This window comes from Flavobacterium sp. GT3P67, assembly GCF_004349155.1.
Lineage (GTDB): Bacteria > Bacteroidota > Bacteroidia > Flavobacteriales > Flavobacteriaceae > Flavobacterium > Flavobacterium ranwuense.
In genome coordinates, this window is record NZ_SMLF01000008.1 from 1 (window position 1) to 57,671 (window position 57,671).

The following is a 57,671-nucleotide window of genomic DNA, read 5'->3' on the forward strand; positions in this document are numbered from 1 at the left end:
TATGTGCTATTTTAAAGACGATTACGTATAAAATTAACTATTGAATTAAAAGTCAGAATGCTGAAAATTTACTACAGAATTTGGGTTAGCTTATTTCTTAAAATACAACTTTCACAAAATGGCAATAAATATTATTCTTTAATTATGTCACTTCTTGCTTTGAGTGTAACTAACTTTATAAATATTTTATTAATTATCACAATACTCGTTTTATCAGGAACTAAAATAAATATTTTTGAAATATTTCCAGAAAATAGAATGATTCGAAATATTTCAATTTTGCTTGTCTTTTTATTACCAAATTACTTTTTATTAATTTATAATAATAAATATCAATTGTTATTAGATAAATATGAAAGTCAAAATATTAAAAATTTGGGTATTAAATACTTTTTTGTCAGTACTCTTTTATTCTTGCTACTAGTGATTATAACTATGATATTTCCAGAATTTTTTAATTTAACTGTGAAAAAATAAAACAGCATATAGCAGCTACTACAACGGATTTGGGTATTAGGCTTAATTTGAAGTTAGTTTTGTATTTGGAAGATTTGGCCAATCCGAATAATGGGCTTAATTTAGTCCCAAACTGCGTGTAGCGCGGGAACGAACATTAGATTAGTATTAAAACCAAAAAATCGCAACGTATTTCTACGCTACGCTTCCTTTTTTTTAATATTCTGAGATGCTATTTCAATATAGGATTATGGTTTTTACTACATGAGTTTACTAAAGAAAACTGCATTCCAAAATAATTTTTCGGTTCCCAACCAGAAAGCTCTGAAATTAGTGTTATCAGTAAAAATTAAGATATTCCCTTCTCCTTTTCGTATCGCTTGAAACGGAACGGTTTCTTTTAATAATTCTAGTTTTGGTTTCGAAATGTAACCGCTGAGTAATGGATTTTTAGTGTACTGTATCGGGTTGCTAAAGCTGTTTTTATTGGGTTCAATAAAAATCGATGAATTCCTGAAAATAGGCATTGTATTTCTAGGCATTCCATAATTAATCGGGTGGGACAAATCTAATTTAGTTTCAAATATGGCTCCGCCAATCTCTTGTGCTCCTTTGTAATCGCTAGTTTGTTCAAAGGTAATCGCTTTGGCTTCACTTTTACTGGTTTTTAAAGTCAACTCAATTAATTTGGCATCATTCAGCCATTTAATAGCATCCTGATAAGCAATTAAAGTCCCTCCGTTTTGTGTCCATTGTTCTATTTTAGTTACTGTGGCCGGTGAAAGTCCACCATAATTTCCATTCACCATGATTAAAGTAGTGTAGGCGCTTAGATTAACTTTTTGCAGTTGTTCCACATCTATTTTAGTTAACGGAATTTCTGCTTTTTGATCAAATAAATGCCATAATTCTCCCGCATCTGATGGATCAACATTACGGCCCACAACCATGGCTACTTTTGGCATAGTGAGATTAACTAAATTAGGGTTTCCTAAGTTGGCACCATCGGTAAAACCTGTTTCTACTGCGGTAATAGCAATAGCATAGTTTGGGATAATTTGGTTGAGGTAGGCATAAATTTCATCCGAACTCAGCGTTTGATTTTGAATAGGCAATAATAAACTTCCATAGGAAAAAGTTTTCCCGTTGTGTACAAATGGTTTTTTGGTCGTTTTTACGCGCAGTCCTTTGGCCAGTAATTGGTATAAAAGTTTAGGAGAATTGTAATCGGTCCATTCAATTAAATAACCCACATCACTTTTTTGATTCACCATTCCGGATTTGAACGGGTTTTCGTAACGCGCTCCAGCCTGTGAAAGGGAATTCATTCCTTCAAAATTTAAATTGAAAGCCAAATCAAAATTTCAAGCCGAAATGTCATAAAATAAGCTGTCTTTGAACTTGGTTTGTCTGTCGAAAATAGCGTGTATCAACTTTGAATTTTTTTGTTCCATAGGAATAATAACGCTCAAGTCTTTGCTGAATTTCTTTTTGTTGATGGTGATGTCTTCTTTCAACTGAAGCATCTCAATCTTATGTTGGCTAAGAATTTTAGTCAGTTCTTTAACTTTAGTGGCATCTTTTTCGTCTCCAAAAACGTAGCCTTTTATTTTATTATTTTTACTTTCGATACTGGAATTAGCAAAAAATTCGTGTTGGTATTTCAATAACTCTTTTCGCATTTCATACGTAGCCTGCAGCGTAGATAAGCTGGTAGTAAATTGATTTCTGATCGTAAATGGGAAAGTGATTACTCCGTTTACGCTTTGTTGGGCATGTCCTCTTGAACTCGCTTGTTCGAATAAAATGCCGATACCGCCATTGATGTCTGGATAAGTAGATCCTTTGCCGTAATAAAAGTCATCAAAACCGTCTTCGACAAAATAAAAACTTCCAATTTTATCCAATGCTTTGGCATGGTAGCCAGCAATTTTTGCAGTTAGTTTTTGGTTTAATTCAGGAGTAAGCGGATTAGTGCGACTTTGAACACCAGGTTGAAAAAAGTAGGTCGAATTAGTTCCCATTTCGTGGAAATCACATAATACGTTAGGCATCCATTTTCTATAAGTTCTAATGCGTGCCTGACTTTCCGGAAGTTGAACAGGAAGCCAGTCTCTGTTCATGTCAAACCAATAATGATTAAATCGACCACCTGGCCATGCTTCATTGAATTCTCTATCATTAGGGTCAGTTACTAAATTTTTGCTTTTATGGCTATTTACCCAAGTAGAAAAACGATGTAATCCATCTGGATTTAAACTGGGATCTAATAAAATGACCGTATTGTCCAGTATTTTTTCAAGTTCAGGACTTTCAGATGCTGCAAGATAATACGCCAAAGCAATCGCAGCACCCGTTCCGCTGGACTCATTACCATGAATTGAATATCCTAAATAGACGACAATAGGTAAGTCAGATACGTCCTGAACACTGGCATTTGAGTCCGTTAGTGCAAGATGTCTTTTATGGATTTCATCAATTTTTGCTAAATTTTCAGGGCTCGAAATAGTAAGTAATTGAAGCGGACGGTTTTCATAAGTATAACCGGTTGTTTCTATTTGTACTCGGTCAGAAGCTTCTGCAATTGCATTCATAAAATGAACCACTTGATTGTGATCCGTGTGCATTTCTCCTAATTCAAAATTAAATATACTTTTAGGAGTCGGAATTTTTTCATTGTATGTAGAATTTTGTGGCAAAAAATATTCTAATGTCACCAACTGCTGTTGCGCATTACAAATGAAGCTAATAAAGAATAAAATGCAATAGATAGATTTCATGAAAAAATAAGTTTTTATTGGTGATGGTATTAAAAGTATCAATTGAATTCAAGTTGACTTATAATTTATCAAAGGTTAAATTTTAAACTACTTTAAATAAGATATTTTTAAGGCTGTAAATTGGACTAAATATCAAGATAATTTATCAAATGTAACATTTTAGTGAATAGGTTCAAATAAATTATTTTCGTAAATTTGCCCTTCAATAATAAATTAAACAAAAATGGAAAACGGAATATATGCTAAATTCAACACCACTAAAGGTGCTGTTTTAGTAAAACTAGCACACGATTTGACTCCAGGTACAGTGGGGAATTTCGTAGGATTGGCAGAAGGAAACTTAGAAAATAAAATAAAACCACAAGGGGTTAAATTTTATGACGGATTAAAATTCCACAGAGTAATTCCTGATTTCATGATTCAAGGTGGTTGTCCACAAGGAACAGGAACTGGAGATCCAGGGTATAAATTTGATGATGAATTTCATCCAAGTTTGAAACACGATCGTCCGGGAGTTTTGGCAATGGCCAATTCAGGACCTGGAACAAACGGTTCTCAATTCTACATTACACACATTCCAACAGAATGGTTGGATAACAAACATACTGTTTTTGGTCATGTGGTAGAAGGTCAAGATATTGTTGATGCTGTTGCTCAAGGTGATGTTTTAGAGTCTTTAGAAATTGTTAGAGTAGGAGAAGAAGCTAAAAATTGGAATGCAATAGAAGCTTTTATCACTTTCAAAGGTTCTCGTAACAAGCGTGATGCAGCTTTAAAAGCAGATGCTGAAGCCGCTATGGAAAAACTGGCTGCTGGTTTTGAAAAAACAGAAAGCGGTTTGCGTTACCAATTCATCCAAAGAGGGGAAGGTAAAAAAGCAGAAAACGGAAAAACAGTTTCAGTACATTACACAGGACAACTTCCTGATGGAAAAGTTTTTGACAGTTCTTATCCTCGTAAAAAACCAATTGAATTTCCATTAGGAAAAGGAAACGTTATTGAAGGCTGGGATGAAGGTATTGCCTTGTTGCGCGTAGGAGACAAAGCACGTTTTGTGATTCCGGCTCATTTAGGTTACGGATCTCGTGGTGCTGGAGGAGCAATTCCACCAAATGCTACGTTGATTTTCGACGTAGAATTAATGGATGTTAAATAGTTTAAACTATTCAGATAGCATATAAAATTTAAAAATCCCAAAACGAAAAGTTTTGGGATTTTTTTGTAATAAATGAATTGTGACTTATCAACTCTATTAAATTTGAATTTATGAATTCAAAAATTCAATCAAATCCTTGTTTAATTTATCTTTTTCAATGTAAAATAACCCGTGTGGCGCTCCTTCATAAACGATAAATTTATTGTCCGGTATTAATTTTGCTGCTATCTCAGAAGTTATTTCAATAGGAACTGTTTTGTCTTCATCTCCATGAATAATTAATGTAGGAACATTTACGGATGCCATTTCACGACGAAAATCGGTTGTTGAAAAAGATATGGCACATTCTAAAGTGGCACGTGGTGAAGCAAAAGAGCACAGCATTCTATAATAATCCAATAAAGGTGTACTGATAGGTTTGCTGATAAAACTCACTCCAAAAAATGTTTTTCCAAAACTATCCAGAAAACCAATTCGGTCTTCCTTGATTTGTGCTGCCATGGCATCATACTTTTCTTGTGGAACACCATTTGGATTAGAATCTGTTTGCAATTGAAACGGTGTTACTGAAGCGATAAGTACCGCTTTTGAAACTCCTTTTCCACCATGACGACTGAAATAGCGTACCACTTCGCCACCACCCATTGAAAATCCAACAAGTGTGGCTTCTTTTAAATCCAATTGCTCAATAATAGCCTTTAAGTCGTCTGCTAAAGTATCATAATCATAACCATCCCAAGGTTGTGAGGATTTTCCAAAACCACGACGGTCATAAACAATAACTCTAAAATTATTTTGAACTAAAGTATCAATTTGGTATTCCCACATTTCATTCGATAGTGGCCAACCGTGAATAAGGATTACTGGTTTCCCTTCGCCATAATCTTTGACATATAATTTTACATTTGGTGCTGTTTCAATGTACATGTCTAATCCAGTATTATTTTTCTTTTTCGATTCGCTGCAGTTTCTTTGACTCATTTCCATAATAGTTTGCTATTTACAAGATGAATTTAATATTCATCTTTTGTAAAATTAGATGGATAAACTGAAAATAGTATTACAGAATTAGTGTAAATACTTGTAAAATTTATAGGTTTGTTATTCAATACTTTGTTTAATAAAATTAACTATGGAAAATCTTACTTGGCATGAATTTGAAAAAGTAGAAATGCGTGTGGGAACTATTCTGGAAGTCAATGATTTCCCTGAAGCTAGAAAACCAGCGTACCAACTTACCATAGATTTTGGTTCTGAAATCGGAATTAGAAAAACATCGGCACAAATAACCAAACGTTACAAAAAAGGAGATTTGCTCCACCGTCAGATTGTAGCGGTAGTGAATTTCCCTAAAAAGCAAATCGGAAAATTCATGAGTGAATGTCTGGTATTGGGTGCAGTAGGAAATGAAGGAGACGTGATTTTATTGGCTCCCGATTTCAAAATAGAAAACGGATTGCGAATTGGGTGATGTTGGATTCATAAATAAAAAACGAACTACTATTTAGATTGGCCCATAAAAAAAAGTCCAAAAATCTTCTGATTTTTGGACTTTTTTATTTGTAAGGAATAACTAAGAATTAAATATCATCAAATTCAATATCGGTAAAAGTCGATGTTTGTGGTATAATTTCATCATCTGATTTTTCAGAAGGATATTCTTTTTTGAAATCTTTTTGATGTCTTTCTGAAATTACTTCTTCGCCTTTGTGGTTCAAAACATAAGAAGTCATTTCGCCAAGAATTTCTGCAAAAGCTGCAAAATCTTCTTTGTATAAATAGATTTTATGTTTTTTGAAATGGAATGATCCATCTTCTTCAGTAAATTTTTTGCTTTCGGTAATGGTAATGTAATAATCATCTGCTTTTGTTGCTCTCACATCAAAGAAGTATGTTCTTCTTCCAGCTCTTAAAACTTTAGAAAATATCTCTTCTTTTTCTAACATGTCATGTTCTCTCATATTCCTTTCTATCAATTTATGGTTGTTAAGTAGTATCCAAAAATCTAAAAAATATATGTATTATCCAACAATTATATCATTTCTTTTTCTGAAAGTTGTTTCAAATACAAAGCGGCGTAATAGCCTTCTTGATTTATCAATTGATTATGAGAACCTTGTTGTATAATTTCACCCTTTTCAATGATGATAATTCTATCTGCATTTTTAGCAGAAGAGACACGATGGCTTACAATAATGGTAGTTTTGTCTTTGCAAATTTCATGTAAGTTGTTTAAAATTGCTTCTTCGGTTTCGGTATCAACTGCAGATAAACAATCGTCAAACAGTAAAATGGGAGGGTTTTTAATAATTGCTCTGGCAATAGAAACCCTTTGTTTTTGACCTCCGGAAAGTGTAATTCCTCTTTCTCCCAGAACCGTTTCGTATTGTTTATTAAAGCCCATGATGTTATCATGAACTACGGCGCTTTTTGCGGCTGCTTTTACCTCTTCTTCCGTTGCATTCTCTTTGCCAAACATAATATTATTCTTGATGCTGTCTGAAAATAAGAAAGCATCTTGTGGAACGATTCCAATACTGTTTCGCAAATCAAAAAGATTGACGTTGCTTATTTCGCTTGCGTCAATGGTTATTTTTCCATCGGTTACATCATACATTCTGGAAATTAAGGATAAAATAGTTGATTTTCCGGATCCTGTTTTTCCTAGAATGGCTAAAGTTTCCCCTTTTTTTACTGTGAAAGAAATGTTTTGTAACGCTTTGATATTAGTATCTTCGTAAGTATAGCTTACATTTTCGAAAGAAATAGAACCTTCAATCACTGATTTATTCAGATTTTTATTTTTTATCTCCGGTTCGATTTTAAGGAATTCATTGAGTCGTTTTTGAGAAGCTTCAGCCTCTTGAACCATCGAAGAAACCCAACCTAATGAAGCTACTGGCCAAGTAAGCATATTAACATACAAAATAAATTCGGCAATGGTTCCAATACTTTTTATGGATCCATTGATGTACATTAAACCACCAAAATAAATGACGACTAAGTTACTGATTCCTATCAGCGCCAACATTAATGGTCCAAATAAGGATTGCACTTTGGCCAAATTCAAACTTTTACTTTTGCTTTCATTGGCTAAATCAACCATGTTATTCTGATGTTGGTTTTCCAATGAATAGGCTTTTATCACTCGGATTCCTGAAAATATTTCTTGTGAAAAACTGGACACTTTAGATAAATATTGTTGAAAAATGGTGCTTCTTACATTGATTTCGGAGCTCAGCTTAAAGATAGCGTACGATAAAATTGGTAAAGGAAGTAAGGTGTATAAAGTCAGTATTGGCGATACATTATACATATAGACGATTACTATAGCAAAACGAATGACGGTATTTATGGTGTACATCACCGCTGGTCCCACATACATCCTTACTTTAGAAACATCTTCGCTGATTCGGTTCATTAAATCTCCAGTACGATTTTGCTTGTAGAAGTTCTGCGAAAGATTTTCATATTGGCGGAATACTTCGTTTTTTAAATCAAATTCTATGTGGCGTGACATCACAATTAAGGTTTGTCTCATTAAGAAAGTAAGAAACCCGGCAATAATTGTAGTGGCAATAATCAATAAGATATTCGAAATTAATTCTTCATAAATAATTGATTTGGCTATGGTTTTATCTTTGGCGAAAGCCTCAATGACTTTGAATGATTTGCTAATCAACTTGGGCGTGAAAAGCATAAATATTTGTGCGATAATGGTAAAAATAATTCCCAGTAAGAAGCTGTATTTATATTTGACGAAATATTTATTTAAATAACGTAATTCTTTCATTTTTTAAGATATTCTATGTTAAAATGATTATATTTTTAAAATAATTTTATTTTTTAATAATTTCAGCGACAAATTATTAATGGGGGTTAAATTATTGATTTGATAATTTTTAAACAAAAAATCAATACATATTTGTTTTTTGTTTAAATTTGGATTGTCTTTTTGACAAATTCGTAATTTATTATTATAAAAACTTACACTATGAATGCAGCTTTCACAACTGGAAAGGAACTTCAAAAAATGGATCCTGTTTTTGGTCAATTATCATTTGATGATCACGAACAAATTGTATTTTGCAACGACAAAGATACAGGTTTAAAAGCAATTATTGGTATTCATAATTCGGTTATGGGGCCTGCTTTGGGTGGTACACGAATGTATAATTATGCAAACGAATGGGAAGCATTAAACGATGTACTGCGTCTTTCTCGCGGTATGACTTATAAGGCAGCAATTACAGGATTGAATATTGGTGGAGGAAAAGCAGTGATTATTGGAGATGCTAAAACGCAAAAAACTCCTGAGTTGATGCGCAAGTTTGGTGAATTCGTGCATTCTTTAAGCGGGAGATATATTACTGCTGAAGATGTAGGAATGGAGACCGCAGATATGGATATCGTCAGAGATGTAACGCCTTATGTTACCGGAATTTCTGAATCAAGAGGTGGTTCAGGAAATCCTTCACCTGTTACAGCTTACGGTGTGTATTTAGGAATGAAAGCTGCTGCAAAACAACAATTTGGTTCTGATGTTTTGAGTGGCAAAAAAGTATTAGTTCAAGGAATTGGTCACGTTGGTGAAACTTTAGTTGATTATTTGACAAAAGAAGGAGCAATAGTTACTATCGCGGACATCAATGAAGAAAAATTGAATGAGGTAGGAGCCAAGTATAATGCAGAAATCTTCAGAGGGGAAGATTTGTACAGTGCTGATGTTGATATTTATGCGCCTTGTGCCATGGGAGCAACGTTGAATGATGCTACCGTTTATAAAATTAAAGCAAAAGTAATTGCTGGTGCTGCCAATAATCAATTGGCTGATGAGAATGTTCACGGTGCAATTCTACAAGAAAGAGGTATACTTTATGCTCCGGATTTCTTGATTAATGCAGGTGGAATTATCAATGTTTATGCTGAATTAGCGCATTATGACAAAGCTGAAATTATGCGTAAAACAGAAAATATTTATAACACGACATTAGAAATTTTTGATTTTGCCATTGCTAACAAGATGACAACACACCATGCTGCTTTGACAATTACTCAAAATCGAATCAATCAAAGAAAAATAGAAAACAGTAAAAAGTAAAAAAACGTTCAGTTATCAGTATTCAGTGAACAATTTAGTACCGTTCACTGAATACTGTTGATTGAATACTTTTAAAATAAGCGATTATATATTTTATTTTAAAAAATGAAATACTTATTTTTGCAGACTAATTAATAAAAGTTCTTACAAGGTGGTAAATAGAAGACACATTCGCGTTAAAGTAATGCAATCCATTTATGCGATGCATCAAAGCGGTTCAGATAATCTGGAAAAAGAAGAAAAATTCCTTTTTTACAGCATCGACAATATTCAAGATTTATACCTTATAATGCTTTCTTCCCTGATTGAAATTTGTAAAACAGAGACTGTCTTTTTACATAAATCAAGTTTGAAACATCTTGCAACTCCTGAGGAACGTAAACCCAACGAAAAGTTCATCAAAAACAGAATCTTTCAAATTCTTTCCGAAAATAATTCACTAAGCATTGCATTGGAAAACCGTAAAATCAATAATTGGTCTTTAAATGACGATTATATTTTACTGCTTCTGAATGATGTAAAAGCAAGTAAATTGTATGCGGATTACATGAGTAATTCAGTAAATACATTTGAAGAAGACAGACAATTTATCGTTGATTTATTCATGGATGTAATTGTTCCAAACGAGAAATTATATGAATATTTAGAGGATGATAAGTTGACTTGGGTTGATGACATTCCATTAGTGAATACGCATATTATCAAGCAATTGAAAGCGATTAAATCTGGTGAAGACGATAATTTTAGAGTGCCAAAATTGTATAAAGACAATGAGGATAAAGATTTTGTTAAAGATTTGTTCCGAAAAACAGTCTTAAACGAAACGGAATTAGCCAAAGAATATCTTGATAAAACCCCAAATTGGGACACTGAAAGAATTGCTGAGATTGACACGATTATCCTAAAAATGGCAATCTGTGAATTTTTGAAATTCCCTTCCATTCCTGTAAAAGTAACTCTTAACGAATATTTAGAAGTTGCCAAAGAATATTCTACGCCAAAAAGTAGTATTTTTATCAACGGAATTTTAGACAATTTAGTAAAAGAACTGGAAGCCAGTAAAAGAATCATTAAAGCTGGTCGTGGTTTAATGTAATAATTAACAAATAAAAAAAGAATTTAAATTATGGAACAATTAACTCAATTTGCACCGTTTTTATTAATGTTTGTGGTAATCTATTTCTTTATGATCAGACCACAACAAAAAAGAGCGAAAAACGAAAAAGAATTTGAAAGCAGCTTGAAAGTAGGTGATAAAATCATCACAAAAAGTGGTCTTCACGGAAAAGTTTCTGAGTTATCGGATACAACAGTTGTTGTTGAAACGATGTCAGGAAAATTGAAAATGGAGCGTTCTGCTATTTCTATGGAAATGAGTGCCGTATTGAACAAAAAATAATTTTCATTTTAATGAATTAAAAAGTCCCAACCGATTATTCGGATTGGGACTTTTTTTTGATAAAAAAATATTATTATTTTTTATTCTTTTTATTCTTCTTCGCTTTTTTTGATTTTGCTTTGGCCTTTTTAGCTTTTATCTTGGCTTTGACTTTCGCTTTTTTCGCTTTATCCTTTTTGGCTTTTTTTGCCTTTTTGGCTTTTGCTTTCGCTTTTTGCTTTGCTTTCTCTTTTGCGTCGGCTTTTTTAGCCTTTTTCTTGTCTTTATCTTTCATTTTTACTTTGTTTTTAGTCTCGTTTTTATTTTTTTTCTTATTTGAAACGGTACTATCTTCATCCAGACTAATAGTCGAGATTTCTATAATTTCCGTTATGATTTCTTCAATTACCGGTTCTATAATTTCAACGGGTTCCGCTACAGGTTTAACAACTTTTGTTCTGCGAGCTCTAATTGGCTTATCAATTTCAGGTTTTGCTGGAGATACTGGATCAGTTTCCGCTTCTTTCTTTTGTATCATAATTTATAGTATTAGCTTTTATTCAATTAAACGAGTAGTTGTCCAGGTGTTACTAAATTATTAAGTGATTGTAAGTAAATATAGTGATTTAATACACTGGTCAATGTTAAGTTTTTCAGAATGGTACGTGTAATGCAACAAATAATACTCAAGGAAGAAGTGTTTTCTTTTTTTAAAGAAAGAGATTGTATAAATGATTAAGTAAGTAGAGTATATTATTCTAATGTGACTTTAAATAAAAAGTCCCAACTCTGAGTTTCAGGATTGGGACTTAATGTTATCGGTATTTATCATTCAAACCAATGTTTTCTTTTATCATTGGTTTAATTTTTTCGATCCGGGAACGTTTGGTTTCTTCTCGTTTTGCAGTTTCAATATACTCTAAGAATTCATATTGTTTGTAAGGAGAAAATTTTAGAAAAGCATCTGCCAAATTTACATCTGCATCTAATTCTTTTTGAAGAAGTTCAGAAACGATAGGTTCTTTTTTCTGTGGCTTACTATTTTTTCCTTGTTTCTCATTAGCAAGCGCCTCATGAATATAATCTAGTACTGCCGCTTCATTGACTTCTTCTTTTGATGAAAAGCGCCATTGTCGCAATGATTTAGTAACGCCTTCTTGTGCGTTAACTAAAACTTTTTTTTCATCTTTCAGAAAAACGCCATTAAAAAACCAAATTGTAAAATAATTTTTGAATCCTCCTATTCCGAGTAAGTTTTTACCATTCAGAACATAAACAATACCACCCCATTTGGTAGTTTCCACGAGTTCAGTTTTGACAATAATTGATTTTAAAAGTTCTAATTCTTCTGACCAATTATTGTTTTTATCCCATGTATGAGTTGTTTTTGAGGATTCCAACAGCTTATTTTTTAGATGAATCTTTTGTTGCTGTCAATTCAGCAATTTTCACAATTACTTCGACTGCTTTTTGCATACTTTCTACAGGAACATATTCGTATTTTCCATGAAAATTATGTCCACCAGCAAAAATGTTTGGGCAAGGTAATCCTTTATACGATAATTGAGAACCATCAGTTCCACCACGAATCGGTTTTATAAGAGGTTTAATTCCTATTTCTTTCATCGCTTTTTCGGCAATATCAACAATATGTTTCACAGGTAGAACCTTTTCTTTCATGTTGTAATATTGATCTTTAATCTCAGTTATAACAATATCTTCACCAAATTGTTTCGCGAATTTTTTATTGATTTTTCGAGTGATTTTCTCGATTAGTTCTTTGCGCTTTTCAAACTTTTTCTTGTTATGATCGCGAATGATTAATTCCAAAACGGTTTCTTCGATACTTCCGGTTAAATGATGTACGTGAAAAAAACCTTTGTATCCTTTTGTTGTCTCGGGTGTCTCATCAATTGGTAATTCATTGATAAAATCATTGGCAATCAACATAGAATTAATCATTTTTCCTTTGGCATAACCCGGATGCACGCTTTTTCCTTTGAAAATAATTTTGGCGCCAGCCGCATTAAAATTTTCATATTCCAATTCGCCTATTTGACTGCCATCCATTGTGTACGCCCAATCCGCTCCAAATTTAGCTACATCAAAATGATGGGCACCACGACCAATTTCTTCATCTGGTGTAAAACCAACTCTGATTTTTCCGTGTTTGATTTCAGGATTGTTGACAAGGAATTCCATTGCAGTCACAATTTCAGTAATTCCGGCTTTATCATCGGCTCCTAATAATGTTGTTCCGTCAGTAGTAATCAAAGTTTGCCCTTTGTAAAGCAATAAATCTTTAAAATAGCTGGGTGATAATACTATGTTTTGTTCTGCATTTAATACAATGTCTTTGCCGTCATAATTAGGAATAATTTGAGGCTTTACATTGGCTCCAGTAAAATCAGGGGTAGTATCAAAATGTGAAATAAATCCAATAGTTGGGACTTCATGAGTTACATTACTGGGTAAAGTTGCCATGATATACGCTTTCTCATCAATTGTCACGTCTTGCATTCCAATAGCTTTAAGTTCTTCAACCAGTTTATTGGCTAAATCCCATTGTTTTTTTGTACTGGGTGTAGTTTCAGAGCTGGAGTCAGATTCCGTATCTATAGTTACGTAACTGATGAAACGGTCAATTATATGTTGCATTTTAATTTGTTTTTTATGCAAATATAAACATTTTTTCAGGAGCATTTTGAAGTTAATCAGGAACTAATTTTTACGAATTAAAAATAATAATTGCAGTATATGAATCTCGATAAACGATACTGTTTTCGGGGTGTAATATACTTTTTTATATAAAAAAACCACCCGAAGGTGGTTCAAATTATTCTCTCATTTTAGTTAACTTTTCTTTTGCTTCATCAAGATTTCCTTCCAGCTTATTTATTTTTATTTGTTGTTTACTGATTCGGATATTTTCTTTCTCAATTTCAATAGAACTGAGCTTTCCTTTAGATTTCTTTTGTTCAAATTTTTCTTTGAGTTTAATTAAATTTCTTTCTTCATTTGAAATCTTTGATTTTATTGTACTAATTGATTTTTCACTGGAAAGAATTTTGTCTTGTCGCTTGTCAAAAGCTTTTTGTTTTTTTTCAAAATCCTTTTGCTCTTTTTCGATTTTATTAGCTTCTCTTAGCGCTTTTTTCTCAGCTTTGAGTTTGTCTTTTAGTAGTTTAGCTTCCTCTTTTAATGCTTTTTCATTTGCATTATTTTGTATTGCTGCTGCGACAACCCCAGTTTCTACAGCCTTAGACACAATAACAGTGTCTTTAATTGTTGTTACAGTAGTTTTTGTCGCTAATTTGGTTGTGTCTTTTTTTGTTTCCTTTTTTACTGCTTGCGCAAAAAATAGTTGAAAACTGGAAAGTAAAATAGCTGTAAAGAGTAATTTTATTTTCATGTCGGTACTATTTTAAGTTGATGAAAAATTAAATAAATACTTATTTATTTAGTACAATATAAGAAAAAACATTGAAAAATAAATATTTTATTTTAAATGAAGCAGATTGAAAGTAAATTTTATTATTTGTAAATAATTAGGAGCAAGTATTTTGTTTAACTACTGTTTTTTTGCTATTTCTTCTTTGGCTACAGCCAAATCAAATGTTGATGTATAATTTTTTTTCGAAATATTTAATTATCGATGAGATAGTTCTATTTTTGCACCAACAAACTACAACTATGTATAAAGTATTCATTCGCCCATTTCTATTTTTGTTTGATCCGGAAAAAGTCCATTATTTTACTTTTTCATTGATTCGATTTGCATCTAAAATTCCTGGATTTACCTCTCTTTTTAAGTTGCTTTATGAAGTCAATGACCCAAGATTAGAGACCGAAGTTTTTGGTTTGAAATTTAAAAATCCAGTTGGACTTGCGGCTGGTTTTGATAAAGATGCCAAGTTGTATAAAGAATTGTCCAGTTTTGGTTTTGGTTTTATCGAAATAGGAACGCTTACTCCAAAAGGGCAGGAAGGAAATCCTAAAAAACGATTGTTCCGTCTGAAAGCAGATAGCGCCATTATCAATAGAATGGGATTCAATAACGGCGGAGTTCAAGAAGCGGTGGAACGTTTGAAGCAAAATAAAGGCGTTTTAATAGGCGGTAATATTGGTAAAAATAAGTTGACACCAAACGAAGAAGCAACTTCGGATTATGAAATCTGTTTTGATGCTTTGTATGATTATGTGGATTATTTTGTGGTGAATGTAAGTTCCCCAAACACGCCAAATCTCCGTGCCTTACAAGACAAAGAGCCATTGACACAATTGTTGCAAACACTTCAAAATAAGAATTTGTCTAAGCCAAAACAAAAGCCAATTCTGCTAAAAATTGCTCCAGATTTGACTGATGAGCAATTACTAGATATTATTGATATTATCAAGGAAACTAAAATTGCGGGTGTTATCGCTACCAATACCACCATTTCCCGTGAAGGATTACAATCCGAAAATAAAACAGAAATGGGTGGTTTGTCAGGAAAACCATTAACGCAACGTTCAACTGAAGTCATCCGTTTTTTATCTCAAAAAAGCAATAAAGCCTTTCCTATTATTGGAGTAGGAGGAATCCATTCTGCCGATGATGCGATTGAAAAATTGGAGGCAGGAGCGTGTTTGGTGCAATTGTACACCGGTTTTATTTATGAAGGTCCAGCTTTGGTTAAGGCCATAAACAAAAAGATTTTAGAAAAATTGCAACAACCCAAATTTTACTAAAAGCCCTGTCAATAATGCAATGCCAAAACTCAATAAGGTTCCGATAAGAACATATTCAGTAAGTTTTCGGTCTTTGGCTTCTTTTAAATCTCCAAATCGGAAAATAGATTTTGCTGCCAATAAAAAACCAATGGCTTCAAAATGGCCAGTAATCACAAAGCAAAAAACGAACAGGCGTTCTAATATTCCAATGTAATTTCCGGCATTGGATAAGGAATCGTCGCTTGTTTTGTTTTCAGGAGTCCAAATCGAAATGATATTCTTTATAATTATCGATGTAGGTTTTGTCAATAAAAGTATTCCAGTCACAAAGATCCAAAATCGGTTGTCGAATGCTGTAAAATCAATACGTTCGTTATTGTAAAATAGTGTAATTGCTATGAGTACAATAAGATGCAACAGTTGATCCATTACAAACCAGTTGCGTTTTGTTTTATTTTTTTGAAAATGTAATTTCAAAAAATCAATTCCTCCATGCGTTAGTGCCAGTAAAATGGCAAACCAAACAAAATCAGTCCCGCCAACTAAAGCCCAAGCCAAAATAAAATGAAGAAGTGTATGGATATAAAGATAAATACTTTTGTGTTTCTTGTTTTCTTTATCTAAAACCCAAGATGTAGGTTGAAATAAAAAATCACCAAGTAAATGTGCCAATAGTAGTTTTACAAAAATAATCATACACTGAGGGTTTTAATTTTTTTTCTGAAATGATTATCTAGTTCCAGCACCAAATCAAACTGCGCTCGTTTTCGTCTGCGACTTACTGCAGCTTGATTTATACCTAATCTCACACCTATTTCTTCTTGAGAAAGCGATTTGTTTTCTATGGATGCCAAAACAAATTCAGCCGATTGCACCAGCCAATTATCCATAAAGGTCAATCCTAAACGGAGCATTAAATTCATCTCAGTGTCTAAATCAGTATTCCCTGAATTAATGGCTAAGGTAGTTTTTTGTTTTTTTAAAGTTTCAAAAAGCTCTCCCGAACGAACGAACGCAGTTCCATTGCTTTCAGAAATTGTTACTGCTGAATAGGTTTTATCTCCAAAACCAATACTCATTCTCGCGTCGAGTTTTAGGGTTTTTAGATAGGCCTTAATTTGCAAAGCTGTCAATAGTGCTTTTTCAGGATTTATAATTTCCATCTGAAATTCGTCACCACGATAAATTTCCCATTCACTCGGGTTTTTACCTTTGGTATTCAATAGTTCTTTCAAACCGTCCATCCATATTTTAGAAGGTAGTTTTCTTGAATTAACAATGTCTCCAGTTATTATGCTTGTCATATCCAAATATAATTAAAAAAGTAAGGTCTACTTTAAAAGTTTAAAGTAAATTATTACCAAATAACGTAATAATATTTAATATTACCAAATTACGTAATATTTTAATTTATTACCAAAATACGTAATAATGTCAATTTTCAAAAATTTAAAACTGATAATTTAAAATTCTTAATTGTTTTTCTATCTTTGGCTTTCTATGGAGCCAATAAAAATTATAGAATGTCCACGTGATGCCATGCAAGGCATAAAGCCTTTTATTCCTACGGCGAGAAAAGTGACTTATATTCAGTCTTTATTGCGTGTAGGTTTTGACACCATCGATTTTGGAAGCTTTGTTTCGCCAAAAGCGATTCCACAAATGCAGGATACGGCTGAGGTTCTGGCACAACTTGATTTATCTCAAACCAAAAGTAAATTATTGGCGATTATAGCGAATACGCAAGGAGCAAAATTAGCTTCAAATCATTCTGAAATACAGTATTTAGGGTTTCCATTTTCGATTTCTGAGAATTTTCAAATGCGGAATACCCACAAGACGATTGCTGAATCATTAATTACGTTACAGGAAATTCTTGAAATTGCCGATAGTACAAATAAAGAAGTAGTAGCGTATCTTTCTATGGGATTTGGTAATCCTTACGGCGATCCTTGGAGCGTTGAAATAGTAGGGGAATGGACTGAAAAATTAGCTTTAATGGGAGTCAAAATTTTATCACTTTCGGATACGGTAGGAAGTTCAACACCAGATGTGATTTCGTATTTGTTTTCGAATTTAATTCCAAAATATCCAAAAATAGAATTTGGAGCTCACCTTCATACTACGCCTGATAAATGGTTTGAAAAAATTGATGCGGCTTACAAAGCGGGTTGCCGTCGTTTTGATGGTGCTATTCAGGGTTTTGGCGGATGTCCAATGGCAACAGATGATTTAACGGGTAATATGCCTACAGAGAAACTATTGTCTTATTTTACCTCACAAAAAGAGAGTACTGATATGAGCCCTATAAGTTTTGAAAGTGCTTACAATGAGGCTTCAAAGCTATTTGGTGAATTTCATTAAAATGGAAAAAATGGTAATTGAACTCTATATCTTGAAAATAATAAGTTTATGATTGATACGTTAGTTATACTGTTCCCAAATTTACCTTTAACATACTAAATATGATGAAACTACGGGCCATTCATAGAATCTTAAGTATACTAATTTTGATATTATTTTCATCTTCATGCGCAAGTGATTTAGATTATAATCAAGTCAATGATATAAAATTAGAACCTGTATTTATATCAAACTTAGCTTATTTTAATATTCCCGCAAATGAATTTGTAACTGGAGGAATAGAGCACACCGTTTTTATGGATACGCCAGCTGTTGATGTATTCAATGATAAATTTTTCAAGGATAATTTAAGCAGAGTAGACCTTTTTTTTGAAGTTAACAATACTATAAATAGAAGTTACAGAATAGATTTAGTATTTCTGGATAGAAATAATCAACCTGTTCATTCCACAAATTTTATTGTGCCAGCGTATACTGGTGCAGAAAATATAGTTACTAAAACTGAAATATTTCAAAATGCTACACTGGACTTATTAAAAAGAACTACTAAAATTACTTTCACGCTCACCATGTTTGCCGGTCCACCATTAAGTGAGAATAGCATAGGGAGTTTAAAATTACGTTCAGGAGTAACCGCTTATTTTATAATTGAATGAGAAAAATAATTTTGATTTTTGTTCTATTTCTAACAATAGGTTGCATTTCACAAAACAAACAAATTTTATATAATTTCACTTCAGTGCCTCAGTCTTTGCTGACTAATCCGGGTTCTGATGTGAAGTACAATTGGTATTTTGGGATTCCTTTATTGTCCGGTATTTCTACAAATGTTGGTTCGAGTGGATTCTCAGCGTATGATTTATTTGCTGATAATGGAGTAGATTTTAATGTGAAACTGCGAAATGTAGTATTCTCTACAACAAGAAAAGATAGAGTAGTCCTAAACGAACAAATAGAATTATTTAGCGGAGGCTTTAAAATAGCGGGAGATCAAGGGGATTCCTATGTTTCGTTTGGAATGTACCAAGAATTTGATTTTATGAGTTATGTGCCTAAAGATATTGCAATTTTGGCTTTAGATGGAAATAGAGATTATTTGGGTAAAGTATTCAATTTAGGGGATTTGAGTGTAAAAGCAGAAATGCTTTCGGTCTTTCATCTGGGATTTCATAAAAACATAAATGAAAAATTAATTCTAGGAGCGCGAGGAAAGATCTATTCCAGTATTTATAATGTCAATTCAACTAGTAATTCAGGATACATTTATACTATTCCTTCTACACAAGGGGTTTATGAACAAATGATTTATTCGGATTTGCAGCTCAATACATCGGGAACTGCTAAATACGATGATGAAGATTATGAGCCAAATGCAGTAAAAGATATTACCAAAAGAGCCTTTCTGGGTGGCAATTTAGGCTTGGGATTTGATGCTGGTTTGACTTATTATCCAAAGAAAAACATTCAAATAACAGCAAGTGTCATAGATCTTGGTTTTATAAAACATGCCAAAGAAGTAGAAAGTTTGACTTTTAAAGGAACTTACAAATACGAAGGAGTTATTCCTAAATTTGGTTCTGGAGGTTCTGCAGAAGATGGATATCAGGAATTTAAGGATGCCATTCCTTTGGATACTTTGTATGCCGATTACACGACTTGGCGACCCACAAAGTTCAACACTTCAATTCAATTTTCATTTGATGAAGAAAGACCTGAGGATTGTAACTGTCTTAATTATGATCCTGAAACTATTTATAAAAGCGCTGTAGGTGCTCAATTATTCGTAATGTCTACCCCGAGAACACCTTTAGTTGCTTTTACGACCTATTACAGAAGAAAAATTTTCAATTCGTTGCAAATGAAAGCAACCTATACGATAGATTCCTATTCTTATAAAAATATAGGATTGGGTTTATCCAGTATGTTTGGACCGGTTAATTTCTATGTTCTTGCCGATAATCTTTTGGAATATAAGGATGTTACCAAAGCCAATAGTCTATCTTTTCAGCTAGGACTTAATGTTATTTTTAAGAATAGTAAAAAATAATATTGGGTTTTTATTTGAATTTTTGTCGTTTAAATCTGCTGTGAATTTCTATTCATTCTGTCATTGAAAAACGAATGAATCAAATTTCCTCGATTAAAAACCAAGGAGTAATTTGCAACCAAAGAATTGACTTTGAACTGTAATTTAATTATTTATTGTAAAATCATAGCGATTTTTTGCTTAAAATTATCTATATTTGCACGCAATTAAACTCCAACTACAATTGCAATGATCGCACACAACTCTAAGATTATCGGTGAAGGATTAACTTACGATGATGTTCTATTAGTTCCTAACTACTCAAATGTGCTTCCTCGCGAAGTGAGTATTCAATCAAAATTTTCAAGAAATATAACGCTTAATGTTCCAATTGTATCTGCTGCTATGGATACTGTTACCGAAAGTGCAATGGCAATTGCTATGGCTCAAGAAGGAGGAATTGGTGTTTTGCATAAAAATATGACTATCGAGCAACAAGCTGCGAAAGTCAGAAAAGTAAAACGTGCCGAGTCTGGAATGATTATCGATCCTGTTACTTTACCATTGACTTCTACTGTTGCAGATGCTAAAAATGCGATGAAAGAATTTGGTATTGGAGGTATTCCAATTGTAGATGAAAATAAAAAACTGAAAGGTATTGTTACGAATAGAGATTTGCGTTTCGAAAAAAACAATGCCAGACCTATTGTTGAAGTAATGACCAGCGAAAACTTGGTAACAGTTGCCGAAGGTACTTCTTTGGAACAAGCCGAAGTTGTTTTGCAAGGGTATAAAATCGAAAAACTTCCAGTAGTAAATGCTGATTATAAATTAGTAGGTTTAATTACGTTTAGAGATATTACTAAATTGACTCAAAAACCAAATGCAAACAAAGACAAATACGGACGTTTACGTGTTGCGGCTGCATTAGGTGTTACTGCAGATGCTGTTGAAAGAGCTACTGCTTTGGTTAATGCTGGAGTAGACGCAGTTATAATCGATACTGCTCACGGACATACAAAAGGAGTTGTAGATGTACTAAAATTAGTTAAAGCTAAATTCCCTGACTTAGACGTTATTGTTGGTAATATTGCCACTGCTGAAGCAGCCAAATATCTTGTCGAAAATGGTGCTGACGGGGTAAAAGTAGGGATTGGGCCAGGTTCTATCTGTACGACTCGTATTGTTGCGGGTGTTGGTTTTCCACAATTTTCTGCAGTACTTGAAGTGGCCGCAGCGATTAAAGGCACTGGAGTTCCAGTAATTGCTGATGGTGGGATTCGTTACACAGGAGATATCCCTAAAGCGATTGCTGCGGGTGCTGATTGTGTAATGTTAGGTTCATTACTGGCAGGTACCATGGAATCTCCTGGTGAAACTATCATTTTTGAAGGAAGAAAATTCAAGTCATACCGTGGAATGGGTTCTGTTGAAGCGATGCAAGAAGGCTCAAAAGACCGTTATTTTCAAGATGTGGAAGATGATGTAAAAAAACTGGTTCCAGAAGGAATTGTAGGTCGTGTTCCATATAAAGGAGAATTGAACGAAAGCATGCAACAATTCATTGGTGGTCTTCGTGCCGGAATGGGATATTGTGGTTCAAAAGATATTCCAACGTTACAGGAAACAGGACGTTTTGTTCGGATTACTGCAAGTGGTATCAACGAAAGTCATCCTCATAATGTGACGATAACGAAAGAAGCTCCAAATTATTCTAGATAGTTTTTCGTTCAAAATCATAAAAAAAAGCATAATTAACTCCGTTTTAAGGGTGTTAATTATGTTTTTTTTATTGTTGTAAACTGTATTATATTAGTCCGGCAATTCAGATGTGTCAGACAAGTCTGCTAAGTTGTTTTTTAAATGCTGGCTATCCCAACTATGATTGGTTGCTGCAACTTGGGAATAAATATCACTCTTTAATAACTGTTCCTGTAATTCAATTTCTTCCTTGATTGTAATAAGAAACGCCATTTTATCGTGACGTTTTTCAGCTAATTTACGTGTGGTAATTTCATCGTATTTTATAAATTGCTGTCCTTGTCTGGTTGCCGTATATTTTCGAAGTCCTAATTCTACTAATGCATCAACACCCATATTTACAGCGCTGTATAAAGTTTCCCTGTAAATATGTTCGACTTTATGATCGATTAATTCATAGGCATCATTCCGGTTTCGGGCACGAGTTAAGATTTTTAAATTTGGAAAGTGTTTTTTTAAGGTTTCAATTACTTGAAGATTTACGGTAGGATTATCTATGGCAGCGATAAAAATTTTAGCATTCTCACAACCCGCAGCTTTCAATAGTTCTAATCGAGTCGCATCTCCATAATAGACTTTAAACCCCATTTTTCGTAATAAATCGATTCGGTCTGAATCATAATCCAGAATAGTTGATTTTATTTGGTTCGCTCTCAGTAAGCGACCAACTGTACTTCCAAAATGCCCAAAACCAGCAATAATAACGGGATTATCTTCGTCAATATAATCATTGTCTTTTTTTATTTCTTTTTCCTGAATTCGGGTATTGGGATAAATTATTCGCTCATTTATTAATAGCAGAAAAGGAGTTGCAACCATACTCATGGCTATTACTGCCATAATTTGATTGGCTAAAATATTGGGAACTATATTCAATTGCAGGCAGAAACTCATGATTACAAAACCAAATTCTCCCGCTTGGCTCAAACCGAAAGCGAATAATAGATTTTGATCTATTTTATTTTTATGAAATCTGCTGATTACAAATAAAACTACGAATTTCACCAGAGTTAGGATGGCTCCAAAAACAAAAATGAAAAGAGGATTCTCAATAATTAATAGGAAGTTTATTGAAGCACCAACACCAAGAAAAAACAGCCCCAAAAGCAATCCTTTAAATGGTGCAATATCGCCTTCTAATTCATGACGAAATTCAGAGTTGGCAAGTACGACACCAGCCATAAAAGCACCAAGTGCAGGACTTAACCCAATCAATTGCATTAAATAGGAAACGCCAACAACCAATAATAAAGCCGAAGCAGTAAACAATTCCTGCAAACGAGTTTTTGCGATAATATGCAATAATGGAACAAATACAAAACGACCGGCAAAATAGATTGTCGATATAATTCCGATCACAATTACCGTTTGCAACCAGCTCGCATAACCTGTAATTAATGATTGTGGCGCATCATTTACAGCCTCAAGGTTTACCGTTGACAAAAGAGGTAAAAAAGCTAAAATTGGGATTACTGCAATATCCTGAAAAAGTAAAACCGCAAATGAGGAACGTCCTACGGAAGTGTTTGATAATCCTTTTTCTTTTAAAGTTTGCAAGACAATAGCAGTAGAAGATAAGGCCAATCCCAGTGAAATGGCTAATGTAGTTTCCCATCTCCAGTCCATAAAAAATAGACATCCAATAAATAGAATAAGAGTGGTTCCGATCAATTGTGCAGCACCCATTCCCAGAATGAATTTCCGCATTTTCCAAAACTTATTTGGCTCTAATTCCAAACCAATCAAAAACAACATCATTACGACGCCAAATTCAGCAAAATGCATAATATCCTGACCTTCCTGACCTATAAAACCAAGAACATAAGGACCAATAATTATTCCGGCTAATAAATAGCCTAAAATGGAGCTCAGCCCTAATTTTTTAGCAATAGGCACACAAATTACGGCTGCTGTTAAATAAATGATTGCCTGAAGTAAAAAATTTGTATCCATGTTATGTCTGTATTGTTGCAAACCATTCATTCAGATAATGGTGTTGCAAAATTTCATCCGTATCTAAATTATTACTTTCTAAATAGTCCAGAAAATAACCATAAATCAAACCATTTTTTTCATAATCTTCTTTGGTCATATTATGAGTTCCATGCACTACAAAAGGAGGTAAATAAATCATATTACACACTTTTGCAGTTTGGTTAAACGGTTCCAATAATTCAAGAATACTATAGCGATCACTACCCGTTTCGCAATAATTTTCCTTATCGCCGCCAGTTGTAATTACCTGAAAAATAATTTTATCCTGTAATGCTTTACCCTTTTTTCCATAAGCCCAATTATGCTCAAGCACCATATCAATCCATTGTTTCATCAATGGCGGACAACTATACCAATACATGGGATGGTGCCAAATGATAATATCATGTTGACTTAATAAATCTTGTTCGTATTTTACGTCAATATCAAAATCCGGATATTCCTCATATAAATCATGAAAAGTAATGTTTTCTGAATCGGGAATATTTTGCACTAAAGCCTTATTCGCATGAGATTTCTCGAATAAAGGATGTGAAAATAGGATTAAGATTTTATTTTTTGGCATAAATTTATTGTAACAATTTAAAAGGATTATTGTGTTGATTTACAATGTTCTTTATAAAAAGAAAACTCATCTAAGGTATAAAATATTGCTTAATTTTAATGATTTACTATTATTCAAATGCTACTTTTTTTTAACAATAAACAGAAAATCCCGTTTGAACAAAATCTAAAGTTTTGCTCAGACGGGATACATTTAAAATGTATATTTTGGAATGCGCTAATTCAACCAAAATAGAATTGTAAAAAATAAATTTTCTTGTTTAATTTTTGGAAAGATTCGCCAACAGTTTTTTGCTGCCAACAATCCAAAGAATATCGTTTTTTTCTAAAATTAATTTTGATTCTGGATTGAGAATTCTTTTCCCTCCTCTTTCCAAACCAACAATCAAGCCACGCGTTTTTTCGCGTAATTCAGAATCACGTATGCTTTTTCCAATAAATGCTTCGTTGATTAGCTCTAACTGCTGTAAAACAATATCAGATTCAGTTACCAATGGTGAGACATCAATCTCATGCTGGTCCAAATATTTTTTAAATGCTGCCACTTGGGTATCAGTACCGATCACACAAATTTCGTCTCCAGGAAATAATCTTTCGTTTCTGCTAGGAATATTAATGGTGATTTCTCCACGCTTGATGAAAGCGATATTAATTCCTAATTGCTCTCGAATGCTTAATTTTTCTAATGTTTTTCCGGCAATATTCGAGGTTGGAGCAATTTCAAAAGTGGTCATGTGACCATCCCAAGGTGTTAAATCACTACGACTTCTTACCGCTTTTTTAATTTCTCGGGCATTTAAATTTTTTAAAAAATGGTCTTCAATTTTGTGATATTGCGCATTTAATTTTTTTGGAAAAATAAAATACACAACAACGGCAACAATCAGCATTATAAAAGCGATTCCGGGAGAGAAAAAGATATTTAATAAGAATCCAATATAAAAAAGGGCCAATACCATTCGTAGCAAAATCATCATCAGTATTGGTCCGCGATATTTACGTTCCTCTCTCAAAATGGCTACTTCTTTTGTCGCGATGCGTCGCAAGGATAGCGCCCATAAAAAAGGAGATATTATTACGATTGTAATTAATGCCGCAAATATGTTTCCAAATTGTGATCCTTGAACTAAAGGTAGAATGTATTTTGATGAAAGTAAAATAACAGCCACTATAATTACGGAATGGATAATTACCTGCGTCAGAAACGCCCGTACGACTATTTGCCAATTGCTTACTAATTTTATGGATTGCGCATTAGCACTGTAGCGTTCAATTTTTTTAATCCATTTCCTAGGCAATTTTTTTTCCAGATATTCCGAAAATGGAGTGGCGAATTTGACCATAAAAGGTGTCGTAAAAGTGGTCACTGCTGATACAGCCACTACAATTGGATAAAGAAAATCACTGGTTACATTCAATGTCATTCCCAATGTTGCAATAATAAAGGAGAATTCTCCAATTTGAGACAAACTCATTCCTGTTTGCACCGATTGTTTCAGAGGTTGTCCTGAAAGTAAAGCACCAATTGTTGAACTTACGGATTGTCCTATAATCACTACGAATGTCAAAATAGCGACTGGCAAAGCATATTCGGACAATGTACTTGGATTAATTAACATACCAACGGACACAAAGAAAATCGCACCAAAAAGATCTTTAACGGGTTTTACTAAATGTTCGATGTGTTCCGCCTGAGTTGTTTCGGCAATGATGGAACCCATTATGAAAGCGCCTAATGCAGGAGAAAAACCAACATTGGCAGCAAGAATTACCATCATTAAGCACAAAGCAAGTGAGATGATTAGCAGCATTTCGTCTGTCAATATGTTTTTGGCTTTTTTAAGTAAAGTCGGGATAAAAAAGATACCGCCAACAAACCATATTGTCAAGAAAAAGATCAGTTTAAAAACGGATTGCAACAGCTCGCCACCTGAAAATTGTTGACTTACCGCAATAGTAGAAAGCAATACCATCATCAAAATGGCGACTATATCTTGCACGATAAGCGAACCGATAACTATTCCCGCAAATTTTTGGGTTTTTACTCCGAGTTCATCAAATGTTTTCAAAATAATAGTGGTGGATGAAATCGAAAGAATCACCCCTAAAAAGATGCTGTCCATTGGTTTCCAACCAATCCATTGGCCCACTAAATATCCGATGGCTACCATCGAAATAATTTGTGTTACAGCAGTAATAGATGCGGTACCACCCACTTTCATCAGTTTTTTAAAACTGAATTCCAGTCCCAAACTAAATAATAAAAAGATTACTCCAATCTCTGCCCAAACTTCTACGCTTTTAATATCTTTTACCGATGGGAAAAAATCAAAATGATTTCCAGCCAAAAATCCGGCAATTAAATACCCCAGAACCAGAGGTTGTTTTATTTTTTTAAACAACAAAACTGCAACGGCAGCTGTCATCAGAATTAATCCTAAATCACTAATTAAAGGTTGTAAATGGTGCGATGCATTTGCTACTGTTTCTGCTGTATTCATAGGCGTTTACTTCTATTGTAAGGGTTTTGTGTATCTTGGTAAGATATAAAAAAAACTTTAATTTTTAAAGTGTAATTTTAGCTAAATACTGCTTTTTATGATTTTTTTAGCAATAAAAATCCCGTTGAAAAGAATTTTTGCCTCTTTTCAACGGGATTTTACAAATTTCAATAATTTCTTAAAGCTTATATTCCTAAGAAATTACTAGGAGTGATTTGCATCAATTCGGCTTTAATTTCATCAGAAACCTCTAAGGTTGCTATAAAACCGTGAATCGCTTTTTTATCAATCGCTTCATTGGTTCTGGTCAATCCTTTCAACGCTTCATACGGATTTGGATAGGCTTCACGACGCAAAATCGTTTGAATTGCTTCGGCAACAACAGCCCAGTTTTTCTCTAAATCTTCGTGGAATTTTGGCTCATTCAATAACAATTTGTTTAATCCTTTCAAAGTCGCTTCAAAAGCGATTAAGGTGTGTCCCATTGGTACACCAATATTTCTCAAAACGGTACTGTCCGTCAAATCGCGTTGTAATCTTGACAATGGTAATTTAGCCGATAAATGTTCGAAAATCGCATTGGCTATTCCTAAATTTCCTTCTGAGTTTTCAAAATCAATAGGGTTTACTTTGTGTGGCATTGCCGAAGAACCTATTTCTCCTGCTTTGATTTTTTGTTTGAAATATTCCATGGAAACATACGTCCAAATATCTCGGTCTAAATCAATGATGATGGTATTTATTCTTTTCAAAGCATCAAAAAATGCGGCGAAATGATCGTAATGTTCTATTTGTGTAGTAGGGAAGGAGTGGTGTAAACCAAGGTTTTCTTCAACAAATTTTCCTCCGAATTTTCTCCAGTCAATTTGAGGATATGCCACATGATGCGCATTATAATTCCCTGTTGCTCCGCCAAATTTAGCAGCAAAAGGAACATTAAACAACAAACGCATTTGCTCTTCTAAACGTTCTACAAAAACACCAATTTCTTTACCCAAACGCGTTGGAGAAGCCGGTTGTCCGTGGGTACGGGCAAGCATTGGAATATCGCGCCATTCCACACTTAAATCTTTCAATTTTGAAGTTAAAGTAATCAAAGAAGGCATGTATACTTTTTCGAAAGCTTCTTTTGTAGATAGCGGAATCGCCGTATTATTGATGTCTTGAGAAGTCAATCCAAAGTGGATAAACTCTTTATATTCTGATAATCCTAGTTTTTCAAAAGCATCTTTGATGAAGTATTCCACCGCTTTTACATCGTGGTTGGTCACTTTCTCTGTTTCTTTGATCCAAAGTGCATCTTCAGTAGAGAAGTTTTTATAAATGTTGCGTAAGCTTTCGAATAAATCTGGGTTTACGTTTTTTAGTTGTGGCAAAGGCACTTCGCACAAAGCAATGAAATATTCAATTTCAACCAATACGCGGTATTTGATTAAGGCTTCTTCAGAGAAAAATGGAGCCAGTGAAATAGTCTTGTTTCTATATCTTCCGTCGATTGGCGATATAGCATTCAATTCGTTTAAAGTAGTCATTGTTTAGTTGTTTGTTCGAAAGGCACAAATATAAACCTTTCGAGACAAAATAGAAAACGAATGGTTTTTTAAATAAACGCTGTAAGCTTCTTTTTTAGTATTTTCATTCCTTCAGAAGCCACTTCTGGAATCACATCTAATGGATTTCGAAGATTCGGGATTTTTATGGGTTTTGGATCAATATAAAAAATGGGCGTTTCTCGCGCTGTGAAATCGATTAATCCAGCCGCAGGATACACTTGTAATGACGTTCCTATAACAGCAAAATAATCCGCATTTTGGGTTATTGAAATCGCTTCATCAAGCGCTGGAACTTCCTCGCCAAACCAGACAATATGTGGACGCAGTTGGTTTTTGTTTTCATCGAAATCACCAAAATTCAAATCCTCCTGCCAGTCCAGAATGTAATTTGGGTTTTTGGTACTTCTCACTTTTAATAATTCGCCATGCAAATGCAACACATTAGTACTTCCGGCGCGTTCGTGTAAATCATCTACATTTTGGGTAATGATATATACATCAAATTCATTCTCTAATTCAGCCAGAATTTGATGTCCCAAATTAGGTTGTACTTCTTTGAGTTGTTTTCGTCTTTGATTGTAAAAATCCAGCACCAAAGTCGGATTTTTATGCCAGCCTTCGGGAGTTGCGACATCCATAACGTTATGGCCTTCCCAGAGTCCGTCACTGTCACGAAAGGTTTTGATGCCACTTTCGGCACTTATTCCGGCACCTGTCAAAACCACCAATTTCTTTTTCATTTGTAAAATACATTAAGAGATAAAACTAGTCTTTTTTAGTATTTTTGCCAAAAAAATAACCCACAATGATTGATATCGATTACCTTAATTTTCTTGAAAATATACTGACTGATAACCGCAAAGAAAAATTTCTGAAAGTATTGGAAAACAGAACCAAGCATTTTACGATTGCTGTTGAGGATATTTTTCAAATGCACAATACGAGTGCGGTGATGCGAAGTTGTGAGATTTTTGGAATTCAGGAATTGAATGTGATTGAACAGCGATACGGAAAAAGTATCGATAAGGAAATTGCGATGGGTGCACAAAAATGGGTTGATATCAATACCTTCGACAGTATTTCTAATTGTGTTGATACATTAAAAAATAAGGGGTATCAAATCATTGCCACTACGCCACATGAGAATGATTGTTTGATGGAAGATTTTGATATTTCGAAACCGAGTGCTTTATTTTTTGGAACTGAAAGAGACGGATTATCCGAAGAAATTTTACAACGTGCCGATGGTTTTCTAAAAATTCCGATGGTTGGTTTTACGGAAAGTTTGAATATCTCGGTTTCGGCGGCAATCATCATTCAAAACTTGACGAATCGATTGCGCAATTCAAATATTGACTGGCATTTATCCGAAGAGGAAATTTTAGTGAAAAGATTGGCTTGGGCCAAAAATTCCATAAAAGATATTAAGAGAATAGAAGAACGGTATTTTTCTGAAAACGTGAAATAGTTCTTTCATATAATGGTACGCTAATGTTTTTTATTTTAAAAAATATCATGTAACTTGTACTATTTTCACGAAACAAGATACTTTGTCGTATATTTTATTTAACGCATGATTTAAAAAGAAAAACAATGAAAGAATTTAAAAATAGCAACCAAGGTTTAGTAAATACCACATTGACTGTTGGAGAAGAAGAAATTAGCGCGCCTATTTTAATTTTAAAAGAGGAGACAGACAATAATGAGGAGTACAGCGCTGGTTATTTACAAAGACCCAAGGTTTTATTTTTTGATGTAAATGAAACGTTGCTGGATCTTAATAGCATGAAAAAAAGTATTGGCGCAGCGCTAGGAGGTCATCCTGAATTGATGTCCTTGTGGTTCACTACAATGCTTCAGTATTCATTGGTTACAACAGTAGCAAATCAATATCATGATTTTGGAACAATTGGAGCCGCTGCACTTATAATGGTTGCCCACAAAAATGGAATTGATATAACGGATAAACAAGCCAAAGATGCTGTTGCTCCAATTTTATCATTGCCTGCACATCCAGAAGTGAAAGAAGCTCTCTTACTTTTAAGAAGAGAAGGTTTTAAATTGGTTGCCTTCACTAACTCATCCAATAAAGCAGTCGAAACGCAACTTAAATATGCAGGGATTCATGATCTATTTGACGATGTGTTAAGTATAGAAGATGTAGGTAAATTCAAGCCTCATGCAGATACTTATAATTGGGCTGCCAAAAAAATGGGATTAAAATCGAATGAATGTATGTTGATAGCTGCACACGGTTGGGATGTTGCCGGTGCAAATTGGGCAGGTTGGCAAACGGCTTTTGTCAGCCGTCCTGGACAACAATTGTTTCCTCTTGCAAATTTACCTGAAATTAATAAAGAGAATATTTTATTAGTTGCTCAGAAGCTAATTTCAATACCGTTTCAGCAGTTGTAATCATTGAAAATTAAAGAACCGATTGCGTAATTCAAATATTGATTGGCATTTATCCGAAAATGAAATTTTAGAAAAGCGTTTGGCTTGGGCCAAAAATTCCATAAAAGATATCAAACGAATTGAGAACGCTATTTTGAAGAGAATCCTAGATAGTGTAAACGAACGCTTAAATTAGATTTTAACAGTTTGCTGAGTCATTGCGAGGAACGAAGCAATCACATCTAGTATTTCGATAAAGTAAGTGACAAGTTTGCGGAAGTATATAGTTTTTAGTTTAAGAAACCGCGTTACAAACGCTACGATGGTGTTCCAAATTAAAATGGGTACTCGTTGCAAACGAGCACCAGATTGGTGAGGTTTGGGACTAAATTTAGATTAATTTTCGGTTTAACACTAATTTTGCAAATACAAAACCAACTTTAGATTAAGCCTAAAACCCAAATCTTGCCAAACCTGTGTTGTAAGCTGTATTTATTCGGCTGGTTCTATTTCTTCTGTGTCTTTTTCAAACCAATCTTCAAATTGTCTCATAATGTTAATATCTGTCTGTTTGTTTTCAAATTCAATGTATTCAACCTCTTTTTTGTCAATTTCTTCACCATAAATTTGTCTGATTTTTTCGTGAATTAAATTTTTATCAATCAAAGTTTTAATATAGTTGTATTGTTCTTTTGTGAAATTTGATTTATGAATCTCTGGATTACTTGTACTTGTAGCAGATGGAGTAAAAGTTATAAGTAATTCTTTAACTTTATTTGGTTGTTTACTAAATATTTGATTTAAGTATTCTTTATATCCGATATCATCAAATAACAACCAAGTTGAAAGTAAAAAAGTAATGTTTTTTGGGTGTTTTTCAAAGATTGGAGTTTCTCCAGCTTCACTTAATGCTCGCTCTCTTAGAATTCGTGCAATTTCAATATTTTGTTCTTCTGAAAAAATATTTTCAGTTTCACTTCTTCCATTTCGAAACCACTTATTTATTAAAAAAGAAAAATCAATAGGTACAGGATTTTCCATAAGTAATTTAGCAAATTCAAATGTTTCTTCAATTATTAAGTGCCTCTTTAATAATTGAAAAATAAAAATTGAAGATTGAGATTTTGCATCGTCATAACCAAAGCCAAAAAATGAATCATTTGTTGGAAAAACTCCGCTTTTTATACATAATGCTAAAGATAATTTTTTAGAAGTTGTCCAGTCTAAATCTTCTTCATATGACCTTAATTTAAAAATAAAAATATCAGCTGAAGTTTCTGTTAAAATACTATCTAATTTATCTGCAATATTATCAATTTCTAATGTTTTAATTGAATTTACAAAATCATCAAATATTACATCTGAAATTTCACCATCAATTACTGTGTATGAAAAATATCTTTTAAAATAATCTGTAGAAACAATTCGTTTTTCTTTAAACCAATTTTTTTCCCCTTCGTGTTGAAACCTATTATGAAATGCTTCATTAAGTCTTGGAAACAAAAATTTAAGTAATGATAATACTGAAGATTTTTCTTTTTTTGATAAGTCAGTTGCCAGTATGTCTAAATGTTGAGTAAGTTCATCCTTTTTATCTTTAACATTTTGTTCAACACCATAGGTATTCTCTGAAGAATATGAAGTAATAAAATAATTGGAGTTTAATTTTACAAATTCATAATGTCTTGGATAGAATATCTTTAATGCCTCAATTAACATTAAATCTATATGGTTAACTTCACCTTTTAACAACGGTAAAGCAAATGATAAAGAGTTTCCATATCTAACTGCTAATCTTGGAGTTTTTAGGCGAAGTAATACACTCTCTGTAAATTGATATACAAATCTTTGTTCTTCACTTTGACTTAATTTAATTTCACTTTCATCAATAGCTTTGTCTACGAGTTCAAAACAATATGTTTTTAAAGCACTTATTTGTGCCTGAGGAATTTTAAGTGGAACTTGAATGATTTTTTCTAGAAAATTTTGACCAGACAATTCATTACCTGCACCAAATCTCTCACCAATTGCAGATGCAACCATTATTTCATCAAATGAAAGGATATAAGTCGTATTTGAAAAATCACCTGTTAATTTAACTAATCTAAATAATGAATAGATTTCTTGTTTGTCTAATCTATCTATATCATCAACAAAAATTACAAGTTTACTTGTGCTTTCTTTCAAGAAGTCATCAATCTTATTTTTCCAATCTTCTAAATCTATTTCTGATAATGATTTTCCGATTTGTGTAAAATCAACGCCTACAAAACCACCTAAAGCTCCATATTTTTCTATGAAATTACCTAATTTATTTTTTCGTTTTTCTAATTCTTTACCTAAGAGGTCAGCTATTTTCTTTAAAAAATTTCTAATTAAAGTATCTTCATCATTATACCTCCAAGGATTTAATTTAATTATTAAGATAGTATCATCTGTTTTAAGCTCTTGTTCTATGAAATTTTGAACAGATGTTTTTCCCTCTCCCCAAGCACCATAAATACCAATTACTATTCCATCTGGACTTTCTCTTTTTTGAATTGTTTCTGCAATTCTTTTTGAAAAATTATATCGTTGAAATCTATCTTGACTTTCATTTTCAACAGGTTTGTCAGATGAGAAATTTTGTTTCATTATATATTTTTGATTTTTAACGAAATGTTCTGGTAATATAGCTTACAACTAGTATATAGGTCTGATAAACGTCAGATTTTATTTATTTTCAAATATATAAATAAATCGCTGAAAAATCTTATAAATTAGAATTAGTAATTAATTCATCACAAAATCCCTAGCCCCGACAGCAGCGGAAAGCCTATGCTGGTTGAAAACCGCTTTTTTCTGGCGGTGGCAGAGCGACCAAAGGAAGCTCCTGACAGTGGCTAGAAAAAGGGTTTGAAACCAAATAGCTTGCAGCGTAGGGCGGGAATTGCTCCTGAAAATTAAGAGCAAAAAAAATTCCCCAATTACGAAAGTAGTTGGGGAATTTAATTTTAAGGAATCGAAACGGTTATTAGTTAACGATAACCCATTGACCTGAAGCGATTAAGCTTTCGGCTTTTTTGTATTTCATTTCTTGAATTTGTCCGTTTGCCACGTTTTGAATCGTAACATTATCATTACGATTAATTTTTGGCATATCTCTCACGATAGTTTCGGTAACTTGTCGTTGTTGCGTTTCTCCCGCTTCACGATTAGCACTTTCACTATTTGGAATTTCGTCTTTACTTAATTTATAATCTTCTTGTTGACGAACTTCTTTCGCTTCTTGAATTTGTTGATTCTCTTGAGCCGGTAAATCACCTTTGAACAAGAATGAAATCACTTCCTTGTTTACATTGTCTATCATTGCTCTAAACAAATTGAACGCTTCCAGTTTGTAAATAAGTAATGGATCTTTTTGTTCGTGAACCGCAAGTTGAACCGATTGTTTCAACTCATCCATTTTACGTAAGTGTTTCTTCCAAGCTTCATCTACAATAGACAAAGTGATATTTTTTTCGAAATCAGCAACAAGTTGAGCACCCTCAGTTTCGTAGGCTTTTTTCAAATCAGTAACCACATTCAAAGATTTTATTCCGTCTGTAAAAGGAACTACGATGCGTTCAAATTGGTTGTTTTTATCTTCGTAAACACTTTTTATGATTGGGAATGCTTCTCTGGCACTTCTTTCGGTTTTCTCTGTATAATATTCCAGCGTAGCTTTGTATATTTTACCAGTTAATTCCATTTCACTCAATTTACTGAATTCACTTTCAGTAACTGGCGAAGTAATTGAGAAATAACGAATCAATTCGAATTCAAAGTTTTTGAAATTATTTGATGCTTTGTTTTGGTCAACGATCAATTCACAAGTATCGTAAAGCATGTTTGCAATATCTAATTTCAATCGCTCTCCAAACAATGCATGACGACGACGTTTGTAAACCACTTCACGTTGTGCGTTCATTACGTCATCATATTCCAATAGACGTTTACGAACACCAAAGTTGTTTTCTTCTACTTTTTTCTGAGCACGTTCGATAGATTTAGTCATCATAGAATGTTGAATCACTTCACCTTCCTGCAATCCCATACGGTCCATAACTTTAGCCACTCTTTCAGAACCAAACAAACGCATTAGGTTGTCTTCAAGAGAAACATAAAATTGAGAACTTCCAGGATCACCTTGACGTCCTGCACGACCACGTAACTGACGGTCAACACGACGGGAATCATGACGTTCTGTTCCTACAATTGCTAATCCACCAGCGGCTTTTACTTCGGCAGATAATTTAATATCGGTACCACGACCAGCCATATTCGTTGCAATAGTTACCACACCAGGTTTCCCTGCTTCTTCAACTATTTGTGCTTCTTGTTTGTGCATTTTTGCATTCAAGACATTGTGTGCAACGCCTCTCATTTTCAACATTCGGCTTAATAATTCTGAAATCTCTACAGAAGTTGTACCAATAAGAACCGGTCTTCCTGCTTTAGATAATTCAGTTACGTCTTCGATTACGGCATTGAATTTTTCACGAGTAGTTTTATAAATAAAATCCTCTTTGTCTTTTCTGGCCATTCCTCTGTTCGTAGGAATTTCTACAACGTCTAATTTATATATTTGCCATAGCTCACCTGCTTCAGTCGAGGCTGTTCCAGTCATTCCTCCCAGTTTGTTGTACATTCTGAAATAATTCTGTAACGTAACGGTTGCAAATGTTTGAGTAGCGGCTTCGATTTTTACATTTTCTTTGGCTTCAATTGCTTGGTGCAATCCGTCAGAATAACGACGACCGTCCATAATACGACCGGTTTGCTCATCAACAATCATGATTTTGTTATCCATGATTACATATTCTACATCTTTTTCGAATAAAGCGTAGGCTTTCAAGAGTTGTGTCAAAGTATGAATACGCTCGCTTTTAATTCCAAAATCTTGAAACAATTGTTCTTTTTCTTCGGCTTCAGTGTCTTTATCTAATTTTTTCTTTTCGATAGCGGCAATTTCAGTTCCAATGTCCGGAAGTACAAAAAAGTCAGAGTCCGTATCTCCAGAAAGGTATTTAATTCCGTTGTCAGACAATTCTACCTGATTGTTTTTTTCTTCAATAACAAAATACAATGCCTCATCAATCTTGTGCATTTCTCTTTTGTTATCCTGCATGTATTGATTTTCGGTTTTTTGAAGCAATTGTTTGATTCCTTCTTCACTCAAAAACTTAATCAATGCTTTGTTTTTTGGTAACGCTCTGTATGCTCTTAATAATTGGAATCCACCTTCTTTAGTATTTCCTTCTTTAATTAATTTTTTTGCTTCAGATAAGAAACCGTTTGCCAACTGGCGTTGTAAACTAACTAAGTTTTCAATTTTTGGTTTCATTTCCATGAATTCATGACGATCTCCTTGCGGAACCGGACCTGAAATAATCAATGGTGTTCTGGCATCATCAATTAAAACAGAATCGACCTCATCGACAATAGCGTAATTGTGTTTTCTTTGCACTAAATCTTCTGGCGAATGTGCCATATTATCTCTTAAATAGTCAAAACCAAATTCATTATTGGTTCCGTAAGTGATATCAGCATCGTAGGCTTTTTTTCTTCCTTCAGAACTTGGTTGGTAATTGTCAATACATTCTACAGTCATACCGTGAAATTCGAATAATGGCGCTTTCCAAGTACTATCTCTTTTTGCCAAATAATCATTCACAGTTACTAAATGCACACCATTTCCTGTCAATGCATTTAAGTAAAGCGGTAAAGTTGCCACCAATGTTTTTCCTTCCCCTGTTTGCATCTCAGCGACTTTTCCTTCATGCAAAACCATTCCGCCAATTAATTGTACGTCATAGTGAATCATGTCCCAAGTAATTTCTTTTCCTGCAGCACTCCATGAATTTGCCCAAATTGCATTGTCACCATCTAAGGTAATGTAGCTTTTAATAGCCGAAAGTTCACGGTCTTTTGCAGTTGCAGTTACCACTATTTGGGTGTTGTCTTTAAAACGTCTTGCTGTTTCTTTAACAACGGCAAAGGCTTCCGGAAGAATTTCCATTAAGGTTTTCTCAGAGATATCGTAAGCTTCTTTTTCAAGTGCATCAATAGCAACATAAATATCTTCTCTTTTGTCAATGTCTTCAATGCTTTCTACTTCCAGTTTCAGCGCAGTAATTTTTGCGTCTTTTTCTGAACGAGCTTCTTTTATTTTGTCCTTAAAAAAGTTTGTTCGACCTCTAAGTTCATCATGGGATAATGCCATTAGTGGTTCCTCAAAAGTTTTTATTTTGTTGAGATAAGGTTGTAAAGCTTTGACATCTTTTTGTGACTTATCGCCAACAAAGACTTTAATAATACTGTTTATGAAACTCATGATATGTTTTTATTTCTAATTGTGTACTTCTGTAAATTTAAACCAAAAAAAAGCCTCTTTTGAGACTTTTTTATTGGTTTACCTTTTAATATTCATCCTCATTCCAAAGATAATCTTCGTCAGTAGGATAATCTGGCCAAATTTCTTCCATTGATTCATATATCTCGCCTTCATCCTCTATAGATTGAAGGTTTTCTACTACTTCTAATGGAGCTCCTGCTCTAATAGCGTAGTCAATAAGTTCGTCTTTGTTAGCAGGCCACGGTGCATCGCTTAAATAAGATGCTAATTCTAATGTCCAATACATGTGTTGTCGATTTAGTTTTGTGCAAAAATAAATTTTTTACTGAAAAAGACAAGTAAAAAATCATTTATTTTTAGTTAAAGTTAAGAACGTTTTATTTAGTGTTCAGTGTTCGGTATTTAGTGTTCAGCTTTTAACTGCAAACTTACAACTGTAAACTGCCAACTACTTCCTCGGAATCCATTGAACTTCGGCAGCGTTCAAATCATGAGACAACTTTCGTGCCAACACAAAAAGGTAGTCAGAAAGTCGGTTTAAGTACTTGATTGCGATTTCAGCAACGGGTTCATTGTGGCTTAAATGGACGGCTAAACGCTCTGCTCTGCGACAAACACAACGCGCAATATGACAATATGACACAGTGGTATGTCCGCCTGGAAGTACAAAATGAGTCATTGGCGGTAACGCTTCTTCCATAGCGTCAATTTCATTTTCTAATAATTCTAGATCAGATTCTATAATTCCCAATTTTTTCAAACGAAGTTCCCCATTTTTCATCACTTCTTTTTCAGGTGGCGTTGCTAACATAGCGCCCACAGTAAACAGACGATCTTGTATTTCGATAAGGATTTCTTTGTAATGCGCATTCATTTCCTGATCGCGAATCAGACCAATATGAGAGTTCAATTCGTCAACGGTTCCGTAACTTTCAATTCGAGCATGGTCTTTTGGGGCTCTGGTTCCGCCAAAAAGTGCTGTTGTTCCTTTATCTCCAGTCTTTGTATATACTTTCATCTACCGTTTATTTGATTTAAAAAACAAATTTAGCGTATTAATTCCACTATTGCTGCAACAAATCGTTCCAGTGAATTTTCACTGAGATTGAAATATAAATCAGGTTCAATGCATTCAATTTCCATTAAATAGAGTTCGTTCTCAATAAGAATTCCGTCTACTCGCGCATACAGTAATTTTTCTTGAAATGTATTTACTACTTTTTGGGCTTTCTCAATCATTTCTGAATTGGGTTGAACCAAATTGTATTTTCCTCCAAAAAGAGATTGTACTCTAAAATCGCCATCCACGGGTTTTTTATTCACCGAGTGAGAGAATTTTTTATTGAAAAAGATAAAGGATGTTTCACCCAATGTTTGAATCTCGGGCATGAATTCCTGTAAAAGCAACTCTTTCTCTGCCGCTATATTTTTATATTTTTCACTTATTTCTTGAGTTTCTGATGCTTCAAAAACTTCGGTGAGATAGGAACCCGCCGAAAATGCCGGTTTTATAACCGCTTTTTTCCAATGTGGCGGAATCAGTTCTGCAAGATTAAGATTGTCCGTTTTGTCAATGAAAACGGTTGGTAATATTGAGATTCCTTGCTGCTCCATTTCACGCAAATAAAACTTATGGATGTTTTGCTTGATTACTTCAATGGGGTTAAGCGTTTTGATTCCCAGTTTTTCTATTTGGTCGAGCCAAATTTTAAACTCGGTTTCTTTTTCGAAATAATCCCAAGTATTGCGGAAAATCAAGTAATCAAAATCAGTCCAATTGATAGTTTTATCATTCCAAATTACCGCTTTTGCAGTAATGTTGTATTTTGCTAATTCTGGAATTAATTGTTGATCTGCTGGTGTTAATTCGGGAAGTTTTTCGCAGGTTAGTATAGCGATTTTCATTTTTGGTAGGTGTTATTTGGAATTTTAAATGCTATCGTAATTTGGATTTCCTAGCCCGGATAAAAGCGGTATCCTCTTTCTTGTGATTCAGACGAAGGAAGAATGGCAAGAAAGAGATACAAGCGGATAGCCGGAAAAAGCTACTGAAAAAACTATTTGGTAGTGTCGCTTTCGATAAGTCCGTCACGCAAACGAATGATTCGGTGTGCATAAGCGGCGATTTCTTCCTCGTGCGTTACCAGAATTACCGTGTTTCCATTATTATGAATGTCTCCAAAAAGTTTCATGATTTCTAATGACGTTTTACTGTCCAGATTTCCCGTAGGCTCATCGGCAAGAATGATAGACGGTTTGTTGACCAAAGCACGGGCAATTGCCACACGCTGGCGTTGTCCTCCCGAAAGTTGGTTGGGTTGGTGGTCCATTCTGTCGGCAAGATTTACTTGTTCCAATACTTCGGTAGCTCGTGCTTTTCTTTCCGATTTTGAAAACCCGGCATAAATCATGGGTAAAGCCACGTTGTCTAATGCCGTTGTTCTGGGTAAAAGATTAAAAGTCTGGAAAACAAATCCTATTTCTTTATTCCGAATTTCGGCTAATTCATCATCTTTCATCTGGCTGACATCTTTTCCGTTCAGAATGTAACTCCCGGAAGTTGGTGTGTCTAAACACCCCAATAAATTCATTAAAGTTGATTTTCCAGATCCTGAGGGGCCCATTAATGCTACATATTCCCCTTTATTTATTTCTAAATCAATGCCTTTAAGAACATAAACGATTTCATTTCCAAGTACAAAATCTCGTTTGATATTGGTTATTTTGATTAGCGGGTTTGCCATTAGAGTATATGATTTTTGACCTTCGACTGCGCGTAGGGTGCTATTAAATTAGATTTTAAAAGTACAAAAGACTTTTGAATTATTAATAAGTAGTTGTTTTTTAAAATTTGTTACATTTTGAGCTTCAATTTTATATAGGAACTAACTTTTTCAAAATCAAATAATTGCAATTTTTACCTATTTCTTTTAAAATGCAATTTTTAATACATAAAATCACCCCGTAATTATTTATAGTATTTCAGGGTTAATTTATATAATTTACGCTTTATTTATTTTTATTTCATAATTACATGTATTATTTATAAAATTTTTGGATTATAATTATGAATTGAATAATGTTTCTTAAATTTACATAAATAATATTTAATCAAAATCAAGAAATTATGGAAAGTAAAAAGTTATTGTTAGGTGTAGCGGTAATCGCTTTGGGATTTACCTCTTGTAAAGATGAAAAAGCGGAACAAGCAGAGAAATCAGTTGATAGCTATGTTATGTACGTAGATTCAGTTGGTAACGTTGCCGCAGAAGACGCTAGAGGGAATTGGCAAGGAATTGAAGCTACTTATGAATTGAAAAGCGGAGAAGCTGAAGCTGCTATTGCAAACATGAAAGATAATGCAGCAGCGCAAGAGCGTCTTGATGCAAGTAGAGCCAAATATGAAGCTTTAAAAGCTAAATATGAAGCTGAAAAAGTAGCTGATCAACCAACTACTGATGTAACAATAAGCTCAAAACAACAATTAAGAAATGCTTTATTTGGTCAAGGAAAAATTGGGGATGATATGAATTTTAGCTGGGTAAACAAAGACAATATACATAGCGTTTACCAACAATTCATTCATACTGCCGAAAATAATAAAGACAGTTATACACGTGAAGACTGGGATGAAATTAAATTGATGTATGAAGCGCTTGACAGCAGAAAAAACACTGTTGAAAAAGAAGGACTTTCGTCTGAAGATAACAGAAAAATTGCTGCTTTAAAATTCAAATTTGCTCCAATGTTGAAAGTGAATAGAATGGGAGCAAAATCAGGAGAAATGAAAAGAGCTAAAGAATAAGGAATAATTAATTCAAAGTGAGAAATGACAGTCAGCAATGGCTGTCATTTTTTTTGCGTTAAATTCGAATCACAAAATGCTCTTTTGGTTGCTCTTTTCTAAAAAACACCAATCCCCATTGAAAAGTATCAATGGTTACGGTCACTTTTGGATGTTTTTTTATGATTTCCCAAGCTTCTTCCATTTCTGGAGACCAATGAATGTCATCGAATATCCAAACGGTTTCGTTAGTAATTGTAGGAAGTAATAATTCAAAATAGTCCACCGTTGCTTTCTTGGAGTGATTCCCGTCGAAGTAAATGAGTCGAAAGTCGAAAGTCGAAAGTCGAAGGTCTTCCAAATAATTACTGAATTCGGTTACTTCTAAATTTATATTGGTTAAACTAAATTCTCTGAATTGATTTTGAGCATTTTTTGCCGTTTCAGGACAACCTTCTAAAGTGATTATTTTTGCTTTTAAATTCCCTAAAGAAAGTGCGGAAGTCGCCAATCCTAACGATGTTCCAATTTCTAAAATACTTTCTGGCTGCAAATAATTGGTGATTCTAAATAATAATTCGGCTCGTTTTGAAGTAATTCCCGCTGTTTTGGCAATCTCGGCAATCGCTCTTGTATTCGATTTGAAAACTTTCGAACCTGCACCAAAATCAGTAACTTCAATGGTATTGTTGTTTTCTAAAAGCGAGTTTCTGTATTTTTTTAAAATAGAATATTCCGGTTTTGGTTTTTTGTCATAGAAACATTTCGTAAGTAAACTAAACATAAACGGAGAATGTACCGCATGCTCGTTTTTTGAGTGCCAAAGGAATTGTAGATACGATTTTATTTGAAATAGCATAGAGACATTTACAAAGTAGGCGCGAAGATACTAAGATAATAGTCGAAAGTCAAAAGTCTTAAAGCCGAAAGGCACAAATTCAAAAGCAAAGACTTTACGACTTTTGACTTTGAAACTTTACGACTTTAAAAAGTATATCTTTGCGCCCTTGGAATTTACACCAAGAATAATACCCATTTTTTACGATGATGATTGAACAAATAGAACATATAAGTGCCATAAGTTCGGAAGAAATTGACCGATGTATCGCTATTTTGGCACAATTAAATACCGATACTGACCAAATATTTGATATCCCAAAAGAACAACGAACAGCTTTAATCAAAGCGGCAGGGATGTTTTCCAGACCCGACCGAGATGAGCTTTCCCGTAGAAAAAAAGACGGAAAAGTGGCTGCCAAACGCAAAATGGAAAAACGCGACCGTACCGCCCGAAAGGAAACCGGGATTCGGCATGCCCGTGAAGCGAGTATTTTTGTGGCACCCAAATTATTGGCTTTTAATGATCTTGCCCACAAAGAACAATTAGAACTGGAAACTCCACGAAATTGTTACGTTTGCAAAACGGAATTTACTAAAATGCACCACTTTTATGATACGATGTGTACCGATTGTGGCGATTTTAATTATGCCAAACGTTTTCAAACCGCAGATGTAAAAGGGCAAGTGGCCGTGATTACAGGTTCTCGTCTGAAAATTGGGTATCACATTACGTTAATGCTGTTGCGTGGTGGAGCAACTGTTATTGCAACGACCCGTTTTCCAGTGGATTCGGCTTTGCGTTTTTCTAAGGAAGCCGATTTTATGGATTGGGGACATCGTTTGAAAATTCACGGATTGGATTTGCGACATATTCCGAGTGTGGAGATTTTTTGCAACTTTATTGAGCAAAAATACGAGCGATTGGATATTCTAATCAATAATGCAGCGCAAACCGTGAGACGTCCTGCCGGATTCTATACGCATCTAATGGAAAACGAAGAGCGTTCCATTGCTTCTTTGCCACAACAAGCACAGGAATTATTACTGGATCATACCAATTGTCTGGATGAATTAAAAGTATTGACATCAGGAGCTTCTCCAAATCAGAATATGCCGGTGACTTGGCACGGACCAGAACCTGGAATTGGGTTGCGGGCTTCCGCCAAATTATCTCAGATTCCGTATTCGTTTGATAATGCGCTCGTGGCGAATGAAGTTTTTCCGGAAGGAGAACTCGATGCCGATTTGCAGCAAGTGGATTTGCGAAAAACCAACAGCTGGCGTTTGCGATTGGGACAAATAGAAACGACAGAAATGATTGAAGTACAGTTGGTCAATTCGGTGGCGCCTTTTGTATTGTGTAACCGCCTTTCGGAAGTCATGAAGAAAGATAATACCGGAAAAAAGCACATCATCAATGTTTCAGCAATGGAAGGAAAGTTTCATCGCTTTTTCAAGGAAGACCGCCATCCGCATACCAATATGGCCAAAGCAGCTTTGAATATGCTCACGCACACTTCCTCTGGAACTTTGGCAAAGGATGGAATTTTTATGAATGCGGTAGATACCGGTTGGGTAACCGACGAAGATCCGGCGGAATTAGCTAAAAGAAAACAGGAAGAAGAAGATTTTCAGCCGCCATTAGACATTGTGGATGGTGCAGCGCGGGTTATGGATCCGTTGTTTGACGGTATTAATACGGGAAAACATTGGTGCGGGAAATTCTTGAAAGATTACAATCCGATTCCTTGGTAATAGCTTCAGACTTATAAAATAAAAAACCACAACAGAATTTGATTTTGTTGTGGTTTTTTGTTGCTTAATTTTATGGGAACGGTTTACAAATATGCAATCAAAATTTGCTGTTTACGATCCGGCGAACGGTGTCCCGAAAAGGCCGACTGCAAGTTCTATCCAAATGAGGAGAAGCGCTGCCAGAATAGCTGCACAGAGAATGATTCGATGATTGGTATTTTTTACCTTTCTCATTACAAGCTCACAGATAAGACCAGTACCGAGCAATAGGACACCAGCGACCACAAAATCGGCCAAGTTCCAGTTTACTTCTTTTGTAAATTGCATCGCTATTAATGGGATGAGCAGTAAAAAAACTACCGTGAGCACAATGCCAATACCTCTTTTGTTTTCCATAATCATAATTTTCAGTTTTATATATTAATTTGGTCGTACATAATCCGAAAGTGTAGCCTTCAATATTGAATAGATTCACTTTCAGGGTTTTGTTTTACAAATGTACGTAACTTTGAAATACAAAGTACTTTCTATTTGAAAAATATTTTGATCGTATATAATATTTTATTAAAAAAAATGATTGTTAGAAAAATCTGGGGCTGTAATCCTATTTCCTTGGTAATTCTGCTAAGCTTATAAATAAAAAACCACAACAGAATTAGATTTTGTTGTGGTTTTTTTGTTATTACTTATTGTTATGGGCGCAAAGTCAGAGACATTTGCGCACCTTAACCTAGAACTATTGTATACTTCGAAGAGCGGGGTGTGCCTAAAAGCTAATTGCTGCTAATTTTATTTTTTTTTGATAAAACAACAACCCCAGCATTTTCGGCTTTACCGCTAAAAGAGTTGAGGTTGATTTTTTACAGTCGCAAACCTAATCCAATTTTTAACAGATTTACGTTTGTGTTAAATGTAGTATTTGGGGTTTCGTTGTCAACTTTCAGTTTTACATAGTCATACTGAATTTCTGCGAATATTCTATTAGTTATATCATAAGCAATTCCAAAATTAGCATTAATTCCACTATGTGTTGAATCTGAAACATCAAATCCGTTATTTGTCCCTGAAGCGTCAAAAATCATAAAAGTATAGCCAAATCCTACGAATGGATGGAATTTAGAAATTGATTCTATTTTAAGTTCAGCAAAAACTTTTGGTTGAATAAGATACGATGTAACTTTAAAGTCTTGAATTCCGTTATTTTTGTTTGTGTTATTTACTAAAATCCCACCATTGATTGATGTTCCGATATTAAAATTAGTTATTTCAGCAAATCTGTATTTAGCTCCAACATCAATAATTCCATTGTAACTTTTTCCGATGAAATTTTGGTCAATAGGTATTGGAAAATTCATTTCAATACTAAGTTTTGAATCTTGTGATAAAGATTTTATTGAGAAAATCAATAATAATGCTAATAATAGTTTTTGTTTCATATTTCAATTTTTTAATTACTCATAACTCGTTTACAGGTCTGACGAACGTCTGGCTTTTCTTTTCTTTTCTTTTCAAAAATATATAAAAAAGTGGCAAACCATCAAAGGGACTTTTGTTTCTTATAATTTTTCGTACTAATTTAAAATTAGTTTTTTACTAAAAAAACAAACCCACAACAAAATTAAAATTCTGTTGTGGGTGTAGCCGAAATAATAATAATGTTCGGTATTGCAAACTGCTATTGAACACTGAATACTAATTTTATCCTTCTATCTTCGCAGAAAGCTCAAACCATCTTTCCTCTTTATCTTCAATTTTATTATTGATGTTTTCTAATTCTTTTGCTTTGGTCAAAACATTGTTTTCTTCCACTTTTCCATCCGAAAACAATTGTTCGATAGCTACTTTCTGAATCTCTAAATCCTTGATTTCTCGCTCGATTTTCTGAAATTCTTTTTGCTCATTGAAAGTCAAATTTCCGGTTGGATTGTTTTGTTTCCAGTCTTTCTTTTCGGCTTTGTTTTCTTCTTTTTGCGCCACGTCAGTGCTGTCTTCGTAAGCTCTAAAATCAGAATAGTTTCCAGGAAAATCTTCGACCACACCATCACCTCTAAAAATGAACAAGTGATCCACAATTTTATCCATGAAATACCTGTCGTGAGAAACCACTAAAAGACAACCCGGATAATCCAAAAGAAAGCTTTCCAAAACATTTAATGTTACGATATCCAAATCATTGGTAGGCTCATCCAGAATCAAGAAGTTTGGATTCTGAATTAAAACCGTACACAAGTACAAACGTTTCAATTCTCCACCGCTCAATCGATCCACGAAATCGTATTGTTTTTTAGCATCAAACAAGAAACGCTCTAACAATTGCGAAGCCGAAATCAATTTTCCTTTCATCAACGGAATGAATTCTCCGTATTCCTTAATCACATCAATCACACGCTGACCCGGTTTTGGGTTGATTCCGCTTTGCGTATAATACCCTATTTTTATAGTATCGCCAACAATCACTTTTCCTCCATCAAGAGGAATCGATCCTGTCAATAAATTCAGGAAAGTCGATTTTCCGGTTCCATTTTTCCCAATGATTCCAATACGTTCTCCACGTTGAAAATCAAAACTGAAATTATCCATGATAACATGATCCTTGAATTTTTTGGAAATTTTGTGAAGCTCAATAATCTTGCTTCCCATACGTTCCATGTTAATTTCAAGCTCTACTTTGTTCTCACGACGGCGACTTTGTGCTTTTTCCTTGATTTCATAAAAATCATCCTGACGCGATTTCGATTTTGTCGTTCTCGCTTTGGGCTGACGGCGCATCCATTCCAGTTCTTTCACAAAAAGATTCTGTGCTTTATCCACACTCGAATTTTCGGATGCGATGCGTTCCTCTTTTTTCTCTAAATAATACGAGTAATTTCCTTTGTATTGGTATAATTTTCCGTTGTCTAATTCGATGATTTCATTACAAACGCGCTCCAAAAAGAAACGGTCGTGCGTCACCATAAACAACGTAATATTTTCTTTGGCAAAATAGCTTTCCAGCCATTCAATCATCTCTAAATCCAAGTGATTTGTAGGTTCATCCAGAATCAATAAGTCGGGACGATTAATTAAAATGATAGCCAGTGACAAACGTTTTTTCTGTCCACCCGAAAGATTTTTTACTTTCAGTTTGAAATTTTCCAACTTCAGTTTGAACAAAATTTGCTTGTACTGCGTTTCAAAATCCCACGCATTGTGCTGATCCATTCCGTCAAAAGCTTTTTGGTAGGCTTCTTCATCTTCCGGATTTTCTAATGCTTTTTCATACGCTTCAATCACTTTCAAAGTCTCGTTATCCGATGCGAAAATACTTTCCTCAATCGTCAATTCGTCCTGCAAATTATTGTTTTGCGAAAGAAACGCCATTTTGATGCCTTTTCTCAAAACCACTTGTCCGGTATCAGATTCTTCCAAACCATTAATGATACTCATAATAGTCGTTTTTCCAGAACCGTTTTTGGCTATGAAGGCAATTTTTTGATCTTTATTAATTCCGAACGAGATGTCTTTAAACAGCGTACGTTCACCAAAAGATTTCGAGATATTTTCAACAGAAAGGTAATTCACTTTGTAAGATATGAGTTATAAATTGAAAGCTATGCATGCGTTGCGAAACATAACTTTTTTGCAAAAGTAATTCATTTACATCAAGTTTCAAGTTTTTGTGGTTTAAGTAATGTTAAACTAAAAACGGCAGCCTATTTTTTAGGAGCGAAAGATTTGGTTTTATTTGCAGGTAACGTTCCCGCTTTCCGTTGCAATCTTTTTCTTTTTAAAGAAAAAAGAAAAAGGATTTTCACTTCAATCGGGGCTAAGGAGAAATATGTTTTGGTGTTTTTAATCTTCTAAAAAAAGCGTATATTTGATATTCAAAAATAAGTGTAATGGATTCTAATTCAAAAAAATATAAAACAAACGAAAAACCCCAATCAGTGGAGGAAGAAGCTGTTTTATATCAATCAAAATCGGATTTAGAAATTGAAAATCAGGATGACTTTTGGGATGAACTTCCAGAACATGTAAAGCAACTAATTGAAATTGGATTAAAACAAAGCGAGCAAGGACTTGGCAAGCCACATTCTCAAATAATGGCTGAAGTTAAAAAGAAATATAATCTCACTTAATGAAGTATTATATTCATTGGTTAACTTTAGCGGAATTAACCTTTTTAGATGAAATTGATTTTATTTTAAGAAAATGGAATACTAATGAAGTTGAGAAATTTACAATATTAGTTTACAGTTTTATTGATGCTTTGAGTCAAAATCCAACCATTGGAAAATATAGTCCAAAACGTAAAATTTATTCTTTAGTTATTTCAAAACAAACAACGTTATACTACAATGTTTTAAAGGACAAAAAACAAATTAATTTGGTGTTATTTTGGAACAACAAACAAAATCCAAGTCTTCTCAAGAAATTATTAAGATAATTTTCTAATTATATTTGCTCAATGCAACTATCCGTCATCATTCTCAATTACAACGTTTGTTATTTTCTCGAGCAATGTGTTTTAAGCGTTCAAAGTGCTTTAGAAACCATTGACGGCGAAATTATTGTAATCGATAATAATTCCCCAGATGACAGTTGTGCAATGATGCAAAAGCGTTTTCCAAACGTAAAACTCATTCAAAATAATGAAAATGTAGGTTTTCCAAAAGGCAATAACATAGGAGTTGCTCAAGCTCAAGGCGAATACATTTGTATTTTGAATCCAGATACAGTGGTTGCCGAAGATACGTTTACCAAAGTATTGGCTTTTGTCCAAAAACGATCTGATTTAGGAATATTGGGTTGCAAACTTATCGATGGAGCCGGGAAATTTCTGCCGGAAAGCAAACGTGGCGTTCCAATACCTTGTGTCGCTTTTACCAAAATCACGGGTTTGTACAAATTATTTTCCAAGTCGGGAACATTCGGGAAGTATTACGCACTACATTTAAACGAAAACCAAACTGGAAAAGTGGATATTCTTGTGGGTGCTTTTATGGTTATGAAAAGAAGTTTATACCTTGAAGTGGGCGGTTTTGATGAAGATTGTTTCATGTATTCGGATGATATTGATTTGTCTTATAGGATTTTGCAAAAAGGAAAGTCGAACTATTATTTTCATGATACCACCGTAATCCATTATAAAGGAGAAAGTACCATTAAGGACGAAATCTATATGAAGCGCTTTCAGGAAGCCATGCATTTCTTTTATAAAAAGCATTTTAACGTTTCTTTATTCTTCTCGGTTTTTATGGGACTGGGTATTGTCTTTTTTTCTTTTGTAAAAATGATTCAAGGAAAACCTTCCAGAAATTTAGGGATAAAAATGACTCCAAAATCATATCTGCTGTATTCATCAAATGAAAAATTAGTGGAAAAATTGACTTTGGTTTTGCAAAAAAAAGTCTCATTTCACGATTTAAAAACAGAAAAAATGGTAATTTCGTCTTCGTTAAGAAGTGTAACGGGAACTGAAATTATTCTGGATAACGAATTCATTTCTTTTAAAGAATGCATATCAATTCTCGAATCTGCAAGAAATAGAGGATTTACCTTTAAAATAATACCAAAAAACGCTAATTTTTTAATTGGAAGTAATAATAGTAACGAAAGAGGTGAGATTATGAAAATAGAGTAAAAAATTACATTTAATGTAATTTATATTTGAAATATTTAGTAATTTCGCAAACTGAAAATCAAAATCACCTTTTAGGTTAACAATATGGCAAGATTTGAATTAAAGCTTCCAAAAATGGGAGAAAGCGTTGCAGAAGCAACCATTACAAACTGGTTAAAAGAAGTTGGAGATAAAATTGAAGCTGACGAAGCGGTACTTGAAATTGCTACTGACAAAGTAGACAGCGAAGTGCCAAGTGAAGTTTCGGGTATCTTGATTGAGCAATTGTTTGGTAAAGATGATCTGGTTCAAGTAGGTCAGACTATCGCAATAATTGAAACCGAAGGTGGAGAGCTTGTGTCAATTGTTAAAGAAGCAGTAGCCGCTGAGGTTGTTGCTGAAGTAACAAAAACGGTGGATGCTGCTAAAGAAAGTGTTGCGGCTCCAGTAGATTTCTCTGATTCTGAAAAATTCTTATCGCCTTTGGTGAAAAATATTGCCAAAGAAGAAGGGGTTTCTGTTGCAGAATTAGCAGCGATTTCCGGAACAGGAAAAGAAGGAAGAGTAACTAAAAATGATATTTTAGAGTACGTAAAAAATAGAACAAGCCAACCAGCAGTTTCGGCTCCGGTTGCAGCAGTTCAAAAACCAGTTGCAGCTCCAGTTGCTCAAAAGGCGGCTCCGGTATCTGTAAGCGGTGGTGATGAAATCATAGAAATGGACAGAATGCGCAAGCTAATTGCGGGTTACATGGTTGCTTCTGTGCAAACTTCGGCTCACGTACAATCGTTTATCGAAGTGGATGTGACGAATATTGTAAAATGGAGAGAGAAAAATAAAAATGCTTTCGAAAAGAGAGAAGGAGAAAAATTGACGTATACGCCAATTTTCATGGAAGCAGTTGCAAAAGCATTGAAAGATTTCCCTGGAATGAATATTTCTGTAGATGGTGATTATATCATCAAAAAGAAAAATATCAACCTTGGAATGGCGGCTTCATTGCCAAACGGAAACTTAATTGTTCCTGTTATTAAAAATGCGGATCAACTGAATTTAGTTGGAATGGCAAAAGCGGTCAACGATTTAGGAGGTCGTGCAAAAGCTGGAAAGTTAAAACCGGACGACACACAAGGCGGAACCTATACGGTTACGAATGTGGGGACTTTTGGAAGTGTTTTTGGTACGCCAATTATCAATCAGCCGCAAGTGGGAATTTTAGCCCTTGGAGCAATCCGTAAAATGCCAGCGGTAATCGAAACTCCAGAAGGAGATTTCATCGGAATTCGTCAAAAAATGTTCTTATCCCATAGCTATGATCATAGAGTGGTTGATGGAGCATTAGGAGGCAGTTTTGTAAAAAGAGTCGCTGAATATCTAGAAGCTTTTGATGTAAACAGAGATGTTTAAAGGTATATAATTACAATTTAGACCCGACCGATTTTTAAAAATCAGTCGGGTTTTCTTTTTTTGAGGTTTTCAGGAACTTTATACTTTAAACTTTTAACGAAATTAAACCCAAATTTCTATATTTGTATCCACACAAAATTTAAAAATGGAACTTAAACTCAATAAACCAATTTGCTTTTTCGATCTTGAAACCACAGGAATTGACATAGGAAAAGATAGAATTGTAGAAATCTCAATATTTAAAGTTTTCCCAAACGGAAACAAAGAAAGCAAAACTTGGTTGGTTAATCCAACGATTCCAATTCCACCGCAAACAACGGCTGTTCATGGAATTACCGATGAAAAAGTAGCGAATGAGCCTACTTTTAATGAACTGGCAGCGCAAGTTTATAATATGATTAAAGACAGTGATTTAGCTGGATTTAATTCAGATCGATTTGATATTCCGTTATTGGCAGAAGAAATGCTACGTGCCGGAGTAGATTTTGACATGAAAAATAGAGTTTCGGTTGATGTACAGACAGTTTTTCATAAAATGGAAGAACGTACCTTGAGCGCGGCACATAAGTTTTATTGTGGAAAAACGCTTGAAAATGCACATTCTGCAGAAGCGGACACCATGGCGACTTATGAAATATTAAAAGCGCAACTAGATCGTTATCCGGAACTGGAAAACGATATGAAATCATTATCGGAATTTACGACAAGAAAGAAAATCGCTGATTTTGCAGGAATGATTGCTTTTGATAAGGATGATGAAGAAATTTTTGCTTTTGGAAAACACAAAGGAGTGAAAGTGGGTAAAATTCTGGAAACCGAGCCCGGTTATTTCAGTTGGATTCAAAATGCGGATTTTCCGTTGTATACCAAAAAAGTTTTAACGGCAATCAAACTTAGAAAACTAAATACAAAATAGTAATCAGTAATCAGTGTTCCGTCTGAACACTAAATACTGAACACTGAACACTTAAAAAGCATGAAGATCATCTGCATCGGTAGAAATTACACCAATCATATAGCGGAATTACATAACGAAAGACCAACGGAACCTGTGGTTTTTATGAAGCCGGATTCGGCTGTTTTGTTGAAGCAGCATCCATTTGTAATCCCGGAATTTTCGGAAGATATTCACCACGAAATTGAAATTATTGTCAAAATAAATAAAGTGGGAAAATACATCGAACCTAAGTTTGCCCATAAATATTATGACGAAATCAGTGTCGGAATTGATTTTACAGCGCGCGATTTACAGGATAAATTAAAAGCAAAAGGGTTGCCTTGGGAAAAAGCAAAAGCATTTGACGGCTCGGCAGTTATAGGAGAATTTTTACCGAAAAATCAATTTAGTTCATTAGAAAATATTACTTTTGAATTAACCAACAACAATAAAACGGTACAAATCGGTAATTCCAGCCTTATGTTGTGGAAAATTGATGAGCTTATTTCGTACGTTTCTCAGTTTTTTACGTTAAAAATTGGCGATATTATTTTTACAGGAACTCCGGAAGGAGTCGCTGCAGTAAAGCCGGATGACGTTTTGGAAGGATTTTTAGAAGGACAACAACTATTTAGAATACAGGTAAAATAATGGCTATAAATTACAACCTTTCAAAAGTGTACGCACTTTCAGACAACGATCCAGAATTTGTGAATGAAATTTTGACTTTGTTTGTTACTGAAGTTCCAGACGATTTACTTCAAATTAAAGAAGGAATAAAAAAGAAAGACCACAAGCATGCTTATGCTTATGCGCACAAGATAAAGCCTACGCTTGATTTAATGGGTTTAAACATGGCTTTTGAAGAGATTCTTCAAATCGAAGCCTGGACCAAAGCCGAAGGTAAAAAGAAAGACATCAAAGAAACTTTTAGGAGCGTAAAAAACCAAGTTAACGACGCTGTCAAAGAAATCAAAAAAGATTTCGATTTGTAATATTGGGGCGTGACCCGCTGAAAAAGCGGGTCGGGCTATCCGTTACAAACGAAGTTCACTGAACTCCTGTAAAAATAACTATTAGGTGAAGTAATCTCCCGAAAAAGCGGGAGGATTTTCACTTCTATCCCTCACGCAAACTGCAAATGAATACTGTCTTTTAACGACTGCGTATTTTTAAAAACTACAACTTAGAACTGTTTTTGGTATAAAAGACAAATATGAAATACAAAATAATACTCCTGCTGTTTTTATTGTCTTCTCTTAATATGTATTCTCAGAAAAAATATTTTTTTGACTATATTTTGGAGTACAGTTTGCGATTAAATGAAACTTCAAAAACCGAAAAAATATATTTATTAACTAATTCTCAAGACGATAGTTATAGTGTGTATGTTTATCAAGATAAAGACAGAGCATCTGATTTTGTCATAGATTTTAATAATGATAAAGGAATTAGTAGTTATACAGCAATTGAAAAAAGTGAATTTTTCAAGGCAGAAACAATAGAATTATCCTGTGAAAATTTACGTTTTTCCTCTCGAAAAAATGATAAATATGAATCTAATCGATACATATTTACAAATGAACTTGACACATTAATAAATGGTTCGCTTCATAAACATTATACTATGAAGTATAGTAAATCTAGAGATTCAAAACTTTACAAAAAGGGAGCTGCACATTATATTGTTGAGAATAATACGGAATTTCATAAGCCATTAGAGCTTTTATCGATATCATTTGATGTTCAAAAAACGAGTAAAATATTTCCTAATGGTATTGCAAAAGAAGTTTTTACTACGAGTTTTGATAAAAAAAGTAAAAAGTTTGTTTATGAATTGTTACAGTATGTGAAAATTAAAAAATATTTTATTATTCCTGAAAACTGTGATCCTAATGCGGCAATACCACTTAAATTGATATTTAAATAATTTTTTTTTAAATAGTAATATTTTTAAATTTTTAGAAACTTCTAAATTCCTAAATTAGAAAAATGAAAGCAACTATAGTTACCATAGGTGACGAAATTTTAATAGGTCAAATTGTCGATACAAATTCTGGTTTTATAGCTAAGTCATTAGATAAAATTGGTGTTGAAATCAACGAAATGATTTCGATTAGTGATGATAAAAAACACATTTTAGATACGTTTGCAGCGCTTCAAAACAAAGTCGATTTGGTTATTATTACTGGTGGTTTAGGACCAACAAAAGATGATATTACCAAGAAGACATTCTGTGATTATTTTGAAGATGAATTAGTTGTTGATCAAAAAGTGCTGGCTCATGTTACACAACTTATAGAAGGTTTTTACAAGCGAACAATTACTCAAATCAATAAAGATCAGGCGCTGGTTCCGTCAAAATGTACGGTGCTTCACAACCAGGTAGGTACTGCGCCAGGAATGTGGATGAAAAAGGAAAATACCGTTTTTATTTCGCTTCCCGGAGTTCCTTATGAAATGAAGTATTTAGTGGAAAATGAAATCATTCCAAAAGTAGTGCGGGAATATAAACGTCCTTATATCATCCATAAAACAATTCTCACGTACGGACAAGGCGAAAGTCTTGTGGCGGAACGAATAGAGGATTGGGAAAATAATCTTCCGGAATTTATTAAGTTGGCTTACTTGCCTGCGCCGGGAAGAGTTCGTTTGCGTCTTTCGGCTCGTGGGACAGATAAAGATAAACTAGAAGCTGCTCTTGAGGAAAATGTAAACTTGCTGGATGCCATAATTCATGATATTATCGTCGGTTTTGATGATGATGAAACCTTAGAGGTCGTAGTAGGAAAAATGCTGATAAAACAAAACAAAACGATTTCCACTGCGGAGAGTTGTACCGGAGGTAATATTGCAGCAGTATTGACATCAGTTTCTGGTTCTTCAAAGTATTTTAAAGGAAGTGTTGTTTCGTACGCAACAGCCGTTAAAATTGATGTTTTGGGCATTCCGGAAAGTCTCATAAAAGAAAATTCGGTAGTGAGTAGAGAGGTTGTTTCGGCTATGGCTTTGAACATTAAAAAGATGATGAAAACGGATTATGCAATTGCGACAACCGGGAACGCAGGACCGTCAAAAGGAGACTCAAATGCGGAAGTTGGAGCTGTTTTTATCGCATTGGCAACACCAAGCGAGGTAATTGTTGAGGAATTTAATTTTGGTCAACCCCGTGAAAAAGTGATAGATAGAGCTGTAATTAAAAGTTTAGAACTATTACAGAAAGAAATTTTAAAAAATGTGTAGTAAATTTGTTGCTTAATAGGTTTATTTTTCTTTTCTTTGCACCCTGATTTTGAATAACGATAAAAGATAAGTATAATGTCAAGAGTTTGTGACCTTACAGGTAAAAGAGCGATGGTAGGAAATAACGTTTCTCACGCTATGAACAAAACTAAGAGAAAATTTTCTGTAAACTTAGTTAAAAAGCGTTTTTATCTTCCAGAAGAAGATAGATGGATTACTCTTAGAGTAGCAGCATCTACGATAAAAACAATTAATAAAAATGGAATCGCTGCAGTTTTGAAAAAAGCGCAGTCAGAAGGATTTATTAAATAATCCATTCCAAAATAAAAAAATAGCAAGATGGCAAAGAAAGGTAATAGAATCCAGGTAATTTTAGAATGTACTGAGCACAAGACTTCAGGTGTTGCAGGAACTTCAAGATACATAACAACAAAGAACAAAAAAAATACACCAGACAGATTAGAGATTAAAAAATTTAATCCAATCTTGAAGCGTGTAACTGTTCACAAAGAAATTAAATAATAATTAGAGATTTTAATAAAAATCTCAAATGGTCAACATTTGAGGATTTTATTTAAATTTAAATAACATTTGAATCATGGCAAAGAAAACCGTAGCATCGTTACAAACATCTTCTAAGAGATTATCAAAAGCCATCAAAATGGTGAAATCTCCAAAAACAGGTGCATATACATTCGTAGAATCTATTATGGCTCCTGAAGCTGTTGATGAGTTCTTGAAAAAGAAATAATTAACAATCACATTATATAGAAAAGCTACTTTCATTCGGAAGTAGCTTTTTTATTTTCTATATTTACCGTTAGAAAAACGTATTGGTTCTTTGGACTTAAATACTTCATTCTTAATACTATTTATACAATGAGTTTTTTCAAAAGAATATTTTCATCAGAGAAAAATGACCCGAGCCTAAGCGAACAGGCGAAGCAAACATTAGACAAGAGTCTTGAAAAATCAAAAACAAATTTCTTTTCGAAGTTAACCAAAGCTGTTGCCGGAAAGTCAAAAGTTGATGAGGAGGTTTTAGATAATTTAGAGGAAATCCTTGTTGCCTCAGATGTTGGTGTGAATACTACATTAAAAATAATTACCAGAATCGAAAATCGTGTTGCTTCAGATAAATATCTTGGTATAGAAGAACTCAATCAAATTCTGAGAGAAGAAATTGCTGCCTTATTATCAGAGACAAATACTGGAGAAGCCACTGAATTTGTAATTCCAATTCAGACGAAACCTTATGTTTTAATGGTGGTTGGGGTAAATGGTGTCGGAAAAACGACTACCATTGGTAAATTAGCTTATCAGTTTAAAAAAGCAGGTTATAATGTGGTTCTTGGTGCAGCCGATACTTTTCGTGCCGCTGCCATCGATCAGTTGCAAATATGGGCGGATAGAGTAGGCGTTCCTATTGTTCGTCAAGATATGGGAAGTGATCCTGCTTCGGTAGCTTTTGATACCTTACAATCAGCAGTGGCACAAAATGCCGATATCGTTATTATTGATACTGCAGGTCGTTTGCATAATAAAATTAATTTAATGAACGAATTGACCAAAGTAAAACGAGTGATGCAAAAAGTCGTTGGTGATGCACCACATGATGTATTATTGGTTTTGGACGGCTCAACCGGTCAGAATGCTTTTGAACAAGCGAAACAATTTACAGCCGCTACTGAGGTTACTTGTTTAGCCGTTACGAAACTAGACGGAACTGCAAAAGGCGGTGTCGTAATTGGTATCTCAGATCAATTTCAAATTCCTGTAAAATATATTGGTGTGGGGGAAGGAATTGAGGATCTTCAGGTTTTTAATAAGTATGAGTTTGTAGATAGTTTTTTTAAATAATAATTAGAATGGATTTTTCTTCTTTAAAAAATACACCTCCGATGTATCTCTATTTAGTGAGTATCATTTCTTTTATATTGGCAAATCTTATTCGAGATAAAAGTCTTGGTTTTTATTATTTTTTGTTGATAATAGGTTTGGTTTTCTTTGTTTTAGGTTTTATGAGACGTTTGAAAACCAAGTAGGCTTATTGGTACAAAGCACTAATTTTTTGCCACAAAGTTTCATCAAAATCGGATAACGCAAAAGTTGGATTGTCAGGATTTGCAAAATCTCCCATTCTTATAACGACCATTTTCTTGCTTGGAATAACATAGATTTTTTGATCGTTTTTCCCCAGTGCCATAAACATATCGACTGGAGCTGTTGGTATCAAACTGCCATTGAATTGCAGTTGGCTTTGTGGCAAATGATAACTTGATTTTCCATTCAGCCACCATAAATACCCGTATCCCAGATTTATAGTTTGTGAAGTGTTTGTAGCTTCATTAAGATAATTTTCACTTACTATGGTATTGTTTTCCCATTTTCCTTTGTTGAATAATAACAAACCGAAACGTGCCATGGAACGAGTATTACTTCCATAAACAGAATTATTGCCTAACTGAAACCAGGCACCATCCATTCCTATTTTATCTTTCAATTTAGTGTTGAAATAGGCATTCCAGGTTTGACCGCTTGCTTGAGCAATCACATCCTGTAATTTTACATATACGTTATGATACGCCCAACGTGTTCCTGCATCTGCTTTATATTTTAGGCTCGCTGGATCAATATCATCCGTACTGTCATCTAATCCAGAAGTCATATTGAGTAAATGTTTGTTTGTAATCAAGTTTTCTTTTGCTAAAGGCAAACTGGTCCAACCGGTTCCGATGTATTGTGAAACTTTAGTATTGATGTTGATTAAGTCTTCTTGTTGAGCAATTCCTGTTACAGTTGATGTCAGTGTTTTTCCGGCGCTTGCCCAATACCAATTACTCGTTGCGGAATGACCGTTGAAATAATGTTCCATTACGATTCTTCCGTTGACAAGAATGATGAAAGATTTTGAATTTTTGAGTTCCAAATAATCTAATAACGGTTGCACATCAGATAGTTTCCAACCTAAACTCGCAATAGATT

Annotated in this window: 55 protein-coding genes (1 of these 55 running past the window's edge); 28 read left to right on the plus strand and 27 right to left on the minus strand. The window is 34.1% G+C overall.

The window, feature by feature from the left end; genetic code table 11:
- Window positions 1-57 precede the first annotated feature (57 nt).
- Entirely contained in the window at window positions 58-477 is a 420-nt protein-coding gene (locus E0H99_RS12700; protein ID WP_131996096.1) for a hypothetical protein, read from the plus strand.
- Between the two features lie 239 nt (window positions 478-716).
- On the opposite strand, the gene E0H99_RS17610 is transcribed toward E0H99_RS12700, so the two are convergent.
- Together E0H99_RS17610 and E0H99_RS17615 are read right to left on the minus strand one after the other, a co-directional pair.
- Window positions 717-1,784 carry a hypothetical protein gene (locus E0H99_RS17610; protein ID WP_317128668.1) on the minus strand — a complete coding sequence of 356 codons (1,068 nt, stop codon included), beginning with the start codon at window positions 1,782-1,784 and terminating at the stop codon, window positions 717-719.
- Between the two features lie 36 nt (window positions 1,785-1,820).
- The gene (locus E0H99_RS17615) at window positions 1,821-3,236 is read right to left on the minus strand and encodes a M14 family zinc carboxypeptidase (RefSeq protein WP_317128669.1); all 1,416 of its coding nucleotides are present in this window, start codon (window positions 3,234-3,236) and stop codon (window positions 1,821-1,823) included.
- A 223-nt stretch (window positions 3,237-3,459) separates the two neighbouring features.
- Here E0H99_RS17615 and E0H99_RS12710 point away from each other — a divergent pair, with 223 nt between their 5' ends.
- On the plus strand, window positions 3,460-4,392 hold the full coding sequence (locus E0H99_RS12710; protein ID WP_131996099.1) for a peptidylprolyl isomerase: 933 nt from the start codon (window positions 3,460-3,462) through the stop codon (window positions 4,390-4,392).
- Between the two features lie 108 nt (window positions 4,393-4,500).
- On the opposite strand, the gene E0H99_RS12715 is transcribed toward E0H99_RS12710, so the two are convergent.
- A complete protein-coding gene (locus tag E0H99_RS12715; protein WP_240723483.1) occupies window positions 4,501-5,373 on the minus strand; it encodes an alpha/beta fold hydrolase in 873 nt (290 codons plus the stop codon).
- A gap of 151 nt (window positions 5,374-5,524) precedes the next feature.
- Here E0H99_RS12715 and E0H99_RS12720 point away from each other — a divergent pair, with 151 nt between their 5' ends.
- A complete protein-coding gene (locus E0H99_RS12720; RefSeq protein ID WP_131996105.1) occupies window positions 5,525-5,863 on the plus strand; it encodes a tRNA-binding protein in 339 nt (112 codons plus the stop codon).
- A gap of 109 nt (window positions 5,864-5,972) precedes the next feature.
- Here E0H99_RS12720 and E0H99_RS12725 read toward each other — a convergent pair whose 3' ends face one another.
- A complete protein-coding gene (locus E0H99_RS12725; RefSeq protein WP_131996108.1) occupies window positions 5,973-6,353 on the minus strand; it encodes a PUR family DNA/RNA-binding protein in 381 nt (126 codons plus the stop codon).
- 71 nt (window positions 6,354-6,424) lie between these two features.
- Window positions 6,425-8,185 (minus strand): ABC transporter ATP-binding protein, encoded by a 1,761-nt coding sequence (locus tag E0H99_RS12730; RefSeq protein WP_131996111.1) that lies wholly within the window; start codon window positions 8,183-8,185, stop codon window positions 6,425-6,427.
- Between the two features lie 201 nt (window positions 8,186-8,386).
- Here E0H99_RS12730 and E0H99_RS12735 point away from each other — a divergent pair, with 201 nt between their 5' ends.
- The 3 genes from E0H99_RS12735 (at window position 8,387) to yajC (ending at window position 10,892) form a co-directional block, all read left to right on the plus strand.
- A complete protein-coding gene (locus E0H99_RS12735) occupies window positions 8,387-9,493 on the plus strand; it encodes a Glu/Leu/Phe/Val family dehydrogenase (RefSeq protein ID WP_131996114.1) in 1,107 nt (368 codons plus the stop codon).
- Between the two features lie 184 nt (window positions 9,494-9,677).
- Window positions 9,678-10,589 carry a transcription antitermination factor NusB gene (nusB, locus tag E0H99_RS12740; RefSeq protein ID WP_131996659.1) on the plus strand — a complete coding sequence of 304 codons (912 nt, stop codon included), beginning with the start codon at window positions 9,678-9,680 and terminating at the stop codon, window positions 10,587-10,589.
- Window positions 10,590-10,619: 30 nt separating this feature from the next.
- On the plus strand, window positions 10,620-10,892 hold the full coding sequence (yajC, locus tag E0H99_RS12745) for a preprotein translocase subunit YajC (protein ID WP_131996117.1): 273 nt from the start codon (window positions 10,620-10,622) through the stop codon (window positions 10,890-10,892).
- A 73-nt stretch (window positions 10,893-10,965) separates the two neighbouring features.
- Here the strand turns inward: yajC and E0H99_RS17315 are convergent, their stop codons facing one another.
- The 4 genes from E0H99_RS17315 to E0H99_RS12765 form a co-directional block, all read right to left on the minus strand.
- The gene (locus E0H99_RS17315; RefSeq protein ID WP_205728693.1) at window positions 10,966-11,409 is read right to left on the minus strand and encodes a hypothetical protein; all 444 of its coding nucleotides are present in this window, start codon (window positions 11,407-11,409) and stop codon (window positions 10,966-10,968) included.
- Between the two features lie 277 nt (window positions 11,410-11,686).
- Entirely contained in the window at window positions 11,687-12,271 is a 585-nt protein-coding gene (locus E0H99_RS12755; RefSeq protein WP_131996120.1) for a YdeI/OmpD-associated family protein, read from the minus strand.
- Between the two features lie 4 nt (window positions 12,272-12,275).
- Entirely contained in the window at window positions 12,276-13,529 is a 1,254-nt protein-coding gene (gene pepT / locus E0H99_RS12760; protein ID WP_131996123.1) for a peptidase T, read from the minus strand.
- A gap of 178 nt (window positions 13,530-13,707) precedes the next feature.
- Window positions 13,708-14,283: a hypothetical protein gene (locus E0H99_RS12765; RefSeq protein ID WP_131996126.1), complete on the minus strand. Its 576-nt coding sequence runs from the start codon at window positions 14,281-14,283 to the stop codon at window positions 13,708-13,710.
- Between the two features lie 281 nt (window positions 14,284-14,564).
- On the opposite strand from E0H99_RS12765, the gene E0H99_RS12770 reads away from it, so the two are divergent.
- Window positions 14,565-15,602, plus strand: coding sequence for a quinone-dependent dihydroorotate dehydrogenase (locus E0H99_RS12770; protein WP_131996129.1), 1,038 nt, complete (start codon window positions 14,565-14,567; stop codon window positions 15,600-15,602).
- Here E0H99_RS12770 and E0H99_RS12775 read toward each other — a convergent pair.
- Together E0H99_RS12775 and E0H99_RS12780 are read right to left on the minus strand one after the other, a co-directional pair.
- On the minus strand, window positions 15,570-16,280 hold the full coding sequence (locus E0H99_RS12775; RefSeq protein ID WP_131996132.1) for a DUF3307 domain-containing protein: 711 nt from the start codon (window positions 16,278-16,280) through the stop codon (window positions 15,570-15,572). The genes E0H99_RS12770 and E0H99_RS12775 overlap by 33 nt on opposite strands.
- Window positions 16,277-16,888 carry a hypothetical protein gene (locus E0H99_RS12780; protein WP_131996135.1) on the minus strand — a complete coding sequence of 204 codons (612 nt, stop codon included), beginning with the start codon at window positions 16,886-16,888 and terminating at the stop codon, window positions 16,277-16,279. Before E0H99_RS12780 ends, E0H99_RS12775 begins: the two co-directional genes overlap by 4 nt.
- A 196-nt stretch (window positions 16,889-17,084) precedes the next feature.
- On the opposite strand from E0H99_RS12780, the gene E0H99_RS12785 reads away from it, so the two are divergent.
- From E0H99_RS12785 to guaB, 4 genes are all read left to right on the plus strand, one after another.
- The gene (locus E0H99_RS12785) at window positions 17,085-17,948 is read left to right on the plus strand and encodes a hydroxymethylglutaryl-CoA lyase (RefSeq protein ID WP_131996138.1); all 864 of its coding nucleotides are present in this window, start codon (window positions 17,085-17,087) and stop codon (window positions 17,946-17,948) included.
- Window positions 17,949-18,049: 101 nt separating this feature from the next.
- Window positions 18,050-18,604 (plus strand): hypothetical protein, encoded by a 555-nt coding sequence (locus E0H99_RS12790; RefSeq protein ID WP_235832140.1) that lies wholly within the window; start codon window positions 18,050-18,052, stop codon window positions 18,602-18,604.
- A complete protein-coding gene (locus E0H99_RS12795) occupies window positions 18,601-19,995 on the plus strand; it encodes a DUF5723 family protein (protein ID WP_131996141.1) in 1,395 nt (464 codons plus the stop codon). Before E0H99_RS12790 ends, E0H99_RS12795 begins: the two co-directional genes overlap by 4 nt.
- Before the next feature lie 228 nt (window positions 19,996-20,223).
- On the plus strand, window positions 20,224-21,696 hold the full coding sequence (guaB, locus tag E0H99_RS12800) for an IMP dehydrogenase (RefSeq protein WP_131996144.1): 1,473 nt from the start codon (window positions 20,224-20,226) through the stop codon (window positions 21,694-21,696).
- Between the two features lie 90 nt (window positions 21,697-21,786).
- On the opposite strand, the gene E0H99_RS12805 is transcribed toward guaB, so the two are convergent.
- From E0H99_RS12805 to E0H99_RS12825, 5 genes are all read right to left on the minus strand, one after another.
- On the minus strand, window positions 21,787-23,688 hold the full coding sequence (locus E0H99_RS12805) for a monovalent cation:proton antiporter-2 (CPA2) family protein (protein WP_131996147.1): 1,902 nt from the start codon (window positions 23,686-23,688) through the stop codon (window positions 21,787-21,789).
- A 1-nt stretch (window position 23,689) separates the two neighbouring features.
- Window positions 23,690-24,295 carry an NAD(P)H-dependent oxidoreductase gene (locus tag E0H99_RS12810; protein WP_131996150.1) on the minus strand — a complete coding sequence of 202 codons (606 nt, stop codon included), beginning with the start codon at window positions 24,293-24,295 and terminating at the stop codon, window positions 23,690-23,692.
- Between the two features lie 259 nt (window positions 24,296-24,554).
- Window positions 24,555-26,795, minus strand: coding sequence for a cation:proton antiporter (locus E0H99_RS12815; protein ID WP_131996153.1), 2,241 nt, complete (start codon window positions 26,793-26,795; stop codon window positions 24,555-24,557).
- Between the two features lie 185 nt (window positions 26,796-26,980).
- Window positions 26,981-28,327 (minus strand): adenylosuccinate lyase, encoded by a 1,347-nt coding sequence (purB, locus tag E0H99_RS12820; protein WP_131996156.1) that lies wholly within the window; start codon window positions 28,325-28,327, stop codon window positions 26,981-26,983.
- Window positions 28,328-28,395: 68 nt separating this feature from the next.
- Window positions 28,396-29,088 carry an SIR2 family NAD-dependent protein deacylase gene (locus tag E0H99_RS12825; protein ID WP_131996159.1) on the minus strand — a complete coding sequence of 231 codons (693 nt, stop codon included), beginning with the start codon at window positions 29,086-29,088 and terminating at the stop codon, window positions 28,396-28,398.
- Window positions 29,089-29,153: 65 nt separating this feature from the next.
- On the opposite strand from E0H99_RS12825, the gene E0H99_RS12830 reads away from it, so the two are divergent.
- Window positions 29,154-29,816, plus strand: a complete 663-nt coding sequence (locus tag E0H99_RS12830) for a TrmH family RNA methyltransferase (protein WP_131996162.1) — start codon at window positions 29,154-29,156, stop codon at window positions 29,814-29,816.
- A gap of 125 nt (window positions 29,817-29,941) precedes the next feature.
- Window positions 29,942-30,763, plus strand: a complete 822-nt coding sequence (locus E0H99_RS12835; protein WP_131996165.1) for a haloacid dehalogenase type II — start codon at window positions 29,942-29,944, stop codon at window positions 30,761-30,763.
- Window positions 30,764-31,234: 471 nt separating this feature from the next.
- On the opposite strand, the gene E0H99_RS12845 is transcribed toward E0H99_RS12835, so the two are convergent.
- The 6 genes from E0H99_RS12845 to E0H99_RS12870 all read right to left on the minus strand — a co-directional run bounded on the left by E0H99_RS12845 (window position 31,235) and on the right by E0H99_RS12870 (window position 39,862).
- Window positions 31,235-33,376 carry a P-loop NTPase fold protein gene (locus tag E0H99_RS12845; protein WP_131996168.1) on the minus strand — a complete coding sequence of 714 codons (2,142 nt, stop codon included), beginning with the start codon at window positions 33,374-33,376 and terminating at the stop codon, window positions 31,235-31,237.
- 379 nt (window positions 33,377-33,755) lie between these two features.
- On the minus strand, window positions 33,756-37,097 hold the full coding sequence (secA, locus tag E0H99_RS12850) for a preprotein translocase subunit SecA (protein WP_131996171.1): 3,342 nt from the start codon (window positions 37,095-37,097) through the stop codon (window positions 33,756-33,758).
- Between the two features lie 85 nt (window positions 37,098-37,182).
- Window positions 37,183-37,404: a DUF2795 domain-containing protein gene (locus E0H99_RS12855; protein WP_007138072.1), complete on the minus strand. Its 222-nt coding sequence runs from the start codon at window positions 37,402-37,404 to the stop codon at window positions 37,183-37,185.
- A 162-nt stretch (window positions 37,405-37,566) separates the two neighbouring features.
- Window positions 37,567-38,136, minus strand: a complete 570-nt coding sequence (locus tag E0H99_RS12860) for a cob(I)yrinic acid a,c-diamide adenosyltransferase (RefSeq protein ID WP_131996174.1) — start codon at window positions 38,134-38,136, stop codon at window positions 37,567-37,569.
- Between the two features lie 29 nt (window positions 38,137-38,165).
- The gene (locus tag E0H99_RS12865; RefSeq protein WP_131996177.1) at window positions 38,166-39,023 is read right to left on the minus strand and encodes a RimK family alpha-L-glutamate ligase; all 858 of its coding nucleotides are present in this window, start codon (window positions 39,021-39,023) and stop codon (window positions 38,166-38,168) included.
- 152 nt (window positions 39,024-39,175) lie between these two features.
- Window positions 39,176-39,862, minus strand: a complete 687-nt coding sequence (locus E0H99_RS12870; RefSeq protein WP_131916248.1) for an ABC transporter ATP-binding protein — start codon at window positions 39,860-39,862, stop codon at window positions 39,176-39,178.
- Between the two features lie 383 nt (window positions 39,863-40,245).
- Here E0H99_RS12870 and E0H99_RS12875 point away from each other — a divergent pair, with 383 nt between their 5' ends.
- Entirely contained in the window at window positions 40,246-40,923 is a 678-nt protein-coding gene (locus E0H99_RS12875) for a hypothetical protein (protein WP_131996180.1), read from the plus strand.
- Between the two features lie 58 nt (window positions 40,924-40,981).
- Here the strand turns inward: E0H99_RS12875 and E0H99_RS12880 are convergent, their stop codons facing one another.
- Window positions 40,982-41,761 (minus strand): O-methyltransferase, encoded by a 780-nt coding sequence (locus tag E0H99_RS12880; protein WP_131996183.1) that lies wholly within the window; start codon window positions 41,759-41,761, stop codon window positions 40,982-40,984.
- Window positions 41,762-41,946: 185 nt separating this feature from the next.
- On the opposite strand from E0H99_RS12880, the gene E0H99_RS12885 reads away from it, so the two are divergent.
- Window positions 41,947-43,497 (plus strand): SDR family NAD(P)-dependent oxidoreductase, encoded by a 1,551-nt coding sequence (locus E0H99_RS12885; RefSeq protein ID WP_131996186.1) that lies wholly within the window; start codon window positions 41,947-41,949, stop codon window positions 43,495-43,497.
- 111 nt (window positions 43,498-43,608) lie between these two features.
- On the opposite strand, the gene E0H99_RS12890 is transcribed toward E0H99_RS12885, so the two are convergent.
- The 3 genes from E0H99_RS12890 to E0H99_RS12900 form a co-directional block, all read right to left on the minus strand.
- Complete coding sequence (locus E0H99_RS12890; protein ID WP_205728694.1) at window positions 43,609-43,893, minus strand: hypothetical protein; 285 nt, start codon at window positions 43,891-43,893, stop codon at window positions 43,609-43,611.
- Window positions 43,894-44,357: 464 nt separating this feature from the next.
- Window positions 44,358-44,933, minus strand: a complete 576-nt coding sequence (locus E0H99_RS12895; protein ID WP_131996192.1) for an outer membrane protein — start codon at window positions 44,931-44,933, stop codon at window positions 44,358-44,360.
- Between the two features lie 262 nt (window positions 44,934-45,195).
- The gene (locus E0H99_RS12900; protein ID WP_131996195.1) at window positions 45,196-47,058 is read right to left on the minus strand and encodes an ABC-F family ATP-binding cassette domain-containing protein; all 1,863 of its coding nucleotides are present in this window, start codon (window positions 47,056-47,058) and stop codon (window positions 45,196-45,198) included.
- A gap of 317 nt (window positions 47,059-47,375) precedes the next feature.
- On the opposite strand from E0H99_RS12900, the gene E0H99_RS12905 reads away from it, so the two are divergent.
- The 13 genes from E0H99_RS12905 to ftsY all read left to right on the plus strand — a co-directional run bounded on the left by E0H99_RS12905 (window position 47,376) and on the right by ftsY (window position 56,546).
- Window positions 47,376-47,615, plus strand: a complete 240-nt coding sequence (locus E0H99_RS12905; protein WP_131996198.1) for a hypothetical protein — start codon at window positions 47,376-47,378, stop codon at window positions 47,613-47,615.
- The gene (locus E0H99_RS12910) at window positions 47,615-47,923 is read left to right on the plus strand and encodes a type II toxin-antitoxin system RelE/ParE family toxin (protein WP_131996201.1); all 309 of its coding nucleotides are present in this window, start codon (window positions 47,615-47,617) and stop codon (window positions 47,921-47,923) included. Before E0H99_RS12905 ends, E0H99_RS12910 begins: the two co-directional genes overlap by 1 nt.
- Window positions 47,924-47,944: 21 nt before the next feature.
- Complete coding sequence (locus E0H99_RS12915) at window positions 47,945-49,120, plus strand: glycosyltransferase family 2 protein (RefSeq protein WP_131996204.1); 1,176 nt, start codon at window positions 47,945-47,947, stop codon at window positions 49,118-49,120.
- Between the two features lie 84 nt (window positions 49,121-49,204).
- Window positions 49,205-50,506, plus strand: coding sequence for a dihydrolipoamide acetyltransferase family protein (locus E0H99_RS12920; protein WP_131996207.1), 1,302 nt, complete (start codon window positions 49,205-49,207; stop codon window positions 50,504-50,506).
- Between the two features lie 145 nt (window positions 50,507-50,651).
- On the plus strand, window positions 50,652-51,422 hold the full coding sequence (locus E0H99_RS12925; RefSeq protein ID WP_131996210.1) for a 3'-5' exonuclease: 771 nt from the start codon (window positions 50,652-50,654) through the stop codon (window positions 51,420-51,422).
- A gap of 60 nt (window positions 51,423-51,482) precedes the next feature.
- Window positions 51,483-52,094 (plus strand): fumarylacetoacetate hydrolase family protein, encoded by a 612-nt coding sequence (locus E0H99_RS12930; protein WP_131996213.1) that lies wholly within the window; start codon window positions 51,483-51,485, stop codon window positions 52,092-52,094.
- Window positions 52,094-52,438: an Hpt domain-containing protein gene (locus E0H99_RS12935; protein WP_131996216.1), complete on the plus strand. Its 345-nt coding sequence runs from the start codon at window positions 52,094-52,096 to the stop codon at window positions 52,436-52,438. Before E0H99_RS12930 ends, E0H99_RS12935 begins: the two co-directional genes overlap by 1 nt.
- 221 nt (window positions 52,439-52,659) lie before the next feature.
- Window positions 52,660-53,373: a hypothetical protein gene (locus E0H99_RS12940; protein WP_131996219.1), complete on the plus strand. Its 714-nt coding sequence runs from the start codon at window positions 52,660-52,662 to the stop codon at window positions 53,371-53,373.
- A gap of 62 nt (window positions 53,374-53,435) precedes the next feature.
- The gene (locus E0H99_RS12945; protein ID WP_131996222.1) at window positions 53,436-54,686 is read left to right on the plus strand and encodes a CinA family nicotinamide mononucleotide deamidase-related protein; all 1,251 of its coding nucleotides are present in this window, start codon (window positions 53,436-53,438) and stop codon (window positions 54,684-54,686) included.
- A 75-nt stretch (window positions 54,687-54,761) separates the two neighbouring features.
- Window positions 54,762-54,998 (plus strand): 50S ribosomal protein L28, encoded by a 237-nt coding sequence (gene rpmB, locus E0H99_RS12950; RefSeq protein WP_024980263.1) that lies wholly within the window; start codon window positions 54,762-54,764, stop codon window positions 54,996-54,998.
- Window positions 54,999-55,025: 27 nt separating this feature from the next.
- On the plus strand, window positions 55,026-55,208 hold the full coding sequence (gene rpmG, locus E0H99_RS12955) for a 50S ribosomal protein L33 (RefSeq protein ID WP_017495179.1): 183 nt from the start codon (window positions 55,026-55,028) through the stop codon (window positions 55,206-55,208).
- Between the two features lie 76 nt (window positions 55,209-55,284).
- On the plus strand, window positions 55,285-55,437 hold the full coding sequence (locus E0H99_RS12960) for a DUF4295 domain-containing protein (protein WP_073370281.1): 153 nt from the start codon (window positions 55,285-55,287) through the stop codon (window positions 55,435-55,437).
- Window positions 55,438-55,565: 128 nt separating this feature from the next.
- A complete protein-coding gene (ftsY, locus tag E0H99_RS12965) occupies window positions 55,566-56,546 on the plus strand; it encodes a signal recognition particle-docking protein FtsY (RefSeq protein WP_131996225.1) in 981 nt (326 codons plus the stop codon).
- A gap of 187 nt (window positions 56,547-56,733) precedes the next feature.
- Here ftsY and E0H99_RS12970 read toward each other — a convergent pair whose 3' ends face one another.
- Window positions 56,734-57,671, minus strand: partial view of a serine hydrolase domain-containing protein gene (locus E0H99_RS12970; protein ID WP_131996228.1) — the 3' portion only. Its footprint extends 139 nt past the window's final position; only the last 938 of its 1,077 coding nucleotides appear in the window; the start codon falls outside the window, past its right edge; its stop codon occupies window positions 56,734-56,736.

What these genes read in the sequence shown, in the direction of transcription:
- E0H99_RS12700 (WP_131996096.1), top strand. Translation starts at nt 58, where the DNA reads ATGCTGAAAATTTACTACAGAATTTGGGTTAGCTTATTTCTTAAAATA.
- E0H99_RS17610 (WP_317128668.1), bottom strand. Translation starts at nt 1,784, where the DNA reads ATGAATTCCCTTTCACAGGCTGGAGCGCGTTACGAAAACCCGTTCAAA.
- E0H99_RS17615 (WP_317128669.1), bottom strand. Translation starts at nt 3,236, where the DNA reads ATGAAATCTATCTATTGCATTTTATTCTTTATTAGCTTCATTTGTAAT.
- E0H99_RS12710 (WP_131996099.1), top strand. Translation starts at nt 3,460, where the DNA reads ATGGAAAACGGAATATATGCTAAATTCAACACCACTAAAGGTGCTGTT.
- E0H99_RS12715 (WP_240723483.1), bottom strand. Translation starts at nt 5,373, where the DNA reads ATGAGTCAAAGAAACTGCAGCGAATCGAAAAAGAAAAATAATACTGGA.
- E0H99_RS12720 (WP_131996105.1), top strand. Translation starts at nt 5,525, where the DNA reads ATGGAAAATCTTACTTGGCATGAATTTGAAAAAGTAGAAATGCGTGTG.
- E0H99_RS12725 (WP_131996108.1), bottom strand. Translation starts at nt 6,353, where the DNA reads ATGAGAGAACATGACATGTTAGAAAAAGAAGAGATATTTTCTAAAGTT.
- E0H99_RS12730 (WP_131996111.1), bottom strand. Translation starts at nt 8,185, where the DNA reads ATGAAAGAATTACGTTATTTAAATAAATATTTCGTCAAATATAAATAC.
- E0H99_RS12735 (WP_131996114.1), top strand. Translation starts at nt 8,387, where the DNA reads ATGAATGCAGCTTTCACAACTGGAAAGGAACTTCAAAAAATGGATCCT.
- nusB (WP_131996659.1), top strand. Translation starts at nt 9,678, where the DNA reads ATGCAATCCATTTATGCGATGCATCAAAGCGGTTCAGATAATCTGGAA.
- yajC (WP_131996117.1), top strand. Translation starts at nt 10,620, where the DNA reads ATGGAACAATTAACTCAATTTGCACCGTTTTTATTAATGTTTGTGGTA.
- E0H99_RS17315 (WP_205728693.1), bottom strand. Translation starts at nt 11,409, where the DNA reads ATGATACAAAAGAAAGAAGCGGAAACTGATCCAGTATCTCCAGCAAAA.
- pepT (WP_131996123.1), bottom strand. Translation starts at nt 13,529, where the DNA reads ATGCAACATATAATTGACCGTTTCATCAGTTACGTAACTATAGATACG.
- E0H99_RS12765 (WP_131996126.1), bottom strand. Translation starts at nt 14,283, where the DNA reads ATGAAAATAAAATTACTCTTTACAGCTATTTTACTTTCCAGTTTTCAA.
- E0H99_RS12770 (WP_131996129.1), top strand. Translation starts at nt 14,565, where the DNA reads ATGTATAAAGTATTCATTCGCCCATTTCTATTTTTGTTTGATCCGGAA.
- E0H99_RS12775 (WP_131996132.1), bottom strand. Translation starts at nt 16,280, where the DNA reads ATGATTATTTTTGTAAAACTACTATTGGCACATTTACTTGGTGATTTT.
- E0H99_RS12780 (WP_131996135.1), bottom strand. Translation starts at nt 16,888, where the DNA reads ATGACAAGCATAATAACTGGAGACATTGTTAATTCAAGAAAACTACCT.
- E0H99_RS12785 (WP_131996138.1), top strand. Translation starts at nt 17,085, where the DNA reads ATGGAGCCAATAAAAATTATAGAATGTCCACGTGATGCCATGCAAGGC.
- E0H99_RS12790 (WP_235832140.1), top strand. Translation starts at nt 18,050, where the DNA reads ATGATGAAACTACGGGCCATTCATAGAATCTTAAGTATACTAATTTTG.
- E0H99_RS12795 (WP_131996141.1), top strand. Translation starts at nt 18,601, where the DNA reads ATGAGAAAAATAATTTTGATTTTTGTTCTATTTCTAACAATAGGTTGC.
- guaB (WP_131996144.1), top strand. Translation starts at nt 20,224, where the DNA reads ATGATCGCACACAACTCTAAGATTATCGGTGAAGGATTAACTTACGAT.
- E0H99_RS12805 (WP_131996147.1), bottom strand. Translation starts at nt 23,688, where the DNA reads ATGGATACAAATTTTTTACTTCAGGCAATCATTTATTTAACAGCAGCC.
- E0H99_RS12810 (WP_131996150.1), bottom strand. Translation starts at nt 24,295, where the DNA reads ATGCCAAAAAATAAAATCTTAATCCTATTTTCACATCCTTTATTCGAG.
- E0H99_RS12815 (WP_131996153.1), bottom strand. Translation starts at nt 26,795, where the DNA reads ATGAATACAGCAGAAACAGTAGCAAATGCATCGCACCATTTACAACCT.
- purB (WP_131996156.1), bottom strand. Translation starts at nt 28,327, where the DNA reads ATGACTACTTTAAACGAATTGAATGCTATATCGCCAATCGACGGAAGA.
- E0H99_RS12825 (WP_131996159.1), bottom strand. Translation starts at nt 29,088, where the DNA reads ATGAAAAAGAAATTGGTGGTTTTGACAGGTGCCGGAATAAGTGCCGAA.
- E0H99_RS12830 (WP_131996162.1), top strand. Translation starts at nt 29,154, where the DNA reads ATGATTGATATCGATTACCTTAATTTTCTTGAAAATATACTGACTGAT.
- E0H99_RS12835 (WP_131996165.1), top strand. Translation starts at nt 29,942, where the DNA reads ATGAAAGAATTTAAAAATAGCAACCAAGGTTTAGTAAATACCACATTG.
- E0H99_RS12845 (WP_131996168.1), bottom strand. Translation starts at nt 33,376, where the DNA reads ATGAAACAAAATTTCTCATCTGACAAACCTGTTGAAAATGAAAGTCAA.
- secA (WP_131996171.1), bottom strand. Translation starts at nt 37,097, where the DNA reads ATGAGTTTCATAAACAGTATTATTAAAGTCTTTGTTGGCGATAAGTCA.
- E0H99_RS12855 (WP_007138072.1), bottom strand. Translation starts at nt 37,404, where the DNA reads ATGTATTGGACATTAGAATTAGCATCTTATTTAAGCGATGCACCGTGG.
- E0H99_RS12860 (WP_131996174.1), bottom strand. Translation starts at nt 38,136, where the DNA reads ATGAAAGTATATACAAAGACTGGAGATAAAGGAACAACAGCACTTTTT.
- E0H99_RS12865 (WP_131996177.1), bottom strand. Translation starts at nt 39,023, where the DNA reads ATGAAAATCGCTATACTAACCTGCGAAAAACTTCCCGAATTAACACCA.
- E0H99_RS12870 (WP_131916248.1), bottom strand. Translation starts at nt 39,862, where the DNA reads ATGGCAAACCCGCTAATCAAAATAACCAATATCAAACGAGATTTTGTA.
- E0H99_RS12875 (WP_131996180.1), top strand. Translation starts at nt 40,246, where the DNA reads ATGGAAAGTAAAAAGTTATTGTTAGGTGTAGCGGTAATCGCTTTGGGA.
- E0H99_RS12880 (WP_131996183.1), bottom strand. Translation starts at nt 41,761, where the DNA reads ATGCTATTTCAAATAAAATCGTATCTACAATTCCTTTGGCACTCAAAA.
- E0H99_RS12885 (WP_131996186.1), top strand. Translation starts at nt 41,947, where the DNA reads ATGATGATTGAACAAATAGAACATATAAGTGCCATAAGTTCGGAAGAA.
- E0H99_RS12890 (WP_205728694.1), bottom strand. Translation starts at nt 43,893, where the DNA reads ATGGAAAACAAAAGAGGTATTGGCATTGTGCTCACGGTAGTTTTTTTA.
- E0H99_RS12895 (WP_131996192.1), bottom strand. Translation starts at nt 44,933, where the DNA reads ATGAAACAAAAACTATTATTAGCATTATTATTGATTTTCTCAATAAAA.
- E0H99_RS12905 (WP_131996198.1), top strand. Translation starts at nt 47,376, where the DNA reads ATGGATTCTAATTCAAAAAAATATAAAACAAACGAAAAACCCCAATCA.
- E0H99_RS12910 (WP_131996201.1), top strand. Translation starts at nt 47,615, where the DNA reads ATGAAGTATTATATTCATTGGTTAACTTTAGCGGAATTAACCTTTTTA.
- E0H99_RS12915 (WP_131996204.1), top strand. Translation starts at nt 47,945, where the DNA reads ATGCAACTATCCGTCATCATTCTCAATTACAACGTTTGTTATTTTCTC.
- E0H99_RS12920 (WP_131996207.1), top strand. Translation starts at nt 49,205, where the DNA reads ATGGCAAGATTTGAATTAAAGCTTCCAAAAATGGGAGAAAGCGTTGCA.
- E0H99_RS12925 (WP_131996210.1), top strand. Translation starts at nt 50,652, where the DNA reads ATGGAACTTAAACTCAATAAACCAATTTGCTTTTTCGATCTTGAAACC.
- E0H99_RS12930 (WP_131996213.1), top strand. Translation starts at nt 51,483, where the DNA reads ATGAAGATCATCTGCATCGGTAGAAATTACACCAATCATATAGCGGAA.
- E0H99_RS12935 (WP_131996216.1), top strand. Translation starts at nt 52,094, where the DNA reads ATGGCTATAAATTACAACCTTTCAAAAGTGTACGCACTTTCAGACAAC.
- E0H99_RS12940 (WP_131996219.1), top strand. Translation starts at nt 52,660, where the DNA reads ATGAAATACAAAATAATACTCCTGCTGTTTTTATTGTCTTCTCTTAAT.
- E0H99_RS12945 (WP_131996222.1), top strand. Translation starts at nt 53,436, where the DNA reads ATGAAAGCAACTATAGTTACCATAGGTGACGAAATTTTAATAGGTCAA.
- rpmB (WP_024980263.1), top strand. Translation starts at nt 54,762, where the DNA reads ATGTCAAGAGTTTGTGACCTTACAGGTAAAAGAGCGATGGTAGGAAAT.
- rpmG (WP_017495179.1), top strand. Translation starts at nt 55,026, where the DNA reads ATGGCAAAGAAAGGTAATAGAATCCAGGTAATTTTAGAATGTACTGAG.
- E0H99_RS12960 (WP_073370281.1), top strand. Translation starts at nt 55,285, where the DNA reads ATGGCAAAGAAAACCGTAGCATCGTTACAAACATCTTCTAAGAGATTA.
- ftsY (WP_131996225.1), top strand. Translation starts at nt 55,566, where the DNA reads ATGAGTTTTTTCAAAAGAATATTTTCATCAGAGAAAAATGACCCGAGC.